A 56,923-nucleotide genomic window follows, 5' to 3' on the forward strand; every position below is an offset into this window, starting at 1 on the left:
GGGACTCCGGGCGGCCAAGTCCTTTGAGCCTTGCCAACGGCGCCCGCATGACAGCCATACCCAGAGCCCCTGGGCCTTCCGATCTTACGAATGACCAGATCAGACCCACGCCTAGAAAGGTAGGACCACGCATGCACGTGGCGAGGAAGCCCAAGAAGGTCGGTTCGTGGCAGGCGGTCGGCGCGCTCGTGGCGCACTTCCGGAAGCGGGCCCACCATACGCAGGAGCAGTTTGCGGAGTTGGCGAGCGTGCACGTCGACACGGTGGGGTCGATCGAGCAGGGGCGGCTTGCGCTGCAGCCGGATCGAGCCGATCAGTTCGATGAACTGCTGGGTACGGGCGGCGCATTGGCCGTGCTGGTGGCGAAGATGCCGGTGCGGGAGCGGATGCCGCAGTTCGCCCAGGGGCTCGTCGATATTGAGCAGGAGGCCGTGAGCGTCCTCTCGTACGAGACGCAGATGGTCCCTGGCCTCCTCCAGACCCAGGACTACTGCCGCGCGTCCTTCGACTGCCGCTTCCCCCGGTTCGAGGACGAGACGGCCGAACAGTGGGTGGCTTCTCGCATGGAACGGCAGCAGATCTGGCAGCGCAAGCAACCGCCGTTCGGCCATTTCATCCTGGAGGAAGGCATTTTGCGGACAGCTCTCGGTGGACCTCAGATCATGCGCGAGCAGATTCGCAAGCTGCGCGAGTTCGGCGACCGTGCCCACGTGGGGCTTCAGATCATGCCCTTGGGTCGCGTGCCGCACGCCGGCCTGGCAGGACCAATGTTGCTGTTGGAGACGCCTGACCACGAGCAATTGGTCTACCTGGAGGTGCAGCGCGCCAGCTTCTTGGCCGATGACCCAGGTGAGGTGAGCGTCTATCAGCTGAAGTATGGAATGCTGCGGTCACAGGCCCTCTCTCCGGACGAGAGTGCGTGCCTCCTGGACAGACTGCTAGGAGACCTATGAGCACCGCACTTGAGTGGTTCAAGTCCAGCCACAGCAGCAACGAGGGCGGCAACTGCGTCGAGGTCGCCACCACCCCCGCCTCCATCCACATCCGCGACTCCAAGACCCCCGACAGCCGCATCCTCACCGTCTCCCCCTCCACCTGGAGTGAGTTCCTTGACCGCGTCACCCGCGACTGAGCAGATCGACTGGGTCTACGTCCTGTCGTTCGAGAACATGCCGGGGCGTCCTCACGGCATCACCGCCCTCTGCGCTTGACTGCGTGAACGCGGCATCGACTGGATGCCGTTCGCGATGGAAGAGATCCGGTGCGATCTTTGGTGCAGCCGTGAGATCAATGGGCACCGGAACGGGTGGACCGGCCTTTCCGTAGATGCCCGTGCCCTCTGGCGGCTCGGGCTGCACCCCGGTCAGCCGAGCTCCGTCGTCGTCAACGGACCCTCCCCGCCTACCTGGTGGCATGCCGCCGGCGAGCGTTACGCCCTCCGACCGAAGCCGGTCGTCAAGCGCCACGCGTCCTGAACAAGCGGAGCCACCCGTGCCACGTGGCTGGATCGCGGCACTTGTGTGTGGGGTCACAGCGTTCTCATAATCCAGCAACAGGATTTGACCAGCCCATGCCAAAGAAGGATCGCTTCTTTGCGCAAGGGTGGCATGGGCACGTCAGCCTTCACCCCCCACGGAAGGCATCACGTTGAAGAGACTCCTCACGGCACTCAAGAGATGCGCGGTCGTCGGCGCCGCCGCCCTCGCGATCGCCAGTCTTCAGCCCGTCTCGGCCGCGCAGGCCGCACCGCAGCCCGTCGTCGGTGGAACCCGAGCCGCACAGGGCGAGTTCCCGTTCATGGTCCGGCTCTCCATGGGCTGTGGCGGCGCGCTCTACACACAGCAGATCGTGCTCACCGCCGCGCACTGCGTGGGCGCGAGCGGCAACAACACCAGCATCACCGCCACCGCCGGTGTCGTGGACCTCCAGTCCACCAGCGGCCGGGTCCGGGTGAAGTCCACCAAGGTCTACCGGGCTCCCGGCTACAACGGCGACGGCAAGGACTGGGCGCTCATCAAGCTCGCCGCTCCCATCAACCTGCCGACACTGAAGATCGCCACGTCCGCGGAGAACAACACCGGCACCTTCACCATCGCCGGATGGGGCGCCGCCACCGAGGGCGGCGGCCAGCAGCGCTATCTGCTCAAGGCCACCGTGCCGTTCGTGAGTGACGCCACCTGTCGTTCGTACAGGGGCTACAGCGGCCTCATCGACAACGAGGAGATCTGCGCCGGTTACGCGGCGGGCGGCGTCGACACCTGCCAGGGCGACTCCGGCGGCCCCATGTTCCGCAGGGACGGCGCGGGCGAGTGGATCCAGGTCGGCATCGTCAGCTGGGGCATGGGCTGCGCGCGGCCCAACGCCCCCGGCGTCTACACCGAGGTCTCCACCTTCGCCTCGGCCATCGCCTCCGCCGCGTCCACGCTCTGACGCACACCGAACCCAGTACGACGTACGGCCCCCACGGGTCCGGTGCCGCGCAGGCGCCGGGCCCGTGTCCGTACACGCGGTCGGGCGGATCGGTCGGAATCTGCCGCGGGTCCTGTCCGAGCCGGGGCTGCGGGACCGCACTCGGGCGGTGCTCATGGCGTACGAGTCGGGACTGGTCGTGCCGCGCTCGTCGTAGGGCGTTTCGGGACCGGCAGCAGCCACCACGCCGCGGCGACGGACAGGGCGGCGCCCACGGCGATCGCGGCCAGGCGGGTGGGGAGCAGGGTGCTCGCGTCCTGACCGAAGTAGCCAAGGAGCAGGGACAGGGCGGTGGTCATGCCGGCTGCCCAGTAGGCGTAGTTGAGGGGCCGCAGCCACAGGGCCACGGCCAGGACGGTGAACATGACGGCCACCGCGGTGTGCCCGGTGATCCCCGTCGCCGCCACGCCGGTGGCCAGCAGCGTGCCCGCGCAGGCTCCGGCGAAGCGCTCGACTCCCTTGCGCAGTACGTCGGTTCGGCCATGGTTGCCGCTCCCGACGACGTACGCGGTGAGCACCGCCCACGGCCAGTGGTGGTCGAAGAGGAGCCTGCCGAGGGCGAAGGCGGCCGCGACGGCCACCGCCATCTGCACGGCCATACGGGTGCTGGGGCGGGGGCGGAGCCGGGACGGTCGCCGTGGGGAGGGAACGGTTGCGGCTTCGGCGGGCCATGGGCCGTACCGGTCGGCGAGCGCCTGCACCAGCCAGACGCAGCCGCAGGCCAGCACCCCGATCAGCGCCGACCAGGCCCAGCTCACCAGCGCGTCCTGCGCCTCGGACGGCAGTGCGGGGCCGGGGACGACCAGGAGCGCGACGAACGGCAGGGTCGTGAGCGTGCCCGCCCTGGTGGCGGCGGGGCCGTAGCGGCGGATCCAGATGGGCAGCGAGATGCCGGCGGTGAAGACGGCGGCGCCCACCGCGTAGTGCGCGGCGATCAGATGGCCGACCAGCGCGCAGACCGCGGCGACCGCGGGGAGCAGGACGAGGGCGGTGAGCCGTTCACGGGTGTCGGCCGTCCGCCCGCTTCTGGCGAGCGTGAGGGTCAGGGCGACCGCGAGGACGACGGAGTCCGTGTGCAGTCCGGCGGCGCCCTCCAGGCGGAGGGCGGCAGCCCAGCAGAGCAGCACAGCCGTCATCGTCAGCGCCGATTCGTACGCATTGCGTATTGGTTTGGCGGTCACTCGGGCGATGCTACGGGGGGATTCCCCGCGCAGACAGTAAGGGATGGCGTACGATTTTGGTCATGGATGACCTCTCCGAAGCCGCCCGCGTCCGACGCGGCGTCGTACGGCTGAACCGTCGGCTGCGTCAGGAGCGCGGGGACGGGAGTCTCAGCCCCAATCAGCTCGCCGTCCTCGGGCATCTGCACCGGCACGGCTCCGCCGCCCCCGGAGAGATCGCGGCGGCCGAGCGGCAGCGGCCGCAATCGCTCACCCGGGTCTTCGCGGAACTGGAGACGGAGGGGCTGATCGCGCGGGAGCCGGGCACGGAAGACCGGCGCCGGTCGGTGCTGACGCTCACGGCTCACGGGCGGCGGGCACTGGAGCGGGACATGGCCGACCGCGACGCCTGGCTGGCCACCGCGCTGGCGTCCCTCGGCGAGACCGAGCGGGGCGTGCTGGCGCTGGCGGGCGCGCTGCTGGAGCGGCTGGCCGACCTCCCCGGACCGGAGGAGGCCTGAGCGGCCGGACCGGTGAGGGCCTCGGTTCAGAAACTTCCGCCGAAGTCCCCGCCGCCCCCGCCGAAGTCGCCGCCACCGCCGAAGTCCCCGCCCCCGCCGTCCCCGAACCCGCCCCCGAAGTCACTGGGGTCGAAGTCCGCGCCGGAGACGTCGCCGCCCTCGTAGCCCCCGCCGAAGTCGCCGTACCCGGCGCCGTAGTCGGCCGCGTAGGACGGAGTGGCCATGGCACTGCCGAGCAGGGTGCCGACGAGCAGTCCCGGCAGGATGCCGCCGCCGAAATAGCCGCCCGCCCAGGGGCCGTAGGCCGGGCCCGCCTCCCAGTAGGGGCGGCGGCCGTAGTCGGTGTCGACCTCGCGGACGACCGGGTCGCGGCCGTCGGCCAGCCGTGTCCGGTCTGCCGCGCAGACCGGCACCTCGCGCGAGGAACCTCCGGGAGGCGTCCAGATCGCGTCGGCGACCGAGGGGCCGTGGCGCGGGTCGAAGAAGCACGGCGGACGGCGCTCGGGCAGTGAACGGCCCTCGCGGCGGGCGGCCAGCTGGGCGAGGGAGAACCGGCCGTCCTCCAGGGCCTGGGTGACGGCCCGGACGTCCTCCGGTCTGCGGGCCTCCGCCATGGACTGCTTCGCCTGTTCATAGGCGTCCAGCGCGCGCTCGTAGTCCGCTCGCATCGCGTCGTCGGCACCCGCCTCCGCCGGGTGGAAGTCCAGCCGGTCCAGCTCCTCGCCGAAGGCGGTGATGTCCTCGTCGACCACCACACGCAGCCGCTCCAGGGCGGCCCGCTGCTCCTCCTCGTGGCGCCTGCGGCCGCGCCGGACCAGTGCGTACGCGCCCGCGCCGACCGCCACCACCACGACACCGGCCGTGATCAGCGCCGTGCCGGAAACGCCGTGGCCGCGGGAGTAGCCCCAGGACGCGGGGGCCTTGCCGCCCATGTTGGCCAGGGCGCGGTCGGTGAAGTCGGTCAGCTGGGTCTTGGCGGACTCACCCTGGACGCTGGTGACCAGGTTCCGCACGGCCGTTCGCGGCAGGACCGAGGAGTCGGCACGGGCGTCGAAGCCGTTGCCGAGGCGGATGGCGTAGAGGCCGGTGATGCCGGTGGCGGTCCGCAGGTCGGTGAAGAGGCTCCGGGTGGGGTAGCCGGCCGGCAGGACCGCGATGAACAGCGGCTTGCCGGCGTCACTGATTTGCTTGTCGAGCGCATGCACGTCCGCCGCCGACAGCTGCCCGGAGGCCGCCGGGTCGACGTACACGGGGTTCTTGCGGAGGGCCTCGGCGATCGTCGAGACATTGGTGGCCGCCGAGGCGCCCGGCGCGAGCACGGTGAGAAGGGCGAGCGCCAGGGCCAGCAGCAGTCCGGCGGGGCTTCGGGTCCGTACGACGGCCTTCATGACTCGAAGCTACCCGAACCCACCAAAAATGGTCAGATATGCAGCTGGGAGGCGCCCACCGTCAGGTGCGCCTCCCAGCTGCCGCTCAGGCCGCCCGATAGGCCTCGGTCAGCTCCCGCACCGCCTCTCCGTAGCGTCCGGCCAGCAGCAGATGGTCCGCTTCGGCGAACGGTTTCGCCATCGCCGCGGTGATCCGCTGCCCCACCTTGTTCTGCACGATCAGCCGCGCCTTGGCCACCAGCGCGCGCCCCGTTCCGTCCGCGCCAGCCTTCTCGGCCACCGTGGCCGCGGCCCCGAGCGCCCGCAGCGCCTCCGCGCCGCCCTGCGGGACCCCGGTCAGGGTGGTGAGCCCCCAGCCGTAGGGGAACTGCGGGTCGTACGACGAGTCGCCGACGTTGATCGGCAGCTGGGCCTCGGACCTGGGCCAGGTCACCGGGAGCCGGCCGGTGAAGGGCCGCCTGCCGTACAGCACGTCGGCCACACCGTCGCCCTCTGTGCCCGGCAGCCAGGACGCGACCAGCGCGTCGATCTCGCCGAGCCGGTCGCCGATCAGCTGCGGCCGCCCGGAGACGATCAGCACGGCGCACTTCATGGCCGCGCACACCGTGTCCACGGCGGCCTTGTCGGCGGCGGACAGCTCCAGGTCGTGTCCGTTGCCGACGTCTCCCACGCCCTCGGCGTACGGGGTCTCGCCGACGACGACCACACCGACGTCGTAGCCGGACGTGGGGGCCGAGGCGTCCTTGGAGTAGGTGACGGACCCGCCGGCGTTGCGCAGGCCCTGCAGGACGGTCGTGCCCTTGATGATGTTCCCGGAGGAGCCCTGCCAGGTGATCGTCCAGCCGCCGGCCTGGTTGCCGATGTCGTCGGCGTTGGAACCGGCGACGTAGACCTTCTGCGACTTCTTCAGGGGCAGCACGCCGCCGTCGTTCTTCAGGAGCACCTGGGACTCGGCGGCGGCCTGGCGGGCGACCGCCCGGTGCTCGGGCGAGCCGATCCGCGCGGCGCCGCTGGTGTCGGCGTACGGGTGCTCGAAGAGGCCGAGGCGGAACTTCTGGGTGAGGATGCGGGACACGGCGTCGTCCATCCGCTTCTCGCTGATCCGGCCGGCCGTCACCTCATCCACGAGCGTCCGGCTGAAGTCCTTGTAGGAGTACGGCACCATCATCATGTCGACGCCCGCGTCGACCGCCGTGCGGACGTGGGACCCGTAGTCGCCGGGGAGCTGGTCGATGGCGTTCCAGTCGCTGATGACGAAGCCGTCGAAGCCCATCCGGCCCTTGAGTACACCGTTGATCATGTCGGCGCGGGCGTGCATCTTCACCGGGCCCTGCCCGTCGCCGAGGATGTCGAGCGAGGAGTAGGAGGGCATGACCGTGCCGATGCCCCGGTCGACGGCGGTCCGGTACGGCGCCAGGTGGACGGCCTCCAGCTGCTGCCGGGTGACCTTGGTGACGCCCTGGTCGATCTTGTACGACCCCGTGGTCGACGAGCCGTACTCGGTGCCGCCGTCGCCGGCGAAGTGCTTGGCGGTGGCGAGGACCTTGTCGTTCCGGCTCAGGTCCTTGCTGTTCGCGCGCCCTTGGAGACCCTGGATGATGGTCTCCATGGACTCGACCAGCGCCGGGTCCTCGCCGAAGGACTCGTAGGAGCGGCCCCAGCGTTCGTCGCGGGTGACGCAGAGGCAGGGGGCGAAGTCCCAGGGGATGCCGGTGGCGCGCACCTCGGCGGCCGTCACCGCGCCCGCCTTCTGGGCGAGTCGGGGATCCCGAGTCGCGCCGATGCCGATGTTGTGCGGCATGATCGTGGCGCCGGCCAGGTTGTTGTGGCCGTGGACCGCGTCGACGCCGTAGATCAGCGGGATCTGGAAGCGGGTCGCCTGCGCCCGGAGCTGGAAGCCGTCGATCATCTCCGCCCAGGCCTCGGGGGTGTTGGGCGTGGGGGTCGAGCCACCGCCGGAGAGCAGGGAGCCGAGATCGTACGTCGTGATGTCACCGCCGTTCGCCACGGCACCGCGCTCGGCCTGGGTCATCTGGCCGGCCTTCTCCACCGGGGACATGCGGGAGAGGAGATCGGCGACCCGCTTCTTCACCGGCAACTTGGCGTCCAGATACGGCAGTCCGTGCGCATTGACGACGACCTGCGGGGACTCGGCGGGCGGCTTGGCGCCGGTCACCGTGAGCTTGAGCGGGATCGCCTCGGCGGACTCGGCCGCCTTGTCCTCGAGGGTGGGGACCCGGATGGTCTGCGCGGTGCCGGAGGCCGTGCCCGCCGGGAAGGTGAGCGTGCCGGAGACCGGGGTGTAGTCCCTGCCGGGGTCGGCGCTTCCGGTCGATGCCGTCTCGTACGCGACGGTCACGGGTTCGTCGAGGGGGGCGGAGCCGGTGGTGGCGACGGTGACCTCGACGGTGGCCGTGTCGCCTTCGCGGACCGGGTAGACGGCGGAGTCGGTGGTGACGGAGGCGCGCAGGGACTGGTCGGCCCTCCCGTACAACTCGACGTCGTCCATGGCGAATCGGTCGTGCACGCCGACCGGGAGCGTGAGGGCGTACCCCCACATCCGCGTCAGTCCGAGGACGTGGTCGATGCCGCCGACGGGCTGGTAGTCCGTGCGGTAGACGAAGTCGGTGAAGCGGATCTCGATCTGCTTCCAGCCGGTGAAGTCGTCGGTGAAGGAGGTGGTCCAGAGCTCCGAGGCCTCGCCGTTGACACCGCCGTCCTTGATCTCGAAGGCGATCTTCTTCCCGTTGTTCCGGCCGTCCCACCAGAAGCGGATGCCCTTGTGGGCGGACCAGTCGTGGGCGGGCTGGTTCGCGGCGAAGTCGTGGGTGAAGCCGCCGTAGCCGCTGATGTCGTACGTGCCGGAGAGGACCTTGGTGCCCTCGGGGGCGTCGGTGCGGTCGGCGAGGGAGAGGGCGGGCGGGTCGTCGCTGTCGCTGCCCCAGGTGAAGATGCCCTCGGCGGGCTGGGAGGCGAAGGGGACCTCGCCCTCGAAGCGGTCGACGGGGACGGGCGGGGGATCGTCGGCCGCGTGGGCCGACGCGAGCGGTAGAAGCGCGGTCAGCAGACCCGCGGAGGCGAGCAGGGCGGTTCTTCGCATGGACCTTCCCTCGGCTCTCGTGGTTCACTCATGACTTAGCTCACGTCATGAGTTAACTAGCGCCCCGGAAACCCGTCAAGACGCCACGTCAGCGCGGATTCGGGTCCAAATCCCCTCTGCAACAGGCTTGTTGTCCCCCACGAGAAGGGTTGCGCAGCATGAGAAGAACCCCTCCCGCGGTCCGGCTCCTGCTGGCCGGACTGCTCACGGCGGCGGGCTTCACCGCGGCCGTGCCCCCCGCGCACGCGGCCGGCGAGCAGGTCACCGCCTGGCTGACCACCACCGACGACGACGCCGGCCGCCACGTGGTCCGCGGGCTCCAGGCACAGACGCCGTTCGCCTTCCAGTCCGGCGCCGGAGGCGGCGGCGAGAACATCACCGTCGACGAGAACACCCGCTACCAGACCTTCACCGGGGGCGGCGCGTCCTTCACGGACACCGCGGCCTGGCTGATGAACGGCAGCGGGGCGCTGTCGCAGTCGACCCGGGACGCGACGATGCGGAAGCTGTTCTCGCCGACGGACGGGATCGGGCTGTCGTTCCTGCGCAATCCGATGGGCGCCTCGGACCTGGCGCGGTACGGATACACCTACGACGACGTGCCGGCCGGGCAGACGGACCCCTCCCTGGCCGAGTTCTCGATCGCGCACGACCTCGCGGACGTCGTCCCGCTGACGAAGCAGGCGCTCCAGCTGAACCCGTCCCTGACCGTGATGGCCTCGCCCTGGACGGCACCGGCCTGGATGAAGGACAGCGGCTCGCTCAACGGGGGCTGGCTGAAGGCGGAGGACTACGGGGCGTACGCCTCGTACTTCGTGAAGTACCTCCAGGCGTACCGGGACCAGGGCGTCGACGTCTCGTACGTGACCCCGCAGAACGAACCGACCTGCTGTTCCGGCTACCCGTCGATGAGCTGGAACGCGAGTGGCCTGGCGTACTTCATGAAGAGCGAGCTGCTGCCGAAGCTCCAGTCGGCGGGGCTGAAGACCAAGGTGCTGGCGCACGACTGGAACTGGGACGTCTACGACTCCTACGCCGCCCAGTCGGTCGACGACCCGGCGATCCGCAACCACCCCAATTTCGGCGGGATCGCCTGGCACGGCTACGGCGGTGACGTCACCAGGCAGACGTCCGTCCACAACCAGTACCCCTCGCTGGACGCCTTCGGCACCGAGCACTCCGGCGGCACCTGGATCGCCGACCAGCAGCGCGAGGACATGCTCAACATCGTGGACTACACCCGGAACTGGGCGAAGTCGGTGACGAAGTGGTCGCTGGCGGTGGACCAGAACAAGGGCCCGCACAACGGGGGTTGCGGCACCTGCACCGGGCTGATCACCGTGCACAACGGGGACGCGCAGAGCGGGACGGTCGACTTCACGGTCGAGTACTACACGATGGGCCACCTGACGAAGTTCGTACGGCCGGGCGCGCAGCGGATCGCGTCCACGGCGTCTTCGTCCGTGCCGAACGTGGCCTGGCGCAACCCGGACGGTTCGAAGGCGCTGATCGCCTACAACGACGCGTCCGCCGCGAAGACGGTCACGATCAACTGGGGTTCGCAGCACGCGACTTACTCGCTGCCCGGGAAGACGTCGGCCACCTTCACCTGGTCCGGCACGCAGTCGGGCGGGGGTGACCGGTCCGGAGCGTTCGTCGGGCTCGCGGGCAAGTGCCTGGACGTGGCGGGCGCTTCCAGCGCCAACGGTACGGCGGTGCAGCTCTACGACTGCAACGCCACCGCGGCACAGCAGTGGACCGTGACGGCCGACGGTTCGGTCAGGGCACTCGGCAAGTGCCTCGACGTGACGTCGGGCTCGACCGCCGACGGGGCGAAGGTGCAGTTGTACGACTGCAATGGGACCGGTGCCCAACGGTGGTCGTACAACTCCTCCACCGGTGATGTCCTGAATACGGCGGCGAACAAGTGCCTCGACGTGACGGACAACTCGTCGGCGAACGGGGCACGGGCGCAGATCTGGTCGTGCACCGGAGCCACCAACCAGAAATGGCGGTTGCAGTAGGACGGGCCGTGTCCCGTCCATGAGGGGGACGGGACATGAGGCGTTCGGGTGCGTCGGTGGTCGGTGCGGTGGCGGTGCTGAGGCGGCGGACCGCCGCCGTCGTGGGGGCCGTCGCCGGGGCGCTGCTGCTCAGCGGGTGTACCGCCGTCGATCTGCCGCTCGCCGGGGTCCGGATGGGGGCGGACGCGGTGCCGTACGCGCTGATCCGGCCCTGCGGGGACGACGACTACCGGACGCCGTCGCTCGACGGGTGGGCGAAGGGTGCCGAGGACGGGCCGGTCACCACCGGGTGGGACGTGCGCAAGGAGAAGCTGAACGGGGACGCCGAGTTCCCGCTCTTCTCGCCGCCGGACGCCTGGCGGGCCCGGCACCGGGGCGCGCAGCAGCTGCTGCCGGAGCATCGCTACTCGCTGACCTTCGGCCACTACGTCGCCGGCGACTCCTACAACGGGATCGTCGACTTCACCACCGCGGAGATCGCCCGGCTGAAGCCCGGCCAGGTCTGGGCCGACGGCCGGGCGATGAGCCTCGGCGAGTTCGGGAGACTCGCCGAGGACTCCTGCTGAGGGCCGGTTACCGGGCGGGCTCCACGCCGGCCCGCAGCAGGCCGTACGTGTAGGCGTCCTCCAAGGCCTGCCAGGAGGCGGCGATGACGTTCTCCGCGACGCCCACCGTGGACCACTCGCCCGTGCCGTCGGAGGTGGAGATCAGCACCCGGGTGGTGGACTGGGTGCCGTGCACGCCCTCCAGGATGCGGACCTTGTAGTCGACGAGGTCGAGCTTGGCGAGCTGGGGGTAGATCTTCTCCAGGCCGACGCGCAGGGCCCGGTCCAGGGCGTTGACCGGGCCGTTGCCCTCCGCCGTGGCGACGATGCGCTCGCTCTTGGCCCAGAGCTTGACCGTGGCCTCGTTGGCGTGGGTGCCGTCGGGGCGGTCCTCGACGATGGCGCGCCAGGACTCGACCTCGAAGTACTTGAAGGGCTTGCCCTCGACCTCCTCGCGCAGCAGCAGCTCGAAGCTCGCGTCCGCCGCCTCGTACGTGTAGCCCTGAAGCTCGCGCTCCTTCACGCGCTCGACCACCCGGCCGACCAGTTCGCGGTCGCCGCCCAGGTCGACGCCGAGCTCCTTGCCCTTGAGCTCGACCGAGGCGCGGCCCGCCATGTCGGAGACCAGCATCCGCATGGTGTTGCCGACCTGCTCGGGGTCGATGTGCTGGTACAGGTCCGGGTCGACCTTGATCGCGGAGGCGTGCAGGCCCGCCTTGTGCGCGAAGGCGGAGACGCCCACATACGGCTGATGGGTGGAGGGAGTGAGGTTGACGACCTCGGCGATGGCGTGCGAGATGCGGGTCATCTCGCGGAGCCGGCCCTCCGGCAGGACCTTCTTGCCGTACTTCAGCTCCAGCGCCGCCACGACCGGGAAGAGGTTGGCGTTGCCGACGCGCTCGCCGTAGCCGTTCGCCGTGCACTGCACATGGGTGGCGCCCGCGTCCACCGCCGCGAGGGTGTTGGCCACCGCGCAGCCGGTGTCGTCCTGGGCGTGCATGCCGAGTCGGGCGCCGGTGTCCGCGAGGACCGTCGAGACCACGGCCTGGACCTGGGCCGGGAGCATGCCGCCGTTGGTGTCGCAGAGGATGACCACGTCGGCGCCGGCCTCCGAGGCCGCGCGGACGACCGCCTTCGCGTACTCGGGGTTGGCCCGGTAGCCGTCGAAGAAGTGCTCGCAGTCGACGAAGACGCGGCGGCCCTGCTCGCGCAGGTGGGAGACGGTGTCCCGGACCATCTCCAGGTTCTCGTCGAGCGTGGTGCGCAGCGCCAGTTCGACATGACGGTCGTGCGACTTGGCGACCAGGGTGATCACCGGGGCGCCGGACTCCAGCAGCGCCTTGACCTGCGGGTCGTCCGCAGCCTTCGCGCCCGCCCGGCGGGTGGCGCCGAAGGCGACCAGCTGGGCGTTCTTGAAGTGGATCTCCTGCTGGGCGCGGGCGAAGAACTCGGTGTCCCGCGGGTTGGCCCCGGGCCAGCCGCCCTCGATGAAGCCCACGCCGAAGTCGTCCAGGTGCCGTGCGATGGCGAGCTTGTCCGCGACGGTGAGGTTGATGCCCTCGCGCTGCGCGCCGTCGCGCAGCGTGGTGTCGAAGACGTGGAACGAATCGTCGAGCTCGCTGGTTGCGGTCATGGTCTCAAGGCTCCTGTGTTGAATCTCGGTCTTACCGGAATGACCGGCTCCACCGTCCCTCCATACTCCCTCGCGCTCCGCCCCCGGCTGAAGGTGGGCCAGGAAAACGAAAAAACCCCTCGCGGGTGCGAGAGGTCTGCGCGCGGGTCCAGGACGACGGTGGCCACCCGTACCTGGTCGTACGTGGTGGTCACTGCGGACCGGCGCGCCTGCTGCCAATAATCATGGCGAACGTGAGCACGGGGGCAGTCTGGCACAGCCCCGCCCCCGGCTCACCGGTTGTCTCAGGATGCGGTACGTACGAAGCGTCCCGCTCGTCTTTCATGTCCTGTTACGGGCGGCGTCAGGCGCCGGGGGCCAGGAGGGCGTCGGCGATGAACTCGCGCACATGCGTCATGATCTGCTCCCGGTCCGTGCCGCGCAGCCCGACCGCGACATGGATGGAGAAGCCGTCGAGCAGGGCGCGCAGCCGGGCGGCGAAGCGGTCGGCGTCGACGGGACGGAACTCGCCGCGCGAGATGCCCTCCGCGAGCAGGGCGACCAGGTCGCGGTGCCAGGCGCCCTCGATGGCGGCCTGGCGGTCGCGGGCGTCGTCGGCGGCGTTCTGCGAGCGGTTCCAGACCTCCAGCCACAGGGTCCAGTGCGGATCGCGGTGGCCGTCGGGGATGTACAGGTCCACATAGGCGTCCAGGCGCTCTGGGGCCGGGGCCCCGCGCATGAGCAGCCGGCCGCGCTCGGCGCCCAGTCTGCCCTCGCTCCACTCCAGGGCCTGGAGCAGGAGTTCGTCCTTGGAGCGGAAGTAGTACAGGAGATGGCCGCTGCTCATGCCGACCGCACGGCCCAGCGCCGCCATGGTGAGCTTCTCCAGACCGCGCTCGGCGATCATGTCCATGGCGGCGGCGAGGACCTCCTCGCGCGGCGGCGCGTTCTTGCGCGCACGGGCCGCACCGGCCATCTGCTGCTCCTGTGATGTCAGACCTTCGGCTGCTGCTGGGTGATGCAGTGGATGCCACCGCCACCGGAGAAGATCGTACGGGCGTCCACCAGTGTCACCGTCCGCTCCGGGAAGAGACGGCGGAAGATCCCGGCCGCGAGCTCGTCGCGCGGGTCGTCGAAGGCACACAGCACGACGCCGCCGTTGCAGAGGTAGTGGTTGATGTAGGAGTAGTCGGCCCAGTGGCCGTCGGCCTCCAGGACGGTCGGGGCGGCCACCTCGACGACTTCCAGCCGGCGGCCGCGCGCGTCCGTCTGGGCGCGCAGGATGCCGATCGCCTCCTTCGTCACCTCGTGGTCGGGGTGCGCCGGGTCCGGCTGGTGGTGGGCGACCACGACGCCCGGGCGGGCGAACGCGGCGACGATGTCGACATGGCCGAGGGTGCCGAAGCCGTGCGGGGGGTAGTCGCCGGTGAGGCCGCGGGGCAGCCAGATCGCCTTGCGGGTGCCGAGGTGGGCGTGGATCTCGGCCTCGACCTCCTCGCGCGACCAGCCCGGGTTGCGCTCGGGGCCGAGCTGGACCGTCTCCGTCAGCAGCACCGTCCCCTCGCCGTCGACATGGATCGCGCCGCCCTCGTTGATCAGCCTGGAGGCGTACGTCCGCGCCCCCGCGAGGTCGGAGACGAACGAGGCGATCTTCTCGTCGTGCTCCCAGCGGGCCCAGCTCTGGGCGCCCCAGCCGTTGAACGTCCAGTTAACGGCGGCGAGTTCACCGTTGTCGTTGGTCAGGAAGGTGGGACCGATGTCGCGCATCCAGGCGTCGTCGAGGTCGCGCTCGACGGTGTCGACGCCCGGCCCGAGGTGCGTCTGTGCGTCCGCCGACTGGCCGGGGCCGCACACGACCGTCACCGGCTCGAAGTGGAGGACGGCGCGGGCCACCGTCGCCCAGGCGATCCGGGAAAGGGCGAGGTCGTCCGGGTCGTCGAAGGTGGGGTTGGGGCCGGGCCACGCCATCCAGGTGCGCTCGTGCGGGGTCCACTCGGCGGGCATGCGGAAGCCGTCGGCTGCGGGGGTGGTCATGTCGCGGGTCCTTAGAGGAAGTAGAGGCGGTTGAGGGAGACCGAGTCGGCGGGTTCCGAGCTGAGCGGGTCGCCGTCGAGGGTGACCAGGCCGGTGCGCTGGTCCACGTCGACGGCTCCGGTGCGGGAGTTGAGGCGCAGATCGGCGGGGCCGATGCCCCGGGTACCGCGGACGGCGACCCTCCTTCTGCGCGTCGGCATCGAGTCGTTGCCCTGGTCGGCGGCGGCCCGGGCGACGAAGGCGACGGAGATGTCGGCGGGCGTGGCGCCGTGCGCCCCGAACTGCGGGCCCAGCACCAGGGGCTCGCAGGTGTCGGTGGCCGCGTTGGGGTCGCCGACCACGCCGTACGCCGGGAAGCCGGCCTTCAGGACGAGCTGCGGCTTGGCGCCGAAGAACTCCGGGCGCCACAGCACGATGTCGGCGAGCTTGCCCGCTTCGATCGAGCCGACCTCGTGCGCAAGGCCGTGCGCGATGGCGGGGTTGATGGTCAGCTTGGCGATGTAGCGCAGCACGCGGGCGTTGTCGTCGCCCTCGCCGTCGCCCTGCATCGGGCCCAGCTCGGCCTTCATCTTCCCGGCCATCGCGAAGGTACGGCGGACCGTCTCCCCCGCCCGGCCCATGCCCTGCGCGTCCGACGAGGTGATCCCGATCGCGCCCAGGTCGTGCAGCACGTCCTCGGCGCCCATGGTCCCGGCGCGGATGCGGTCACGGGCCATGGCGGCGTCGCCGGGCAGGTCGGTCTTCAGGTCGTGGACGGAGACGATCATGCCGTAGTGCTCGGCGACCGCGTCCCGGCCGAAGGGCAGGGTCGGGTTGGTGGAGGAGCCGATGACGTTCGGCACGCCCGCCATCTTCAGCACGTTCGGCACATGTCCGCCGCCGCAGCCCTCGATGTGGAAGGCGTGGATCGTACGGCCCTCGAGGACGCGCAGGGTGTCCTCGACGGACAGGCACTCGTTCAGTCCGTCGCTGTGCAGGGCGACCTGGACGTCGTGCTCCTCGGCGACCCGCAGCGCCGTGTCCAGGGCGCGGGTGTGGGCGCCCATGTCCTCGTGCACCTTGAAGCCGGACGCACCGCCCTCGGCGAGGGCCTCGACGAGGGGCGCGGAGTGGGACGACGAGCCGCGCCCCAGGAAGCCGATGTTGACCGGCCAGGCGTCGAAGGCGTTGAACGCGTGCCGCAGCGCCCAGGGCGAGTTGACGCCGACCCCCCACACCGGCCCGAACTCCTGCCCGATGATCGTGGTCACGCCGGAGGCCAGCGAGGCCTCCATGACGCGCGGGGACAACAGGTGGACATGCGTGTCGACGGCACCGGCGGTGGCGATCAGCCCCTCGCCGGACACGATGGACGTGCCCGTGCCGACGACGACGTCGACCCCGTCGAGGGTGTCGGGGTTCCCGGCCCGCCCGATCGCGCAGATGCGCCCCTCGCGGATGCCGATGGAGACCTTCCGGATGCCCTGCGCCGCGTCGATCACGACGACGTTGCTGATCACGACGTCACAGGTCTCGCGGACGGCGGCGGCCTTGAGGTGCAGCCCGTCCCGGGCGGTCTTGCCGAAGCCGGCCAGGAACTCGTCGCCGTACCGCTGGGCGTCGGACTCCACGCGGATGGTGAGGCCCGAGTCGCCGAGGCGGACCCGGTCGCCGGCCCGGGGGCCGTGGGTGGCGGCGTACTCGTACGGATTCACAGCTCTGCTCCCAGATATCCGCAGGCGGCGGCCCTGCGCAGGGCCTCTTCCCGGGCCCCCGGGGCGTCCAGCGGGCCGTCGGCGAGCCCGGCGAAGCCGATCGCGATCCGCTCGCCCCCGATCGGCACAAGGCCGACCTCGACGCTCTCCCCCGGCCCGAACCGCACGGACGACCCGGCGGGTACGGCGAGCCGCATCCCGTAGGCGGCGGCGCGGGCGAAGTCGAGCCGTGGGTTGGCCTCGAAGAAGTGGAAGTGCGAGGTGACGGAGACGGGCACGGTCGCGGTGTTGGTGACCGTCAGCCGTACCACCGGCTCGGGCTCGGCGTGCTCGGGCCCCGGCAGCAGCGCGCCCGGGCCGTCCTCGCCCAGCCCTCCCCCGATCGGGTCGGTGACGACCGCGAGCCGTGAGCCGTCGTCGAAGACGGCCTCGACGTGGACCTCGGTGACGACGTCGGCGACGCCCGGCAGGACGTCGGCCGGGCCGAGGACCGCGCGGGCACGCTCGATGGCCTCGGCGAGCCTGGCGCCGTCCCGGGCGGCCTCGCAGACGGTGTCCGCGATGAGCGCGGTGGCCTCCGGCACGTTCAGCCGCAGTCCGCGGGCACGGCGGGCGCGGGCCAGCTCGGCGGCTCCGAAGAGCAGCAGCCGGTCACGTTCCGTCGGGGTCAGTCTCATGACGCGGCACCTCCTTGCTTCCAGCAGATTAGAGCATCACTCTAAACCGAGGTTTCCGCAATCAGAAGCATTGACGAACGAAGCGCTGGCACGACGGACGCAGCGGAGGCATTGACGGATGCAGTCGGGCACGCCACATTGAACGTCGCTCAAACCATCTGGCGGCCGTCGAAGGAGACCAGCCATGCCGATCGAACAGCGCGGGGTCGACACCATCCCGGACGAGGAGCGGACCAGCGGTCCGCGCGACCTCGTCTCGATCCTGCTGGGGTCCAACCTCTGTCTGGGCGTGATCATCTTCGGCTGGCTGCCGCCGTCCTTCGGGCTCGGCTGGTGGGCGTCGGTGAGCGCGATCGTGGCGGGCACGGTGATCGGCACGCTGTTCACTGCCCCGCTGGCGCTGGTCTCCCTGCGCACGGCGACGAACCTCTCCACGTCCTCCGGCGCCCAGTTCGGGGTCCGCGGCCGGCTCGTGGGCTCGGTGGTCGGCCTGCTCCTGGCCCTCGGCTACACCGCGCTGACCGTGTGGATCGGCGGGGACGTGATGGTGAGCGTGCTGGGCCGTCTGTTCGGCCTGCCGGCGGGCGACGGATCGTACGCCGTCGTCTACGCGCTGCTCGCCGCGGCGACGGTCGCCGGCGCGGTCTACGGCTACCGGGTGCTGCTCGCCATGTCCCGTGCCCTCGCGATCGGCATGACGACCCTGCTGGCGCTCGGCGTGATCGCCTACGCCCCGCACTTCACCACGGCCGCGCTCCCGGAGACGGGCGGCTATCTGCTCGGCGGCTTCTGGCCGACGTGGTTCCTGGCGACGGTCGCCGCAGGCCTGTCCGGCCCCATCGCCTTCATCACCCTCCTCGGCGACTACACCCGCTACATCTCCCCCGCCCGCCACGCCTCCCGCCGGGTCCTGCACGCCACCTGGCTCGGCCTCGTCCTCGGCCTGCTGGTCCCCCAGCTGTTCGGCACCTTCACGGCGTACGCGGCACGGGCGGCGGCGGACTACGCGGGCCCTCTGGTCGCGGCCTCCCCCGCCTGGTACCTCGTCCCCCTCCTGATCTCCGCCTCCGCGGGCTCGGTCGGCAACGCGGGTCTGATGCTGTACTCCATGGGCCTCGACCTGGACGCGATCCTGCCCCGCGCCTCCCGCGCCCGGGCCACCTACACGGTCGCCGTGGTCGCCACCGTCTGTGTCTTCGCCGGGCACTACGCCTGGAACGCGCAGTCCGCGATGACGTCCTTCGTCCTGCTGCTCACCGCCATCGGCACCCCGTGGGCGGTCATCACGCTGATCGGCTTCGCCCGCTGCCGGGGCGTCTACGACCCGGACGCCCTCCAGGTCTTCAACCGCCGCTCCCGGGGCGGGATCTACTGGTACCGCTCCGGCTGGAACATCCCGGCGACGGTGTCCTGGGCGGTGGGCGCCGCGGTCGGCCTGCTCGCCGTCTCCCTGCCGTCGTACGAGGGCCCGCTGCTGTCACTGACCGGTGGAGTCGACTGCTCCTTCCTCCTGTCGGGCCTCACAGGAGGCCTGGTCTTCCTGACGCTCACGCCCCGGCAGCCGTCGGTGCGTGCGAAGGCGGCGAAGGAACCGGCGCGCGCCGGCAGCGGACTGTAGTCAGCCCGCCTCGAGCCCCGGCGGGAACCGGCCGGCCCCGAACGCGGGTTTCAGGTCCGTGAACCGGTCGCGCCCTCGCCGTAGGCCGCGAAGAACGGTCGACCAGGTCCGGGCCGCGGACGGTGCGGGCGAGGCCGGAGACCCGGGCGTGGGCGTCGCGGAAGGTGGCGTGCCCGCGCGCCCGCGGCACCCCGAAGCAGCCCTGCGGGCCGGTGTCCCGCACCCGGCGCGGCGCCTCCCGCACGACGGGCGGGCGGAGCTCCTTCGGGTACGTGAAGTGGGCCATCAGCGCGAGGATTCGGCCGCTCGCCACCACCTGCTCGAAGAGCCGCAGCAGATCGTCGGCGTCCCGGTCGGCCGTGAAGCGGTACGGCCGCAAGGCGAGCGACTTGGTGCCGATCCGCACCGAGCGGATCGTGTCGATCTCCAGCAGCGGCTCGACGTAGCGGCGCAGCGCGTCCGTGCTCGTCACCAGCGGGTCGCCCCCGGTGATCAGCGCGCCGGCGAGGCCCGCCACAGCAGCAGGCCCGCTACGGCGGTGACAGCGCCGGCACGGTGGGACTCTGCGGCCGGCGCGGGGTCCGTAACGTCCGCATCCGCCGGCGCAGTCGTGGCATGGGAGACCGTCCGCTCACGCATGCTCCCTCCCCCGTGGACGCAGGAGACACCCGCACGGGGGAGGCGATACGCGTCGAACGAATGCCGGAGTTCGATTATCCCAGCGGGTGCATCCAGCCGTGCTTGTCCTCGGCGATGCCGCGCTGGATGTCGAGGAGGGCCTGGCGGAGCCTGAGGGTGACCTTGCCGGGCTCGCCGTCGGACTGCTTCCACTCGGCGCCTGCCCGCTTGACCGTGCCGACCGGGGTGATGACGGCGGCGGTGCCGCAGGCGAAGACCTCGGTCAGGGTGCCGTTCTCGGAGTCGGTCTGCCACTGGTCGATGGAGACGCGGCCCTCCTCGGACGCGTAACCGAGGTCGCGGGCGACGGTCAGCAGGGAGTCACGGGTGACGCCCTCCAGGATGGAGCCGGTGAGGGTGGGGGTGACGATGCGGTCGCCGTACACGAAGTACAGGTTCATGCCGCCGAGTTCCTCGACCCACTTGTGCTCGACCGCGTCGAGGTAGCAGACCTGGTCGCAGCCCTGGGCGGCAGCCTCGGCCTGGGCGAGCAGGGAGGCCGCGTAGTTGCCGCCCGTCTTGGCGTCGCCCATGCCGCCGGGGACGGCGCGGACGCGGTCCTCGGACGCCCAGATGGAGACCGGCTTCACACCGCCCGGGAAGTAGGCGCCCGCCGGGGAGGCGATGACGATGAAGAGGTACTCGTTGGCGGGCTTCACACCCAGACCGACCTCGGTCGCGATCATGAACGGGCGCAGATAGAGGGACTCCTCGCCGCCGTGCGCGGGCACCCAGTTCTTGTCCTGCTGGACCAGGACGTCACAGGCCTCGATGAACGTCTCGACCGGCAGCTCGGGCATGGCCAGGCGCTTGGCGGAGCGCTGGAAGCGCTTGGCGTTCTGGTCCGGGCGGAAGGTGGCGACCGAGCCGTCGGGGCGACGGTAGGCCTTCAGGCCCTCGAAGATCTCCTGGGCGTAGTGCAGGACGTTGGTCGCCGGGTCGAGGGGGATCGGCGCGTACGGAACGAGCTGGCCGTCGTGCCAGCCCCGGCCCTCGGTCCACTTGACGGTCACCATGTGGTCCGTGAAGTGGCGGCCGAAGCCGGGGCTGGCCAGGATCGCCTCCCGCTCGGCGGCGGGGAGCGGGCGGGCGGAGGGCTTGAGCTCGATCGTGGGCGTCGTCATGGGTGCTTGTCCTTCACCGGTTGTAGTGACGGGCCGCGCTCACGCCCGCACGGCCGGTGGCCAGTGTTAGGACGTCCGAGCATTCCCTCATACCGCGGCTCCGTGTTCGATTATCGCCCGGGGGCGACGGCGGAAGGAATCGGGGTGAATGCGGCCCAGGGGTCGATGGTGGCACCCGGGCGGGGACATGGGGAAGCCGCCGGGTGCTGGAGTGACCCGGCGGCTTCGAAAGGTTTCGAGTGGCGCGGGTCAGCCGGCTACTCGTACGGAGAGGGCGTCGCCGATCTCGGACGTGCTGCGGGCGGGCAGCCGGCCGCGCTCCGCGAGGTCGGCGGAGACGGCGTCCTCGATGCGGGCGGCCTCGGTCTCGTAGCCGAGGTGGCGCAGCAGGAGGGCGACGGACAGAACCGTGGCGGAGGGGTCGGCCTTGCCCTGGCCGGCGATGTCCGGGGCCGAGCCGTGGACCGGCTCGAACATGGACGGGAACTCGCCGCTCGGGTTGATGTTGCCGGAGGCGGCGACGCCGATGCCGCCGGAGACGGCCGCGGCGAGGTCGGTGATGATGTCGCCGAAGAGGTTGTCGGTGACGATGACGTCGAACCGCTCGGGCTGGGTGACGAGGTAGATCGTCGCCGCGTCGACGTGGATGTAGTCGGTGGCGACCTCGGGGTACTCCTCGGCCACCTTGTTGAAGATGTTCGTCCACAGGTGCCCGGCGAAGGTCAGCACGTTGTTCTTGTGGACCAGCGTGAGCTTCTTGCGCGGGCGGGCCTGGGCGCGGGCGAAGGCGTCGCGGACCACGCGCTCGACACCGAAGGCCGTGTTCACGGAGACCTCGGTGGCGACCTCGTGCGGCGTGCCCTTGCGGATGGTGCCGCCGTTGCCCGTGTAGGGGCCCTCGGTGCCCTCGCGGACGACGACGAAGTCGATCTCCGGCTGGCCGGCCAGCGGCGTGGCGACGCCCGGGAGCAGCTTCGACGGACGCAGGTTGACGTGGTGGTCGAAGGCGAAGCGGAGCTTGAGCAGGAAGCCGCGCTCGAGCACGCCGGACGGGACCGACGGGTCGCCGATGGCGCCGAGCAGAATGGCGTCGTGCTGCTTCAGCGCGTCGAGGTCGGCGTCGGTGAGCGTCTCACCGGTGGCGTGGTAACGCTTGGCGCCGAAGTCGTACTCCTTGGTCTCCAGCTTCACATCCTGCGGAAGGACGGCGGAGAGGACCTTGAGGCCTTCGGCCACGACTTCCTGGCCGATGCCGTCACCGGGGATCACTGCGAGATTGATGCTGCGAGACATGTCGGCACCCTACTCCTCGTCCCATGGGATGACACAGTCTGTCCGCCATCCGGACACCCCGAAAGAGGGACGGCGTCATCCCGTTGGATGCCGTTCACCCGTATGTGTAGCGGGCGTTGGGGTTCGCTGGGAAGTTCACCTGCATGGAGACCCCCGACGTCGGCATTCCGCCACAACTGGCCCGCCGGATGAGCATGGCCGAGCAGTACGAGTACCTGCACACCCGGTTCACCCGGCGCCGCACCCTGGTGACGGCGGGCGCGGTGGCGGGCGGGCTGCTGGCCGGCTGCTCGACGGCGTCCGGCAGCACGACGGCGAACGCGGCGCCGGCCACGGCGACCTCGCGGGTCCGCGGCTCCGCGGTCCGCCCCTTCGGCCGCCACCTCGCCTTCGGTTCGGACCCGAAGACCCGGATGCGGATCTCCTGGCAGGTGCCGTTCGCGGTCCACAAGCCGTTCGTACGGGTCGGGTTGCGCCCCGACGACCTGGGCCGCCGTATCGAGGCCGAGGTACGCGCCCTGCACACACCGGGCGTGCAAGGGGTGCGGTCGGCGGTCGAGCAGTACTACGTGCACGCGGCCCTGGACGGCCTGAAGCCCGGCACCACGTACTACTACGGCGTCGGCCACGACGGCTGGGACCCGGTCTCCCCTCTTCACCGGTCGACGATCGCCTCCTTCCGTACGGCCCCCGCGACCCCGGAGCGGTTCGTGTTCACCGCCTTCGGCGACCAGGGTGTGGGCACGAGCGCGAGCGCCAACGACCATCTGCTGCTGCGCCAGAAGCCGGCCTTCCACCTGCACGCGGGCGACATCTGCTACGCGGACGTCAATGGCGCCGGCAAGGAGTCGGACGGGTACGACCCCCGCTTCTGGGACCTGTTCCTGAAGCAGACCGAGTCGGTGGCGAAGTCGGTGCCGTGGATGGTGACCACCGGCAACCACGACATGGAGGCCTGGTACTCACCGGAGGGCTACGGCGGCCAGGTGGCCCGCTTCTCCCTCCCGGACAGCGGCTTCGACCCGCGCCATGCGCCGGGCGTGTACGCGTTCACCTACGGCAACGTCGGCTTCGTGGCGCTCGACGCCAACGACGTGTCGTACGAGATCCCCGCCAACCTCGGGTTCACCCAGGGCCGGCAGACGCAGTGGCTGGACCGGAAGCTCGGTGAGCTGCGGGCGGCGAAGGGGGTCGACTTCGTGGTCGTCTTCTTCCACCACTGCGCGTACTCGACTTCCCAGCACGCCTCCGACGGCGGCGTCCGCAAGGAGTGGCTGCCGCTGTTCGCCAAGCACCAGGTGGACCTGGTGATCAACGGGCACAACCATGTGTACGAGCGGACGGACGCGATCAGGAAGGGTGAGGTCGGCAGGTCCGTACCGATCGGTGCGTCGACGGATCCCGCGCGCGACGGGATCGTGTACGTGACCGCGGGCGGCGGCGGCCGGAACCTCTACTCGTTCCCCTCGGGCGTCAAGGACAGCTACGAGGGGCACGTCACCCGGCACGACGCGGTGAAGACCTTCCACTGGACGAAGTCCCAGAACCCCGGCGCGGAGACGGTCGAGTGGTCGAGGGTGCGGTACACCGGCTTCTCCTTCCTCTCGGTGGAGGCGGAGGCGGGTACGACCCCGAGGCTGAGGGTGTCGGCGCTGGCGCAGAGCGGGGAGCGGATCGACCACTTCGAGGTGCGGCGCGGCGGATGAGGCCACGCCGCACCCCGATCGGGTGCGGCTCCCGGCTGTGGGGTGTCGCACGGGCCACGCGAGCGGACGAGTGGCACGTGTAACACGTGAGGTGAGCGGCTCAGTGGCCGGTCTCGCCGCCGTTGTCACGGCGGTCGAGGGCGCGCTGCAGCGCGTCGGCGGCGTTCTTGCGGTCGGACTCGCTCGTGCGGGACACGTGGCGGACTCGGCGGCGGACGGTCGTCTCGGCCATGAGAAATCGACTCCTTCGACAAACCTGGAGTTCGGCAGGGGGGATACGAGACGCCGGAAGGGGCGGGGAGCGGTGCCGCAGGGGTTGCCTGCACGAGGCCCGGCTCACGACCGCCATTCGCTTGATCGAGCGAGACGTTCGGCTTCTACAAAACTAAGCGAGGGACGCGCTTCTGTCTCCACAATTACTCGGACTTCCTACTATCTGAGACGGCGGATTGCGTCACACCGCCCTGAGCTGCGCTTTCGCCACGCGAGGGGTGGAGGGGCCACTACTCCTGTCAGAGCACGTCCCCGTCGCGCCAGTCGAAGACCAGTCCATGGCCGGGGTCGAGCGGACCGGCGAGCGCGGGGCGCAAGTAGACGCTCCCTTCCTCCTCCGGCAGATGGACGACGCCTTCCGGGGAGAGCGCGGAGACACGGCCCGTCCAGGGCCGCCAGCCGCGGGCCGCGTAGAGCCGGGCGCCGTCGTCGCTCGCGGACAGCGCACCGAGGTCGTAGGCCCGGTCGACGAAGCGCTCCAGCGCCTCCATCACCCGCCCGCCCAGTCCGGCACGGCGCACGTCGGGCCGCACGCCGACGGCCTCGACATGGCCGACCCGCAGCCAGCGCCCGCGATGCCGGGCGCGCCGCATCACCACCGACCCGTGGGCGGCGAGCCCGGAGCCGTCGTGCACCAGGGCGTGGATGCCGCCGAGGCCGTGCTCGAAGTCCTCGTCGTCGAACTCGCCGTCGAAGGCGTCATGGAGGAGGGCGCGGACGGCTCGGAGTTCGGCGGGGGTGAGGTCGGCGGTGTGGGCGGTGCGAAGGCGGGTGGTCATGGATCGAGTATCGCCTTCACCGCTCCGGCGTCTAACCCTCTAAATCTACTTGACTGGTTAGACACGGGTGTGGTGGACTGCCGCCCATGACCACACACCAGGTCCATCACCGCGCCACGACCGTCCGCGACCTCGACGTCCACTACCGCGAGGCGGGCCCCGCAGACGCCCCGGTCCTGCTGCTCCTGCACGGATTCCCCAGCAGCTCGCACATGTTCCGCGACCTGATCCCGCTGCTCGCCGACAGCTACCGGGTGATAGCCCCCGACCACATCGGCTTCGGGCGCTCGGCCGCCCCGTCGGCCGCGGAGTTCAGCTACACCTTCGACGAACTGGCCGCGATCACCGGGGAGTTCACCGAACAGCTGGGGCTGAAGGAGTACGCCCTCTACATCCAGGACTACGGCGCCCCGATCGGCCTGCGCCTGGCACTGGCCCACCCGGACCGGGTGACCGCGATCGTCACGCAGAACGGCAACGCGTACGAGGAGGGGCTGGGCGAGCAGGCCTGGGCGCCGGTGCTCGCACTGATAGCGGAGCGGACACCGGAGACCGAGGCACCCGTGCGGGAGATCAGCAGCCCGGACGGGATCAAGTGGCAGTACCTGCACGGCGTTCCGGACCCGTCACTGGTCAGCCCGGACGCGTACGAGCACGACGCGGCACTGATGGCCCGGCCCGGCCGGCCCGAGATCCAGCTCGACCTGATCTCCGACTACGGCGCCAACTTCGCGCTGTACCCGGCCTTCCACGCGTACTTCCGCGACAGCCAGGTCCCGCTCCTCGCCGTCTGGGGCGCGCACGACGAGATCTTCGTGCCCGCCGGCGCGCTCGCCTTCCAGCGGGACCTGCCGAAGGCCGAGGTGCATCTGCTCCCCGCCGGACACTTCGCCCTGGAGACCCACGCGGATCAGATCGCCGGGCTCATGCGGGACTTTCTCGACCGCTACCTGCCCTCCCCGGCCTGAGCGCCGCCCGGAAGCCCTCCGGGTCCTCCACCCACGGCAGATGCCCGGCATCCGGCAGGATCACCCGGCGTACCCGCGGCAGGGCGCGCTCCAGGGAGTCGACGGCCGTGCGGGGGCGCAGGTCCCGGGCGCCGTCAATGATCAGCACCGGTACGTCCAGGGACCGGCAGGCGGCGTACAGCTCCGGGGTGCCCCACGTCCGCATGCGTTCGTCGTTCAGGGCACCGCTGCACGCATGGTTGATCCCGAACCACGGATCGGCCATCCGCCCGGCGTGCTCCAGCGCGCGCTCCCGGTCCTCGAACTCGGCCGACCACTGCAGCACCGACCGCTCCCGCTCCTCGTCCTGCGTCCGGACCGGGCGATCTCCCAACTCCCGCCAGCGGGCGAGACGTTCGGGGTGCTCCGCGAGCCGCGCGCGGAGGTTCTCGTGGAAGGCTCCCTGCCAGTCGGCGTCCGGCCCGATGCCGATCCCGGACACATACACCAGCGCACTCACCCGCTCCGGGTGCGCCAGTGCATGGCTCAACGCCAGCTGCGCGCCCCAGGAATGGCCGAGCAGCGTCATCCGCTCCAGCCCGAAGTGCCGTCGTACGGCCTCCAGATCGGCCACGAACCGGTCGCTCGTCCAGGGTCCGTCGACCCGCTCCGAGCGCCCGCAGCCACGCTGGTCCCAGCGGACGACCGGCGTCACACCGGCCAGCAGCTCGGCCATGTCGCCGAACATGTCCCACAGGCCCGGCCCGCCGTGGCACAGCACCAGTGGGTCGCCGTCACCGGGTGACCGTGCGGCCCACAGCCGTGCGCCGTCGTCCGTCCCCACCGTCATGGGACCAGTGTGCCGGGAGTTGGGAACGGGCCGGGAAGCCTGCTCGGGGGTCAGGCTTCCCGGCCCGTGCTCGGGAGGGCTGGTCAGCCCATGTGCGGGTAGGTGTAGTCGGTCGGCGCGACCAGCGTCTCCTTGATGGCGCGGGTCAGGGTCCAGCGCAGCAGGTTCTGCGGGGCGCCGGCCTTGTCGTTGGTGCCGGAGGCGCGGCCGCCGCCGAAGGGCTGCTGGCCGACCACGGCGCCGGTCGACTTGTCGTTGATGTAGAAGTTGCCCGCCGCGTAGCGGAGCTTCTCCATCGTGTACGCGGCCGCGGCACGGTCGTTGGAGACGACCGAGCCGGTGAGCGCGTAGTCGGAAACGGACTCCATCTGCTCCAGCATCTCGTCGTACTGGTCGTCCTCGTAGACGTAGACGCCGAGGACCGGGCCGAAGTACTCGGTGCGGAAGACCTCGTTCTCCGGGTCGGTGCACTCGATGACGGTCGGGCGGACGAAGTAGCCGACCGAGTCGTCGTAGGAGCCGCCCGCGACGATCGTGCAGGTCGGGTCCTCCTTGGCGCGGTCGATGGCGGCCTTGTTCTTGGCGAAGGCACGGTCGTCGATCACGGCGCCGATGAAGTTCGACAGGTCGGTGACGTCACCCATGGTCAGGTAGTCGACCTCGGCCGCGAACTCCTCCTTGAAGCCGGAGTTCCAGATGGAGGCCGGGATGTACGCGCGGGAGGTGGCCGAGCACTTCTGGCCCTGGTACTCGAAGGCACCGCGGGTCAGGGCCGTCTTCAGGACGGCACGGTCGGCGCTCGGGTGCGCGACCAGGAAGTCCTTGCCGCCGGTCTCGCCGACCAGACGCGGGTAGGCACGGTACTTCTCGATGTTGTTGCCGACCGTCTTCCACAGGTACTGGAAGGTCCTGGTCGAGCCGGTGAAGTGGATACCGGCGAGGTCGCGGTGGACCAGGGCGACCTTGGAGACCTCGATGCCGTCACCGGTGACGAGGTTGATGACGCCCTTGGGCAGACCGGCCTCCTCCAGGAGCTGCATGAGCAGCACGGCGGCGTGGGTCTGGGTCGGGGACGGCTTCCAGACCACCACGTTGCCCATCAGCGCGGGGGCGGTGGGCAGGTTCGCGGCGATGGCGCTGAAGTTGAACGGCGTGATCGCGTAGACGAAGCCCTCGAGCGGGCGGTGGTCGAGGCGGTTCCAGACGCCCGGGGAGTTGGCCGGGGGCTGCTCGGCCAGGATCTGGCGGGCGTAGTGGACGTTGAAGCGCCAGAAGTCGACCAGCTCACAGGGGCTGTCGATCTCGGCCTGCTGGGCGGTCTTGGACTGGCCGAGCATGGTGGAGGCGGCGATGGTCTCGCGCCAGGGGCCGGCCAGCAGCTCGGCGGCGCGCAGGATGATCGCCGCGCGGTCGTCGAAGGACATCGCGCGCCAGGCCGGAGCGGCGGCCAGGGCCGCGTCGATGGCGTCCTGCGCGTCCTGCTGGGTGGCGTTGCGGAGCGTGCCGATGACGGACTTGTGGTTGTGCGGCTGGACGACCTGGAAGGCCTCGCCGCCGCCCATCCGCTTCTCCCCGCCGATGGTCATCGGCAGCTCGATCGGGTTCTCGGCCAGCTCCTTGAGCTTGACCTCCAGCCGGGCGCGCTCGGGCGAGCCGGGGGCGTAGCCGTGCACCGGCTCGTTGACGGGGGTGGGGACCTGGGTCACAGCGTCCATGAGATCCTTGACTCCTTGTACGTGAGCGGGTGTTCGGGCTCAGCCCTTGGTGATCATGCTGCGAACGAAGAAGCGCAGGTTGGCCGGCTTCTCAGCGAGCCTCCGCATGAAGTAGCCGTACCAGTCGGTGCCGTAGGCGGTGTAGACGCGCATGCGGTGGCCCTCGGCGGCCAGGCGCAGGTGCTCGTCGCTGCGGATGCCGTAGAGCATCTGGAACTCGTACTCGTCCATCTTGCGCCCGGCCTGGTGCGCGAGCTCCTGGGCGATGGAGATCAGCCGCGGGTCGTGGGAGCCGATCATCGGGTACCCCTCGCCCTCCATCAGAGTCTTCAGGATGCGGACGTACGCCTTGTCGATCTCGTGCTTCTGCTGGTACGCGACCTCGGCGGGCTCCTTGTACGCGCCCTTCACGAGCCGCACCCGGCTGCCGGCCGCGGCGAGGCGGCGGGCGTCGGCCTCGGTGCGGAAGAGGTAGGCCTGGATGACGCAGCCGGTCTGCGGGAAGTCCTTCCGCAGCTCCTCGTGGATGGCGAACATCGAGTCGAGGGTGGTGTGGTCCTCGGCGTCGAGGGTGACCGTGGTGCCGATCGCGGCGGCGGCCTCGACCGCCGGGCGGACGTTCTCCAGGGCGAGCTCGTGGCCGCCCTCCAGCGCCTGGCCGAACATCGAGAGCTTGACCGACATCTCGACCTTCGGGCCGAGTTCCAGGTCCTTGAGACGCTCGATGAGCTGCAGGTACGCGTCCCGGGCGGCGGTGGCCTGCCCGGGGGTGGTGATGTCCTCGCCGACGACGTCCATGGTCAGTTCCAGGCCCTTGGTGGTGAGGTCCTGGATGATCGGGACGATCTCGTCGACGGTCTCGCCGGGGATGAAGCGGTCGACGACCTGCTTGGTCACCGGGGCCGCCGAGATCAGGCGTCGCATCCGGTCGCTGCGCGACGCGGCGAGAATCACGGGACCCAGCACGGGGCACCTCCACAACAAGACCTACGGAATGCCGACCCGAAGCAGATGATTTTTTGGGTACGGCACGGAGAACCACCGTGAAACCTAAGGATCCCTCCGATCGTCTGCCATCGACAGCTGTCACGCATCCGTTCCCCGGATCTCAGACAGTTGTATGAAGGCCGTACGGAAATGCGGGAGAATGCCCGTGTGACGGCCGATTACAAGGGTGACTACCAGGAGCTGGTCGACGAGATCTCGGAACTCCTGGACGCGCCTGCGACGCTGGAGAACCGCGACTTCGAGCTGATCACCTTCGGCGCGTACGACAGCGAGGGCGAGCTGGACCCCTCGGCCCTGGACCCGGTCCGCACCCGCTCGATCCTGACCCGGCGCTCCACGGCGGCGGTCCGGAGGTGGTTCGAGGGCTTCGGCATCACCCGGGCGACGGGACCCGTCCGCATCCCGCCCACCCCGGAGGCGGGGGTGTACCGGGGACGAATCTGCCTTCCGGTACGCCATCGGGGTGTCGTCCTCGGTTACGTCTGGCTCCTGGACGACGATCCGGGCCCGAGCGAGCAGCAGCTGACCGCGGCCATGGCGGTCACGGCCCGTATCGGCGCGCTGCTCGCCGACGAGGCGCAGGCCGGGGCCGACCTCACCCGGGAGCTGCGGGCCGTGCTGACCGCCGAGCCCGGCTGGCAGCGGGACATGGCGGTGGCCGAGCTCCGCACGGCCCTGGGCGGCCGCGCGGACGGCCCGCACACGGTGGTGTGCGTGGCCCCCTGGCCCTCGGCCGACCCCGAGGACGCGCCGTCGGTACGCACCCTGCCGGGCGCCACGGCCCTGTGCACCGTGCCCTGGGGTACGTCCGCGCAGTCACTGGCCCTGCTGGTGCGGCTGCGCTCCACGGACACGGTGACCCCGGCGGTCTCGGCGGCGGGGCGGCTGCTGGAGCGGGCCGGGGACGCGAGCGGGAGCAGGGGGAAGGGCACGGCGGACGGTGGGTCCGTCGCGGCCGCCGGGATCGCCGCCCCGCGCCTCGGGCTCGCCGAGCTGGGGACCGCCTGGCACGAGGCGGTGGGGGCGGCCCGGGCGGCGCTGGCGGAGCCGCAGTTCGGGCCGGTCGCCGAGTGGGCGCAGATCGGGCCGTACCGGCTGCTGACCTCGCTGCCCTCCGAAGCGGCCCACGACCGGGCGGTGGCCCCGCTGCTCGCGCCCGCCCACCAGGAGCTGGCCCGCACCGCCGAGGTGTACCTCGACCGCGCGGGCCAGGCCGGCCGCACTGCCGCCCAGCTGGGCATCCACCGCCAGACCCTGTACTACCGCCTGTCCCGGGTGGAGCAGCTGACGGGCCTGGACCTCGACGACGGGGAGGACCGGCTGCTGCTGCACATGGCGCTCAAGGGTGCCCGGCTCTAGAGGGGCCCGGCTCTGGAAGGGGCCCGGCCGGCAGGTCCCCGGCGCGGTCACCTCCTGTGCGACGGACGCGTCACATCCTGGTGGCGGCTTCGATGATCCGGCGCAGGCCCTCGGTGAGCGCGGCCCCGTCCGGTGCGGTCTTCGGGTCGAAGGTCCACTGGGCGATGAGGCCCGACATCAGCGTCATGTAGAACCGGCCCAGGGTGTCGGCGGTCTCGTCGGACACCTCCTCCTCCGGGATGCCCATGAGCAGAGCGACCAGGCCGCGCCCGCCCTCCCGCTGGGCTCGGGCCAGATGGTCGCGCACCTCGGGCAGGTCGATGGTCATGACCTCCATGCTGAGCCGCCAGATGGAGCCGGGGTCCCGCATGGAGTCGGCGATGTTCGACCACACCTCGCGGAACCGCTCCAGCGAACCGGGCGCACCGCTGATCCCGGCGTCCCCGTCACCCTCGAAGGACATCTCCTCCACCATCGCGATGTACGCCTGCGCAAGGAGCGCGTCCTTCGAGCCGTAGTGATAGCCGATCGAGGCCAGGTTCGTCCCCGACTCCTTGACGATGTCGCGCGCCGTGGTGCGCGCGAACCCCTTCTCCAGAAGGCAGCGCTTGGCGCCTTCGAGCAGATCTTCACGGTGTCCCATGCGGACCAGCCTACCGCCGGATCCATACAAGCGTCCTAGACGCATGACTTATACAAGCGTTCTAGACAAGCGTTTAAGACACTTGTACATTCGCTGTCATGACGAACACGACGAGCACCACCACGACCCCGACCGCCCGTGCCGGCCGCCGCGAATGGACGGCGCTCGGTGTGCTGATGCTTCCGCTGCTGCTGGTCTCGATGGACGTCTCGGTCCTCTACTTCGCGGTCCCGGCCATCAGCGCGGACCTGCGGCCGACCGGCACACAGCAGCTGTGGATCTTCGACATCTACGGCTTCGTCCTGGCCGGCCTGCTCATGACGATGGGCTCGCTCGGCGACCGCATCGGCCGCCGCCGGCTCCTGCTCATGGGCGCCGCCGCCTTCAGTGCCGCCTCGCTCCTTGCGGCCTACGCGAACAGCGCCGAGACCCTGATCGCCGCCCGCGCGGTCCTCGGCATCGGCGGCGCCACCCTGATGCCGTCGACCATGGCCATGCTGCGCACGATGTTCACCGACCCCGGCCAGCGCGCGAAGGCGATCGGCCTGTGGTCCGGCGTGATGACGGGCGGGATCGCGCTCGGCTCGGTGATGAGCGGCGTACTCGTCGAGCACTTCTGGTGGGGCTCGGTCTTCCTGGTCAACCTGCCCGCGATGGCGCTGCTGCTGGTCCTCGGCCCGTTCCTGCTCCCCGAGTCGAAGAACCCGAACCCCGGCCGCTTCGACTGGCCGAGCGTCCCCCTGTCGATGGCCGCCGTGCTCCCCGTGATCTACGGCCTGAAGGAGATCCCGTCCGAGGGCTGGGAGCCGCGCTACGGCGCCTCGATCGCCGTCGGTCTGCTCTTCACCGCGCTGTTCGTCCGCCGGCAGCGCACCGCGGCCTCCCCGCTGATCCCGTCGGCCCTGTTCCGCGGCCACGGATTCACCCCGGCGGTGGTCCTGACCCTCATCTCCGCCTTCGGCATGATGGGCTCGGCCATCTTCACCACCCAGTACCTGCAGTCGGTCCTCGGCAAGAGCCCGCTCGAGGCAGCGCTGTGGAGCCTGCTCCCGTCGGTGTTCATCGGCGTGGCCGCACCGGTGACGGCGCAGATCGTCCAGAAGGGCGCCGACCGGGGGTACGTCGTCGCCGCCGGCTTCGCCATCACGGCGGGCGGATACGCGATGCTCGCCCTCGTCGGCCCCGACTCCCTGTGGCTCGCGCTCGCCGCAGCCGGCGTCCTGGCCTGTGGGGTCGTGGTGGTCATGTCCCAACTGACCGACCTCGCGATGGGCACCGCCCCCGTCGAGCGGGCGGGCACGGCCTCCTCCCTCCTGGAGACCGGCACCGAGTTCGGCGGCGCACTCGGTATGGCGGTCCTCGGCTCCATCGGCACGGCTCTCTACCGCCACGAGATCCCGGACTCGGCCCCGGTCGCGGCCCGCGAGACCCTGGGTGGCGCGCTGGCGACCGCCGCCCGGCTTCCGGGCCACACCGGCGACGCCCTGGTCACGACGGCACGGGAGGCGTTCGTCAACGGGATGCAGGGCGCGGCGATCGCCGGGGCGGTGCTCCTCGCGGGGGCGGCGGCCGGGGCGGCGCTGACCCTGCGCCGGATCCACCTGCGAGAGCAGGAGGCGGCGGAGGGCCCGGAGCAGGTGCCGGTCGCCGACTGACGCGGCACACAAAAGCGCCGGGCGGGCTGGTTGATCCAGCCCGCCCGGCGCTTTGTCACCCCGGTCGGCATCAACCAGCCCGTCCGGCGTCTGAGGACGAGGCCGCTCAGGCCGAAGCCGGGGTCTGGGGGCGGCAGCCCCCAGGGACGGTCACCTCAGACCAGGTTCACGGAACGAGCGAACGTCGCCCCGATCTCCTCGGCAACCTCGGTCAGCACGCCGGCGGCAACCGTGTCGTCGACCGTCAGCACCGCGAGCGCCTCGCCACCGGCCACCGCGCGGGCGACCTGCATGCCGGCGATGTTGATGCCCGCCTCGCCGAGGATCCGGCCGACGGTGCCGACGACACCCGGACGGTCCTCGTAGCGCAGGACGACCATGTGCTCGGCGAGCGCGAGGTCGACGTCGTAGTCGCCGACCGCGACGATCTTCTGCAGGTGCTTCGGGCCGGCCAGGGTGCCGGAGACCGACACCTCCTCGCCGCTGCCGAGCGTGCCGCGCACGGTCACGACATTGCGGTGGTCGGTCGCCTCGGAGCTGGTGGTCAGCCGGACCTCGACACCGCGCTCCTGGGCGAACAGCGGCGCGTTGACGTACGACACCGTCTCGTCGACGACGTCCTCGAAGACGCCCTTGAGCGCGGACAGCTCCAGCACCTTCACGTCGTGCTGGGTGATCTCGCCGTACACCTCGACGTCGAGGCGGACCGCGACCTCGCCCGCGAGCGCGGTGAAGATGCGGCCGAGACGCTCCGCGAGCGGCAGACCCGGCTTGACGTCCTCGGCGATGACACCGCCCTGCACGTTCACCGCGTCCGGGACCAGCTCACCGGCGAGGGCGAGGCGGACGGACTTGGCGACGGCGATGCCCGCCTTCTCCTGGGCCTCGTCGGTGGAGGCGCCGAGGTGCGGGGTGCAGACGACCTGGTCGAACTGGAACAGCGGGGAGTCGGTGCACGGCTCCTTCGCGTAGACGTCCAGACCGGCGCCCGCGACGCGGCCCTCCTTGAGCGCCGAGTACAGCGCCTCCTCGTCGACGATCCCGCCGCGCGCCGCGTTGACGATGCGCACGCTCGGCTTGACCTTGCGCAGCGCGTCCTCGCCGATCAGGCCGAGGGTCTCGGGGGTCTTCGGCAGGTGCACGGTGATGAAGTCGGCGACCTCGAGGAGCTCGTCCAGCGAGAGGACCTTCACGCCCATCTGCGCCGCGCGCGCGGGCTGGACGTAGGGGTCGTACGCGACGACCTTCATGCCGAACGCGGACATGCGCTGTGCGACGAGGGCACCGATGCGGCCCAGGCCCACGACGCCCAGCGTCTTCTCGGCCAGCTCCACGCCCGTGTACTTGCTGCGCTTCCATTCGGCGTTCTTCAGCGCGGCGTTGGCCTGCGGGATGTTGCGGGCGGTGGCGAGGATCAGGCCGCAGGCCAGCTCGGCGGCGGTCACGATGTTGGAGGTGGGGGCGTTGACGACCATCACGCCGGCCTTGGTGGCGGACGAGACGTCGACGTTGTCCAGGCCGACGCCGGCTCGCGCGACGACCTTCAGCTTCTTGGCGGCGGCGATCGCCTCGGCGTCGACCTTGGTGGCGGAACGGATCAGGATCGCGTCCACCTCGGCGATGGCGGGGAGCAGCTCGGCGCGGTCGGCGCCGTTGCAGTGCCGGATCTCGAAGTCGGGGCCGAGTGCGTCCACGGTCGCGGGCGACAGCTCTTCAGCGATGAGTACGACAGGTTTCGAGCTCACGTGAGGTCCTCACAAGTCCAAAGCATGCGGACGGCCGTCCCAACGGCCGCAGGCGGAGGAGGGGCTAGCCGCGGAAGACGCACGACGCTGTGGGCCTGACGCGTATGTTGAGCAGCAGTGTAGTTGCGTGGCGGAGGTCATCTTGCGCCTCTGCGGAAGGATCACCCGTCCGTGGCTGGACGGGATGGACAACGGGGCCGGAGCGTCATGCCCCAGCCCCTGCCCTGAGGCTTACGCCTCCTCGTTCACCCAGCTCATCAGCTTGCGCAGCTGCTTGCCGGTGGTCTCCAGCAGGTGCTCGGAGTCCTGGCTCTTGTACTCGTTGTACTTCTTCAGACCGCCGTGGTACTCGTCCATCCAGTTCTGGGCGAAGGTGCCGTCCTGGATCTCGGTGAGGACCTGCTTCATCTCGGCCTTGGTGGCGTCCGTGATGATGCGCGGGCCGGTGACGTAGTCGCCCCACTCGGCGGTCTCGGAGACGGACCAGCGCATCTTCTCCAGGCCGCCCTCGTACATGAGGTCGACGATCAGCTTCAGCTCGTGCAGGCACTCGAAGTAGGCGATCTCCGGCTGGTAGCCCGCCTCGACCAGGGTCTCGAAGCCGGCCTTGACCAGGGCGGAGGTGCCACCGCACAGCACGGCCTGCTCACCGAACAGGTCGGTCTCGGTCTCCTCGGTGAAGGTCGTCTTGATGACGCCGGCGCGGGTGCCGCCGATCGCCTTGGCGTACGACAGGGCCAGGTCGAAGGCGCCTGAGGTGGCGTCCTGCTCGACGGCGGCGATCGCGGGAACGCCGCGGCCCTCCTCGTACTGGCGGCGGACCAGGTGTCCCGGGCCCTTCGGGGCGACCAGGGCGACGTCGACACCGGCCGGGGGCTTGATGAAGCCGAAGCGGATGTTGAAGCCGTGGGCGAAGAACAGCGCGTCGCCGTCGTTCAGGTTCGGGGCGATGGACTCCTCGTAGACCTGGGCCTGGATCGGGTCCGGGATGAGGATCATGATGACGTCGGCCTCGGCGGCGGCCTCGGCCGGGCTCACCACGCGCAGGCCCTGCTCCTCGGCCTTGGCCTTGGACTTGGAGCCCTCGTGCAGACCGACACGGACGTCGACACCGGAGTCGCGCAGCGACAGGGCGTGCGCGTGGCCCTGGCTGCCGTAGCCGATGACCGCGACCTTGCGGCCCTGGATGATGGACAGGTCGGCGTCAGCGTCGTAGAACAGCTCGGCCACTTTGGGTTCTCTCCTTGGTGTGCAGATGTTGCTCCCACCGTATGACGGCGGGCGGAAGTGAAGTTTCGGGGTCTCGGCATACGGGCGGCGCGAGACCGCCCGTACTCAGCCTTACGCGGATCGGTCCAGAGCGCGCAGCGAGCGGTCCGTGATCGAGCGGGCGCCGCGGCCGATCGCGATCGTGCCGGACTGGACCAGTTCCTTGATGCCGTACGGCTCCAGCATCTTGAGCATGGCGGTGAGCTTGTCGGTGCTCCCGGTGGCCTCGATGGTCACGGCCTCCGGGGAGACGTCGACGGTCTTGGCACGGAACAGCTGGACGATCTCGACGATCTGGGAGCGCGTCTCGTTGTCGGCGCGCACCTTCACCAGAACGAGTTCGCGCTGAACGGCCTGCGTCGGCTCCAGCTCGACGATCTTCAGCACGTTGACGAGCTTGTTGAGCTGCTTGGTGACCTGCTCCAGCGGCAGGTCCTCGACGTTCACCACGATGGTGATGCGGGAGATGTCGGGGTGCTCGGTGACACCGACCGCGAGCGAGTCGATGTTGAAGCCACGGCGCGAGAAGAGGGCGGCGATCCGGGCCAGGATGCCCGGCGTGTTCTCCACCAGGACGGAGAGCGTGTGCTTGGACATTTCTCTGTGGTCTCTCTCGCTCAGTCGTCTTCGTTGTCGCCGAAGTCCGGGCGGACGTCCCGGGCGGCCATGATCTCGTCGTTGGAGGTGCCTGCGGCGACCATCGGCCACACCATCGCGTCCTCGTGGACGATGAAGTCGACGACGACGGGCCGGTCGTTGATGGAGTTCGCCTCTTCGATGACCTTGTCCAGGTCCTCCGGGCTCTCGCAGCGGATCGCGTAGCAGCCCATGGCCTCCGACAGCTTCACGAAGTCGGGGACGCGGGTGCCCCTGGCGTCCGGGTTGACGTCGCCCGGGCCGCTGTGCAGAACCGTGTTGGAGTAACGCTGGTTGTAGAAGAGGGTCTGCCACTGGCGGACCATCCCGAGGGCGCCGTTGTTGATGATGGCGACCTTGATCGGGATGTTGTTCAGGGCGCAGGTGGTGAGTTCCTGATTGGTCATCTGGAAGCAGCCGTCGCCGTCGATCGCCCAGACCGCACGGTCCGGCGCGCCCGCCTTGGCGCCCATCGCGGCCGGAACCGCGTAGCCCATCGTCCCGGCGCCGCCGGAGTTCAGCCAGGTGGCGGGCTTCTCGTACTGGATGAAGTGCGCGGCCCACATCTGGTGCTGGCCGACGCCCGCCGCGAAGATCGTGCCCTCCGGGGCGAGCCGGCCGATGCGCTCGATGACCTGCTGCGGGGACAGCGAGCCGTCCTCGGGCTGGTCGTAGCCGAGCGGGTAGGTGTCGCGCCAGCGGCTGAGGTCCTTCCACCAGGCGGTGTAGTCGCCCTTGTGGCCCTCGCTGTGCTCCTTCTGGACGGCCTGGATCAGGTCGGCCAGCACCTCGCGGGCGTCACCGACGATCGGGACGTCGGCGGCGCGGTTCTTGCCGATCTCGGCGGGGTCGATGTCGGCGTGGACGATCTTGGCGTACGGGGCGAAGCTGTCCAGCTTGCCGGTGACGCGGTCGTCGAAGCGGGCTCCGAGGGCGACGATCAGGTCGGCCTTCTGCAGCGCGGTGACGGCGGTGACCGAACCGTGCATGCCCGGCATTCCCACGTGCAGCGGGTGGCTGTCGGGGAACGCGCCGAGCGCCATCAGGGTGGTGGTGACGGGCGCTCCGGTGAGCTCGGCGAGGACCTTGAGCTCCGCGGTGGCGTGCGACTTGAGGACGCCGCCGCCGACGTAGAGGACGGGTCGCTTGGCGGAGGTGATCAGCTTGGCGGCCTCGCGGATCTGCTTGGCGTGCGGCTTGGTGACGGGCCGGTAGCCGGGCAGGTCCATGGTGGGCGGCCAGGAGAAGACGGTCTTCGCCTGGAGGGCGTCCTTGGCGATGTCGACCAGGACCGGGCCGGGGCGTCCGGTGGAGGCGATGTGGAACGCCTGCGCGATCACCCGCGGGATGTCCTCGGCCTTGGTGACCAGGAAGTTGTGCTTCGTGACGGGCATCGTGATGCCGACGATGTCCGCCTCCTGGAAGGCGTCCGTGCCGATGGCCCTGGACGCGACCTGGCCGGTGATCGCCACGAGCGGCACCGAGTCCATGTGCGCGTCGGCGATCGGCGTGACCAGGTTCGTCGCACCCGGGCCCGAGGTCGCCATGCAGACGCCGACCTTGCCGGTGGCCTGCGCATAGCCCGTGGCCGCGTGACCGGCCCCCTGCTCGTGGCGGACCAGGACGTGGCGCACCCTGGTGGAGTCCATCAGCGGGTCGTACGCCGGCAGGATCGCGCCACCCGGAATGCCGAATACCGTGTCAGCGCCGACCTCCTCAAGCGAACGGATGAGGGACTGCGCACCCGTGACGTGCTCGACGGTCGCGGACTGTTGTCCTCCGGAACGGGGCCGCGGCTGCGGATGGTGGGCCCCGGTGGCCTGCTCGGTCATCGGCATTCTCTTCTCGATGCTGAGGGTTTTAGCGAGGTTCGTACGGGTTTTCACATCCGTACGGATGGTGCTGGTGCAACAAAAAACCCCTCGTGCCAAAAGGCAAGCGAGGGGAGCGCGCCGGTGTGGTCGCTGGGGATTCCGGATCGTCCTCCGGTGGGTCCCAGCTCAGCCGACGCGCTGTCCAAGTACGAGAATTCGGGTGCGCATGGCACTGACCCTCCCCCCGACGCGCACCACGTGTCAAGTGGGTGGGACGGGAGTCTCATTATGTGAGCGAAGGGCACTTCCGCCTCCGAAGACAGCGGGCACACCACTTGTGTACACCCCCGCGCCGCCGCCCGCGAACGCCGGCTCGGCCGGTCCGAGCGGAACCGGATATTGGCCGGATCCGAGCGCCCGGCGCAGCCGGTACTCGTCGAGCGCCCCGGCGAACGCCATGCCCTGCCCGTGCGTGCAGCCCATCGAGCGCAGCGCGACCACCTGCTCCGGGAGATCCACACCCTCGGCAACGGACTGCATGCCCAGGTCGGCGGCGATGCGCAGCAGCCCATTGGTGATCTTGTGCAGCCGCGCGGACTCGACGACGCCCTCGACCAGACTGCGGTCGAGTCTCAGCACGTCGACGGGGAGCCGCCGCAGGGCGGTGATCGCCGCGTAGCCGCTGCCGAAGCCGTCCAGCGCGATCCGGACGCCCAGCCGCTTGAGCGCACCGAGCCTGCGCTCCAGCTCGTCCAGGGAGACCCGGGGGTCGGTGTCGGACAGCTCGATCACCAGCGAGCCGGACGGCAGCCCGTGCCGGGTGAGCAGAGCCTCCACCGAGCCGAGCGGCATCGACCGGTCGAGCAGCCGCCGGGCGGACATGCGCACGCCCACGGGCACGGCGAGCCCGGTCGCGGCGCGTTCGGCGGCCTGCTCCACGGCCTCCTCCAGGATCCAGCGGTCCAGTTCGGAGGTCTTGTCGCTGTCCTCGGCGACCCGCAGGAACTCGGCCGGGGTGAACAGCACCCCCTGGGAGGAGCGCCAGCGCGCCTGCGCGGAGACCGCGGTGATCCGGCCGTTGGCGAGGCACACCACTGGCTGGTGCAGCAGGGCGAACTCGCCGTCGTGCAGCGCCGCACGCAGGCGCGTGGCGAGCTCCGCCTTCCGTACGACGTCCTGCTGCATCTGCGGCTTGTACAGCTCGACGCGGCCCTTTCCGGCCGACTTCGCGCGGTACATGGCGAGGTCGGCATTGCGCAGCAGCTCGCCCGCTCCCAGGCCCTGCTCGGCGAAGGCGACGCCGATGGAGGCGTTGACACGGACATCGTTGCCGTCAATCAGATACGGCTGGGAGAGGGTCACCCTGAGGCGGTCGGCGAGCTCCAGGATGTGCCGCTCCCGGGCACTGCGGTCACGGGTGCCGTCCCCGACGATCAGGGCCGCGAACTCGTCGCCGCCCAGCCGGGAGGCGGTGTCCCCGTGCCGCACCGCGTCGTGGAGTCTGCGGGCGGCCTGGACGAGCAGCTCGTCCCCGGCCTGGTGCCCGATGGTGTCGTTGACGGCCTTGAATCCGTCCAGGTCGATGAAGAGGACGGCGGTGCCGCGCAGATGGGCGCCGCGGTCGGAGGCGCGGCGGCCGGACACGGCCTGCTGCACACGCTGGGTGAACAGCGCGCGGTTGGGCAGGTCCGTGAGCGGGTCGTGCTCGGCGTTGTGCTGGAGCTGCGCCTGCAGCCGCACTCTCTCGGTCACGTCCCGGCTGTTGAAGATGAGGCCGCCGTGGTGGCGGTTGACCGTGGACTCGACGTTGAGCCAGCCGCCCTCGCCGGACCGGAACCGGCACTCGATGCGGGTGGTCGCTTCTTCCAGGGGGCTGGCGGCGAGGAACCGGCGCACCTCGTGCACCACGCAGCCCAGATCCTCCGGGTGGATGAGATTGGCCAGTTCCGTGCCCACCAGGTCCTCCGCGGACCGGCCGTAGACCCCGGCGGCGGCCGGGGAGACGTAGCGGAGGATGCCGTTGGGCGCGGCGATCATGATGACGTCGCTGGAGCCCTGGACCAGGGAGCGGAAGTGGTTCTCCTTCTGGGCCAGTTCCTGGGTGAGCGTGATGTTGTCGAGCAGCATGATGCCCTGGCGCACGACGAGCGCGAGCACGACGGCACCGGCGGTGATGAGCACTACGTGGTCGGGACTGCGGCCGTTGAGGACGTTGTACAGGATGCCGAGCGTGCACACGGCCGCGGCCAGATACGGGGTGAGCGCGGCCAGCGAGCCGGTGATGGGCCGGCCGGCCGGATACCGGCTGTGATCACCCCCCTGGGCGGGCGGTGGCGCCTGCGGGTGACCGGCGGCACGCTGGCCGGGCACGTGCTCGTGGATCACGCGCGTGTGCCCGTCGCCGCCGTGCCGGTCCGGCTCCGGCCGGCCGTGGCGCCAGGGTGCGGACCAGGGCGCGTACGCGAGGAGCAGTGAACCGGCGAACCAGCCCGCGTCGAGCAGCTGGCCGGAGTGGTAGCTGCTGTGCAGCAGCGGCGAGGTGAACAGGGCATCGCACAGCACGGTCAGGGCGAGCGCGCCGATGGCGGTGTTGACCGCCGTGCGGTTGCCGGGCGAGCGCCGGAAGTGCAGCGCGAGCACCATGCTGACCAAAGCGATGTCGAGCAGCGGATACGCCAGCGACAACGCGGTGTGCGCCACGCTCGGCCCGTCGAACCTGGCCGCCTGGGCGAGCGCCAGACTCCAGGAGAGGGTGAGCAGCGAGCCGCCGATCAGCCAGGCGTCGAGCGCCAGGCAGATCCATCCCGCCTTCGTCACCGGCCGCTTGGCCAGCACCAGCAGCCCCACGATGGCGGGCGGCGCGAAGCACAGGAAGAACAGATCGGCGTAGCTGGGGCTGGGCACGGGCTCGTCCAGGACGACCTCGTACCACCCCCAGACCGCGTTGCCCAGGGCCGCCATCGCCGAGGAGAGGGCGAACAGCAGCCAGGCGGGTCGAAAGCGGACCCGGGGCGTGCGCGCGTAGAAGAAGCACGAGACGGCGGCGGTGCCCGCCGCGGCGGTCAGTCCGAAGTCACCCATGATCAGCGCGACTTCGTTCGAACCCCAGCCGAGCGCGGAACCGACGGCGTATCCCGCGCTCACCAGGGCCAGGACGAGTTGGTGGACCAGGCCGGACCCACCGCCGAGAGCCGGCGGCCGGGGCAGCGGCGTCCCCGACGGAGGCTGCGCCCGCAGCGTCCCGTTGAGGGTGGTCGTCACAGCGGGCGGCGGGCTCACCGGGAGCTCCCGGTCCGCTTCGCTCCGGAGTCCCTCGGGTCCCGGTGCGCTGGGTGCGCATGCCTCCTGCGTCCGCTGGGCTTGCGGTGGTGGTGATGGCTGCTGTGGTGGCCGCGTCTGCGCGCGGTCGTGCGCCAGGGTCGCCGCCGGCGGCTCCGCCGCGTCGGATCGTTCGTCCATAGGCCGTGCATCGCCCGTCGCCCCCCTCACATATCTGAAATGTCCATCCCCGGCGCCGAACGGTGCACGGCGCAGCCCCTGTCGGGACGATACACCAGTCTCGTCACTCAGGGACATAGCTTCTCTACGCTCCGTGACGATCAGCGGCAATGCGCGCACACACCGCGTCCGGAAGATTGCGGAGGGTACCCGAAGCGGATTACACGCCCGTTGCGCCCGTCGTCATGCGCCGGTGGAGCCCGTTGTAAGGATCACGTTGCGCAGGGGCTCCCGGTTCACGAACCGGTGCAACTGGTCCACCAGCAGCCGCTCGGCGCGCGGCAGGAAGGCCGAGGTGGGCCCGCCGACGTGCGGGCTGATGAGCACGCCGGGCGCCTGCCACAGGGGATGCCCCGGGGGCAGCGGCTCCGGGTCGGTGACGTCGAGGGCCGCGCCGAGCCGCCCGGTCTCCAGCTCCGTGAGCAGGGCCTTGGTGTCGACGACCGGTCCGCGGGCGACATTCACGAGCAGCGCCCCGTCCTTCATCCGGGCCAGGAACTCGGTGTCGACCAGCCCCCTCGTGGACTCCGTCAGCGGCGTGGACAGGATGACGACGTCCGCTTCCGGAAGCAGAGCGGGCAGTTCGGTGAGCGGGTGCACCGGACCGCGCGCCGTGGTGCGCTCGGAGCGCGCGACGCGCGCCACCCGCGCCACCTCGAAGGGCACGAGCCGGTCCTCGATGGCGGAGCCGATGGCACCGTAGCCGACGATGAGGACGGACTTGTCGGCGAGAGCGGGATGGAACTCGCTCTGCCACTGGCCCTGTTGCTGCGCGAGGACGAACTTCGGGATGCCGCGCAGGGCGGCGAGGGTGAGGGTGAGCGCGAGCTCGGCGGTGCTCGCCTCGTGCACACCGCGTGCATTGCAGAGCCGGACGCCGGGCACGATGGACGACAGCCGCGCGGTGACGTCGTCGACGCCGGCCGTGAGGGTCTGCACGACCTGGAGGTTCCGCATCAGCTCCAGGGGGCGCACCTTGACGGTCTGGCGCTTCATGTACGGCACCACGTACACCACACAATCCGCGGGATCGCCGGGAAACGCCTGATTCCCGTCCTTGCCCCCGTCCCAGAACAGGTAGTTCAGCCCGTCGGGAAGCCCCTCGATGTCCTGCGGCGGAATGGGAAGCCACACGTCTGAAGTCATGGTCAGGAGGCTATGTCAGGCACCCGAGCAGGCAGAGGTTAGGTTGGGGGCCGGCAGAGGGAGGTTCACGAGCAGGTGGAGCGCAGGACGATCGGCGCGGGGGCGCTCGCGGTGGGGGCCGTCGGACTTGGATGCATGCCGATGAGCTGGGCCTACAGCGGGTCACGGCAGCGGGGGGACGAGTCGCTCAGGGCGGTGCACCGGGCGCTGGACCTGGGCTCGACGCTGCTGGACACGGCCGACATGTACGGCCCGTTCACCAACGAGCTGTTGCTGGGCCGGGTACTGAAGGAGCGGCGCGCGGACGCCTTCGTGTCGACGAAGGTGGGCCTGCTGGTGGGCGATCAGCACATCGTGGCCAATGGGCGGCCCGGATATGTGAAGCGGGCCTGCGACGCCTCGCTGCGCAGGCTGCAGACGGACGTGATCGACCTCTATCAACTGCACCGCGCCGACCCGGAGGTCCCCGTCGAGGAGACCTGGGGCGCGATGGCGGAGCTGGTGCGGGCCGGGAAGGTGCGTGCGCTGGGTCTGTGTGCGATGGGCGCGCGGGGCGGACGGCGGTTCGGCGCGCGGCTGCACGACGCGACGCTGCGGCAGCTCAAGCGGGTGCAGCAGGTCTTCCCGGTGAGCGCGGTGCAGGCCGAGCTGTCGGTGTGGTCGCCGGAGGCCCTGGACGCGCTGCTGCCGTGGTGCGAGGCGCGGGGCATCGGCTTCCTGGCGGCGATGCCGCTGGGCAACGGGTTCCTGACCGGCACGCTCACTCCGGGCGAGGGGTTCGAGCCCGACGACCTGCGGGCCCGCCACCCCCGCTTCACGGCCGAGATGATGGCCGCCAACCAGCCGATCGTCGCGGGCCTGCGCCGGGTGGCCCGCCGGCACGGGGAGGAGGTCACGCCCGCGCAGGTGGCGCTGGCGTGGGTGCTGTCCCAGGGCCGTCATGTGGTCCCGGTGCCGGGCACCAAGCGCTGCCGGTGGGCGGCGGAGAACGCGGACGCGGTGGACGTGCGGCTGACCCAGGAGGACCTGACGGCGCTGGCCCAGCTGCCGCCCGCACAGGGATCGTGGGACTGAGACGGCCCGGCCCAGGTCCTGGCGTCGAACTCCCGGCGTCCGCCCGGAGTGCGGGCCCGGCGGTGTCATGGGGGTCCGCCTGCTCGAGCGAGGCCGAGAACTCGGGGGAGCGTGCACGGCGTCGCCGGGCAGACGGGAGTTTGACGGCAGGGCCGGGCGCCGAATCCGGGAGATCGGGAACCCGGGCGGTGTGAGCGGGTGTATGAGAAGTAGGGCCTGCCGCCGGGCCGCCGCGTCGAAGGGACGATGATCGTGCAACGTCGAGCTGTGACGGCCGTACTGGCCGCGGCCGCGCTCCTGCTGACGGCCGGCTGTTCCTCGGGCGGAGGAGGAACCCCGTTCGGGGGCGTGACCACGACGCCGAAGGGGACGGCCTCGGGCGCCTCCCCCTCTGGGCGGGCGACCGAGCCGACCCCGCCCGCGAAGGGCTCGGTGAAGGTGCTGCGCACGGTCACCGAGGACCTCAGGACCCCGTGGGGCCTGGCTCCCCTGCCGGACGGCGGGCTGCTCGTCTCCTCGCGCGACGACGGGACGATCACCCGGGTCGACGAGAAGACGGGCGGGAAGACCGAGCTGGGCACGGTCTCCGGGGTGTCCGCGGCCGGCGAGGGAGGCCTCCTGGGCATCGCGCTCTCCCCCGACTACGCCTCGGACCACATGATCTACGCGTACTTCACCTCGGCCTCGGACAACCGCATCGTCCGCATGATCTACGACGAGCACAGGCCCGCCGGTGATCAGCTGGGCGCCCCCGACACGATCTTCAAGGGCATCCCCAAGGGCTATGTCCACAACGGCGGCCGGATCGCCTTCGGCCCGGACAACATGCTCTACGCGGGCACCGGCGAGAGCGGGCAGCGGGGCCTCGCCCAGGACAGGAAGTCCCTGGGCGGCAAGATCCTGCGCATGACCCCGGAGGGCGAGCCGGCCCCGGGCAACCCGTTCCCCGACTCCCCCGTGTACACCTATGGCCACCGCAATGTGCAGGGCCTCGCCTGGGACGACAAACAGCGCCTGTTCGCCTCGGAGTTCGGCCAGGACACCTGGGACGAGCTGAACGCGATCAAGCCCGGCGACAACTACGGCTGGCCGGAGGCGGAGGGCAGGTCGTCCGACCCCGCCTACCACAACCCGATCGCCCAGTGGCACACCGACGAGGCCTCCCCCAGCGGCATCGCCCATGTCGACGGGGTCATCTGGATGGCGGCCCTGAAGGGACAGCGCCTGTGGCGCATCCCCTTGAAGGGCACGGAGACCTCTGCCGCCCCGCAGGCCTTCCTCACCGGCGAGTACGGCCGCCTGCGCACGGTGGTCGCGGCGGGCGGCGACAAGATGTGGCTCGTCACCAGCAACACCGACGGCCGGGGCACGCCGAAGAAGGGCGACGACCGGATCCTGGAGCTGGAGGTGCACTGACAGCCGGCCTACTCCTCCGCGGACTCGTCCGAGGGCTTGGGCCGGCGCACGACGACCTTGCCGGATTCAAGGTCTATCGGCCCGCGCCCGGGATCGTTGTCCCCGACGTCCTCCCGGGTCAGCTCCAGCCTGTTCCGCTCGTCGCGCGTGTGCTTACGGCCCGGTGCGAACAGTTCCTCGAAGATGTTGAACACGGCGCCTCCCCCATGCCGGTCCTCGCAGTGCCGGATTCACCCCGCCGTTCCGGCGCGGTGCGGGCCGGACGGAAACAGTCCCAGTCGATGGGCCACCGCCGCCGCCTCGCCCCTTCCTGAGACGCCGAGCTTGCCCAGGATGTTCGAGACGTGGACGCTGGCGGTCTTCGGGGAGATGAAGAGCTCCTCGGCGATCTGGCGATTGGTGCGGCCGGCCGAGACCAGCCGGAGCACATCGCGTTCCCTGCTGGTGAGGCCGAGGGCCTCGACGGGGTCGGCGGGGGCGGGCGCCTGCCGCGGGGCGCAGGTCAGGCTGAGGCGGGCGCGCTGGGCGAGGAGTACCACGGAGTCGGCCAGCGGGCGGGCGCCGAGGTGCTCGGCGACGGCTCGGGCCAGGCGCAGCAGTTCCGTGGCACGGTCGCGCTCGTCGTCGCCGCCGTCGGCGAGCAGCGCCCGGGCGAGGCGGCGGCGGACGCGGGCGAGGTCGTAGGGGCGCTCCAGCGGCTCGAACGAGGTGACCACCTCCGACCAGATGTCCGGGGTGTCCGTGCCCTCCGCACGCCGGAGTTCGGCTCTGACCCATCTGTCGTGGGCGAGCCAGACCGGTGCGCCGGTGGTGAGTTTCCTGGCGGTGTCGCGCACCCGGTCCAGGGCCTCGACGCGGCCGGGCTCCGCGGCGGGCAGGGTGCGGGCGTCGGCCTCGGCGGTGGCGGCGGCGAGGAGCAGGGGCCAGGCATAGCGGTTCGTGCCGGGCGGGAGGCCGGCGTCCAGGGCGCGCTCCAGCTCGGCGCGGGCGTCCAGCAGCCGGCCTTCCGCGGCGGCCACTCCGACGGCTGTGCGGGCCAGGGGCAGCCTCTGCTGGGGCATGGGGTCGTGGGTGCCGAAGTAGTCGCGGGCCGCGGCGAGTTGGTGGGCCGCCTCGGCGAGGTCGCCGCGGCCCAGGGCGAGATGGGCCAGGCACATGGCGGCCGTGCCGAGCGGTTTGGCGCTCGGTCCCCGGCGGGCCGCGTTGGCCGCGGCCCGGGCGGCCTCGTCCCAGCGGCCGAGGGAGTACAGCGACTGGGAGAGGTTGGCCCACACCCAGGCCTCGGAGCCCAGCAGACCGAACTTCCGGGTGAAGCGCGCGCCTTCCTCCAGGATGGGGGTGGCTTCCCGGGAGCGGCCGACCGCTTCGAGCTCGGAGGGGAGGTTCACGTAGGCACGGCCGGCGACGTAGGGGAAGCCCTCCTGCAACGCCCGCTCCTTGACCCGGACCATCTCGGCGAGGCCCGCCTCGACCGCGCCCGAGTCGACCATGAGGCCGCCGAGGGTGACGCGCGCGTTCAGCTCGATCTCGCGGGCGTCGACCATGCGCGCGTACTCCACGGCCCGTTCGGCGGCGGCGAGGGCCTCGGGCCCCGGCTCGTGCAGCATCGACCAGTTGGCGACGCTGCCCAGTACCTGGGCGTGCACCTCGGAGGGCGGCAGGCCGCGCACCAGTTCCTCGGCGGTGGCCAGTTCGTGGCGTCCGTCGCCGCGCCCCTGTGCCTGGACCAGGCTGGAGCGCTGGGTCCAGAACCAGGCGGCGCGCAGGGCGTCGTCCTCGTCCTCCAGCAGGCGCAGGGCCCGCTTGGTGATCTTCAGGGCCCGTTCGCGTTCCCCGCACAGCCGGCCGGCGACGGCGGCCTCCGCCATCAGGTCGAGGTAGCGCAGGGGGGTGGTGGCGGGGTCGCAGCCGCAGGGAGGGTAGACGTCGGCGTAGTCGACGGGGCGCAGGGCGGCCCGTACGTCCTCGGGGGCGGTGTCCCACAGCTCCATCGCCCTTTCCAGAAGCCGTAGTTGCTCGCTGTAGGCGTGCCGGCGGCGGGCGACGACGGAGGCGTCCAGGACGGCGGGCAGGGCCTTGGCGGGGTCGTGGGCCTGGTACCAGTAGCTGGCCAGGCGCATGTCGCGCTCGTCGGCGGGGACGAGCGTGGGGTCGGACTCCAGCGCTTCGGCGTAGCGGCGGTTGAGGCGGGAGCGTTCGCCGGGCAGCAGGTCGTCGGCGACGGCCTCGCGGACCAGGGAGTGGCGGAAGCGGTAGCCGTCGCCGCCGGGTGCGGCGATGAGGATGTTGGCGTTCACGGCGGCCCGCAGCGCCTCGATGAGGTCGTCCTCGGCGAGCCGGGCCACCGCGGCGAGCAGCCGGTACTCGACGGTGGAGCCGCCCTCGGCGACGATCCGGGCGACCCGCTGGGCGGACTCCGGCAGCGTCTCTACACGCACGAGGAGCAGGTCGCGAAGGGAGTCTGTGAGTCCGGTGCAACAGCCCTCGTGGGCGGCGACGGCGAGTTCCTCGACGAAGAAGGCGTTGCCGTCGGAGCGCCGGAAGATCTCCTCGACCTGGGCGGGGTCCGGTTCGGCGGCCAGGATGCCGGCGATCTGGCGGCCGACCTCGGCACGGCTGAAGCGGGCGAGTTCGAGGCGGCGGACGGTGCGCAGCCGGTCGAGTTCGGCGAGCAGCGGGCGCAGGGGGTGGCGGCGGTGGATGTCGTCGGAGCGGTAGGTGGCGAGGACGACGAGACGGCCGGTGCGCAGGGTGCGCAGGAGGTAGGAAAGGAGGTGACGGGTGGAGGCGTCGGCCCAGTGGAGGTCCTCCAGGGCGACGACGACCGTGCGGTCGGCGGCGATGCGTTCCAGCAGGCGGGCGGTGAGTTCGAAGAGGCGGGCCATGCCCTCCTCGTCGTGCCGGCCCGCGGTCCGGGTCGGTGCGGCCTCGTCCAGCTCGGGAAGGAGCCGGGCCAGTTCCTCCTCCTGTCCGGCGGCCGCGGCGGCGAGTTCGCCGGGCAGTGCGCGGCGCAGGGCGCGCAGCGCGGTGGAGAAGGGGGCGAACGGCAGTCCGTCGGCGCCGATCTCCACACAGCCGCCGAGCGCCACGACGGCGCCCCGGCGGCAGGCGGCGGTGGCGAACTCCTCGACGAGCCGGGTCTTGCCGACTCCCGCCTCGCCACCGACCACCCATGCCTGCGGCTCGCCCGCGGCGGCACGGGCGAGCGCGTCGTTCAGCATCTCCAACTCATCGGTACGGCCGACGAAGACGGGACTGACGGACCTGGTCTCCACGGGTCCGAGCATCGCACGGGGGTCCGACGGCACGGCATCCGGTTTCCACAGGGCGGGTGGATTGGTCGTACCGGACGCGAAAGGGGTCGTACGGCGGACCGGGGACCGCTCCCCACCGCCGTACGGGAGGAGGCGGCCGACCCCCGTACGGCCGTCCTCCCCCGTCCGGACGGTCACGCGGCGCGGGCGAGTCGGTGCCGGCGCGGCCGGTCGGTATGGGCCTCGGTCGTGGCGGCCCGGCGGGCCTCCTCCTCCCGGCGGGCGGCGCGACGGCCGCGTACGGCAGCGCGGGCCAGGCGCTCGTGCTCGGCCCGGCGGAGCAGTTCGGCGGAACGGAATCGCTGGAGTTCGTACTCGAACACGGTGTGTCCCCTGTGAGTTCGGTTTCGGGCTTCGCTTTCTGCGATGCCTCCACCTTCGTCTCCCAGGGGGGTGTGCCACATCGGGAGAGTTCCGCATCTTGGTGCGGTCGCCGGGCCTTGGACGCGCGTAAGGGGCCTTAGGAGCTCCGTAAGGTGCTTACGGATGCCCTAAGGCCCCTTGTGAAATGGGGCGATTCAGCTCGTGGTCGGCAGTGCGAGGAGCGCGTCGGAGTACTTGAGGACGGCCAGGAGCAGGCCGATGACGCCGAGCGAGACGCCCGCCCAGGCGACCGACTTGATCCAGGGGGCCTGCGGCCTGCCGGGGGCGCCGAAGGCGGGCCGCGCCAGGACGGCGACGCCGGTGATCAGCGCGGTGAGGGCGAACAGGCCGGCCCACAGTGCGGTGGTGTGCCAGGCGTCGCCGTACACCTCCTTGATCTGCTTGGCGACGGCCGCGTTCGACGCGGTCCGGAGCTGGCCTATGAGGGTCTCGCGGGCGGCGGCCACGGTGCCGATCCAGCCGCCCGTGAGCGAGACGAGGCCCAGGACGGCGGAGACGACGGCTGCGGCGCCCTGGCCGACGCCGGAGGGGCCCTCGCCCTCCTCGGCGGCCGTCTCCTCGGCCGTCTCGTCGCTCGCCCCGACGTCGTCGGTCTCCGCGGCGGCCTCGGATTCGGACTCTGTCTCGGTCTCGGTCACGTCATCGGCGCGGTCGTCGGCCTTGGTGACGTCCACCGCCGTCGCGTCGTTCTTCGGGTCGTCGTTCTTCACCTCGGTGCCGTCCCCGGCGCCGTCGACTGTCTTCGTTGCCATGCCCCGCACCGTACGGAGGCTGTCTGAGAGGTCTCTTAATGATCGTTGCGGGACGTACGCGCGCGTGCCGCACGCCACTCGGGGGCCAGCACCGACCACACCTCGATGTCGCGCCGGACACCCCGGTGGAGGTGGCTCTCGCGGAGCACCGCGTCCCGGGTCATCCCCAGCCGCCGGGCGACGTTGATGCTCGGCCGGTTGGCGGACGCCGCGTACCACTCCACACGGTGCATGCCGCGTTCGTCGACCGCCCAGTCGATGAGGACCGTGATCGCACGGGTGACGAGCCCCCGCCCGGTCGCGGCGGGCTCCAGCCAGCAGCCGACCTCGCAGTTGCCCTGTGCCGTGTCGAAGGTCCGGAACAGCACCCCGCCGACCAGCTTCCCGTCCAGCCAGATCCCGTGCAGGCTGCCGCTGTCCGCGGCGCGCTTCTCGGCGTAACCGGTGAGCAGGGCCCGCGCGGAGTCCACGTCCGTCTCCCGCGCCCCGAAGCCGATGTACTGGCCGATGAACTCCCGCCCCCGGTCGAGGTGCGCGAGGAACTCCCCGGCGTGCCAGGGATCCAGGGGGCGCAGTTCCGCACCGTCGTCACCCAGGGAAATCGCGTACATCCTGCCGCTGCTCCTTCGTCAGTTCCTCCACGGCCTCGGTGAGCCTCTCATGGGCGGCGCGGCACTCGGGCGGTTCGATGCTGATCCGCGGCATACGGCGGTCCAGCCAGCGCGGGAGCCACCAGTTGGCGCCGCCGAGCAGATGCATCAGCGCGGGCACGAGGAGGGTGCGCAGGACGAAGGCGTCCAGGGCGACCGCGGAGGCCAGCGCGATGCCGAACATGGCGATCACCCGGTCGCCGCTGAGCACGAAGGCGAGGAAGACCGAGATCATGATGACCGCGGCGGAGTTGATCACCCGGCTGGTCTCGGCCAGCCCGACACGGACGGCCCGCCGGTTGTCGCCGGTCTCCAGCCACTCCTCGTACATCCGGCTGACCAGGAAGACCTGGTAGTCCATGGAGAGTCCGAAGAGGACCGACACCATGATCACCGGAAGGAAGGGCTCGACGGGGCCGGCCCGGCCGAGTCCGAGCAGTTCGCTGCCCCAGCCCCACTGGAAGACCGCGACGACGATGCCGAAGGCCGCGGCGACGGCGGCGATGTTCATGGCGGCGGCCTTCAGCGGGATGCCGAGCGACCGGAAGGCGAGGAGGAGCAGCACGCAGCCAAGGCCGATGACGACGCCGACGAACAGCGGCAGTTTGCCCACGATCACCGCGGCGAAGTCGTCGTAACCGGCCGTCACTCCGCCGACCTGCAGATCGAGCGAGGTGCCGGTCTCCGCGCGCGGGAGGACCTCCGTGCGCAGCCGGTCGACCAGGTCGCTGGTCCGCTGCGACTGGGGCGCGGAAGCGGGGACGACGGTGAGGTAGGCGGTGTCGCCGCCGGTGTCGAACCTCGCCGGTGTCACCGAGGCGACGCCCGCGGTCTCGCGCAGAGTGGTGTCGAGGTTGTCGAGGGCGAGCCGGTCCGCGGCGCCGTCGACCCGGGTCACCAGCGTCAGCGGGCCGTTGCCGCCGGGTCCGAAGCCCTCGGCGAGGAGGTCGTACGCCTGTCGTGTGGTCGACGTCCCGGGGTCGTTGCCCTGGTCGGACGTGCCGAGGCGGAGGGAGAGCGTGGGCAGCGCGAGAACCGCGATGACGGCCACGGCGACGGTGCCGAGCAGCTTGGGGTGGCGCTCGACGAAGGCGGACCAGCGGGCGGCGAGTCCGGTCGGCAGCTCCGGCTGCGGCCCGTGCTCGGCCAGCCGGCGCCGCTCCCGGCGGCTCAGGGCGCGGTGTCCGATCCAGGACAGCAGGGCGGGCAGCAGGGTGACCGAGGCCGCGACGGTGAGCAGGACCGTCAGCGAGGCGGCGACGGCGACGCCGTTGAGGAAGCTCAGCCGCAGGATCAGCATGCCCAGCAGGGCGACGCAAACGGTGGCGCCCGCGAACACGACCGCGCGTCCCGTGGTGGCGACGGCATCGGTGGCGGCCTCGGTGACGGTGAGACCGCGCTTCAGCCCGCGCCGGTGTCTCGTCACGACGAAGAGCGCGTAGTCGATGCCGACGCCCAGCCCGATGAGCATGCCGAGCATGGGCGCGAAGTCGGCGACGGTCATGGCGTGCCCGAGCAGCACGATCGCGGCGTACGCGGTGCCGACGCTCACCAGCGCGGTGGCGATGGGCAGCAGCGAGGCGGCGAGCGAGCCGAAGGCGAGGAACAGCACGACGGCGGCGACTACCACGCCCACCGCCTCGGCGACATGCCCGCTCGACGACTCGGTGAGTCCGACGGCGCTGCCGCCGAGCTCGACCTGGAGCCCGTCGGCCTCGGCGGACTTGGCGGCGCGGACGACGGCCCGGGCCTCGGACTTGTCGATGTCCTCGGCCGGTTCGGCGAAGGTGACGGTGGCGTAGGCCGTGTGTCCGTCGTGGCTGATGCGACCGGTGCGCCGGCCCTCGTAGGGGCCGGTCACGGACGACACGCCGGGCAGGTCGGCGATCTCGTCGAGGGTGCGGGTCATCGTCTGCTCGACGTCGGCGGCGCGGACGGTGCCCGAGGCGGTGTGCCAGACGACGGTGTCGGTGTCGCCGCCGAGGCCCGGGAAGCCGTCCCGCAGCAGTTGGGCGGCGCGGCCCGACTCGGTGCCGGGCACCTCGTAGTCGTTGGAGTACGCGGAGCCGGTGACGGCGGCGGCCGCGGTGGCCCCGCCGAACGCGAGGAGCCAGAGCAGAACGGCGACCAGGCGGTGCCGGACACACCAATGTGCAAGGGCTGCCACGGACGTGCTCCCAGTTGACGATTTGAGGATCTTTGACCGGGAAAGATCGTCCATGAACTGAACAGCCCGCAAAGAACGCATGAGCAATCGCAGGACACTCTTGCAGGCGAAAGTGATCGTTTGCCGTGTTCCGGGGGTTCTCCACAAGAGTGGGAGACACGTCACAGGACAGTTCGGTGAGCTCTGTCGCCGCGCCGGGCGCTTCAGTCGAACTGGTCCCCGAGCGCCATGATCATCGTCCCCAGGATCAGCAGCCACAGCGCCCGGCGGGTACGGCCCCGGGAGCCGAGCACCGCGGCGAACGCGCACACGGCGGCCCCGAAGGCGTAGGCGGCCGGGACGAGCACCGGGGCGGCACCGCTCAGGCGCAACAGGGCCGCGGCGAGGCCCGCGAGGGACAGCAGGGCTCCGGTGCCGGTCGCCGTCCAGCGGGCCCGGCGCGCCTCCACGGCGGGGTCCGCTCCGTCGTCGTCCACGTCGTCCATGTCGTCTGCGCCGTCCATCTCGGCCGTCCCGGTTCGGGTATCGGAATCCGTGCGTCCACTCATGGCGGGCGAGCGTAGTACCTGTGCCTGAACAATCCGGGTGCGGGGAGCGGGAAGCGCTGTTAGCGTCCCGGCGTCCGCAGGCCCGGCAGCCGGCACATCGCCGCCGACCGAAGCAGGTGCATTGTTTGAAGGTCCGACCGAGCTCCTACGCATACCTTTCCCGTACGAAGGACTCAAGGAGCCCGTTCACCGATGTCCGACAGCATGTCCGACGCCACATCCAAGACGTCCAGGACCTCCGACAACCCTCTGACTGACCGCCTGACCCACCCCCGCCATCCGCGCAGCAACCGCTACGACGTCCACTGGACCATCGAGAACCAGATGGGCCCGCACGCCCTGTGGCTGCTGGAGTGGCTGGCGCCCGCGCTCGGCCTGGCCGACCTGCGCCCCGGGGCGCGCGTCCTCGACCTGGGCTGCGGCCGCGCCATGACCTCCGTCTTCCTCGCCCGGGAGTACGACGTCCAGGTAGTCGCCGCCGACCTGTGGGTGCAGCCCGACGACAACGCCGCACGGATCGCCGAGGCCGGCGTCGCCGACCGGGTGCTGCCCGTGTACGCCGAGGCGCACGCGCTGCCCTTCGGCGAGGGGACGTTCGACGCGATCGTCTCCGTCGACGCGTACCAGTACTTCGGCACCAACGACCTGTATCTGCCCACGCTGACCCGGCTGCTGAAGCCCGGCGGGCGGATCGGTGTCGTCGTACCGGCGCTTCGGGAGGAGCCGGAGGCCACGGAGCCGCCGGCGCATCTCGCGCCGTGGTGGGAGCCGGACTTCTGGTGCTTCCACTCCCCCGAGTGGTGGCGCCGCCACTGGACGCGCGGCGCGGCCGTCGAGGTCGAGGCGGCCGACTGGCAGCCGGACGGCTGGCGGGACTGGCTGCTGTGGTGCGAGGTGGTCGCCGAGGAGAGCCCGGAGGAGTTCCATCGCACGATGGCCCGCCGGGTCGCCGAGATGGTCCGGGCGGACGAGGGCCGCGCACTGGGCTTCGTACGGGTCGTGGGACGCCGCAGGTAGCCGTACGGCCCCGGAGGCGTCGCCTCCGGGGCCGTACCGCACGCGGGACTCAGCCCTCGCTGACGCCCAGCTTCTCCAGGATCAGCTCCTTGACGCGGGCCGCGTCGGCCTGGCCGCGGGTGGCCTTCATGACCGCGCCGACCAGGGCACCGGCCGCGGCCACCTTGCCACCGCGGATCTTGTCGGCGATGCCCGGGTTGCCGGCGATCGCCTCCTCGACGGCGGCCGTCAGCGCGCCCTCGTCGGAGACGACCTTCAGACCGCGCTTCTCGACGACCTCGTCCGGGGTGCCCTCGCCCGCGAGGACGCCCTCGATGACCTGGCGGGCCAGCTTGTCGTTCAGGTCACCGGAGTTCACGAGCTCGGCGACCCGGGCCACCTGCTGCGGCGTGATCGCCAGCTCGTCCAGCGCCTTGCCCGACTCGTTGGCACTGCGCGCCAGTTCGCCCATCCACCACTTGCGGGCGGAGGCCGCGTCGGCACCGGCGTCGATCGTGGCGACGATCGGGTCCAGCGCACCGGCGTTGAGGATCGCCTGCATGTCGGTGGCCGAGATGCCCCACTCCGCCAGCAGACGGGTACGGCGGGCCAGCGGCATCTCCGGCAGCGCGGCGCGGATCTCCTCGACCCACTCGCGGGAGGGCGCCACCGGGACGAGGTCGGGCTCCGGGAAGTACCGGTAGTCCTCGGCCTCCTCCTTCACGCGGCCCGAGGTCGTGGACCCGGTGTCCTCGTGGAAGTGGCGGGTCTCCTGGACGATCGTCCCACCGCCGCCGAGCACGGCGGCGTGCCGCATGATCTCGAAGCGGGCCGCGCGCTCCACGGAACGCAGCGAGTTGACGTTCTTCGTCTCGGAGCGCGTGCCGAACTTGTCGCCGCCCTTGGGCATCAGCGACAGGTTGACGTCGCAGCGCATCTGGCCCATCTCCATACGGGCCTCGGACACGCCGAGCGCCTTGATGAGCTCGCGCAGCTCACGGACGTAGGCCCGGGCGACCTCGGGAGCACGCTCCCCAGCACCGACGATCGGCTTGGTGACGATCTCGATGAGCGGGATGCCGGCGCGGTTGTAGTCCAGCAGCGAGTGCTGCGCGCCGTGGATTCGGCCGGTGGCACCGCCGACGTGCGTCGACTTGCCGGTGTCCTCCTCCATGTGGGCGCGCTCGATCTCCACGCGGAAGGTCTCGCCGTCCTCGAGCTGTACGTCGAGGTAGCCGTTGTAGGCGATCGGCTCGTCGTACTGGGAGGTCTGGAAGTTCTTCGGCATGTCCGGATAGAAGTAGTTCTTCCGGGCGAAGCGGCACCACTCGGCGATCTCGCAGTTCAGCGCGAGGCCGATCTTGATCGCGGACTCGACGCCGGTCGCGTTGACGACCGGGAGCGAGCCGGGCAGGCCGAGGCAGGTCGGGCAGGTCTGCGAGTTGGGCTCGGCGCCCAGCTCGGTCGAACACCCGCAGAACATCTTGGTCTTGGTGCCGAGTTCGACATGAACCTCGAGGCCCATGACGGGGTCGTACGACGCCAGCGCGTCCTCGTACGACACCAGGTCGGTCGTGGTGGTCACGGTGAAACTTCCCTCTCAGCCCAGCAGGACGTCGTCGTCGCCCAGCCGCTTCAGTTCGCGGTACAGGATGGCGAGGCCGGTGACGATCGCGACCGCGGAGACGGTGGCGTCGATGAGCCGCAGCGTGTCGTGCTCGGCGCGAGCCTTCTTGATCTGCTTGGTGACACCGATCGCGCCGAACGCGGTGGTGGCCATCGACAGGTACGTACCGGACTTGGACTTCTTGAAGCCCTTGGCCTTCGACAGTGCATTGCTCACAGCGACGGAGCCTCCTCGAGCAGCGGGTGACCCCACTTTTCCACGAACGCGGCCTCGACAGCAGCGCCGACCTTGTAAAGGCGGTCGTCCTTCAGCGCCGGGGCGATGATCTGCAGACCGACCGGGAGGTTGTCCTCCGGGGCCAGGCCGCACGGCAGCGACATGGCCGCGTTGCCCGCCAGGTTGGTCGGGATGGTGCAGAGGTCGGCCAGGTACATCGCCATCGGGTCGTCGGCGCGCTCGCCGATCGCGAAGGCGGTGGTCGGCGTCGTCGGGGAGACGATGACGTCAACCTGCTCGAAGGCCTTCTCGAAGTCGCGCGTGATCAGCGTGCGAACCTTCTGGGCGGAGCCGTAGTACGCGTCGTAGTAACCGGAGCTGAGCGCGTACGTGCCCAGCATGATGCGGCGCTTGACCTCGGGACCGAAGCCCTCCTCACGGGTGAGGGAGGTGACCTCCTCGGCCGAATGGCTGCCGTCGTCGCCGGTCCGCAGGCCGTAGCGCAGGCCGTCGAAGCGGGCGAGGTTGGACGAGCACTCGGACGGAGCGATCAGGTAGTAGGCCGACAGGGCGAGGTCGAAGGACGGGCAGTCCAGCTCGACGATCTCGGCGCCCAGCTCCTTCAGCAGTTCGACGGACTCGTCGAAGCGCTGGATGACACCGGCCTGGTAGCCCTCGCCGCGGAACTGCTTGACCACACCGACCCGCATGCCCTGGACGCTGCCGTTGCGGGCGGCCTCGACCACCGGCGGGACCGGCGCGTCGATGGAGGTGGAGTCGAGCGGGTCGTGTCCGGCGA

General features: G+C 70.9%; 47 protein-coding genes (1 of these 47 cut by a window edge). 14 read left to right on the forward strand and 33 right to left on the reverse strand.

Annotated elements, in window-relative coordinates:
* Positions 1–131 precede the first annotated feature (131 nt).
* From Q8A52_RS40730 to Q8A52_RS40740, 3 genes are all read left to right on the forward strand, one after another.
* The gene (locus Q8A52_RS40730; RefSeq protein WP_316761583.1) at positions 132–953 is read left to right on the forward strand and encodes a helix-turn-helix domain-containing protein; all 822 of its coding nucleotides are present in this window, start codon (positions 132–134) and stop codon (positions 951–953) included.
* Positions 950–1,132 (forward strand): DUF397 domain-containing protein, encoded by a 183-nt coding sequence (locus Q8A52_RS40735; protein WP_316761587.1) that lies wholly within the window; start codon positions 950–952, stop codon positions 1,130–1,132. The genes Q8A52_RS40730 and Q8A52_RS40735 overlap by 4 nt, the downstream gene beginning before the upstream one ends.
* Before the next feature lie 515 nt (positions 1,133–1,647).
* Positions 1,648–2,430 (forward strand): S1 family peptidase, encoded by a 783-nt coding sequence (locus Q8A52_RS40740; protein ID WP_316761590.1) that lies wholly within the window; start codon positions 1,648–1,650, stop codon positions 2,428–2,430.
* A gap of 152 nt (positions 2,431–2,582) precedes the next feature.
* Here Q8A52_RS40740 and Q8A52_RS40745 read toward each other — a convergent pair whose 3' ends face one another.
* Positions 2,583–3,650 (reverse strand): FUSC family protein, encoded by a 1,068-nt coding sequence (locus tag Q8A52_RS40745; protein ID WP_316761593.1) that lies wholly within the window; start codon positions 3,648–3,650, stop codon positions 2,583–2,585.
* Positions 3,651–3,712: 62 nt separating this feature from the next.
* On the opposite strand from Q8A52_RS40745, the gene Q8A52_RS40750 reads away from it, so the two are divergent.
* A complete protein-coding gene (locus tag Q8A52_RS40750) occupies positions 3,713–4,150 on the forward strand; it encodes a MarR family winged helix-turn-helix transcriptional regulator (protein WP_316761596.1) in 438 nt (145 codons plus the stop codon).
* Between the two features lie 26 nt (positions 4,151–4,176).
* Here Q8A52_RS40750 and Q8A52_RS40755 read toward each other — a convergent pair whose 3' ends face one another.
* Positions 4,177–5,538, reverse strand: a complete 1,362-nt coding sequence (locus Q8A52_RS40755) for a hypothetical protein (RefSeq protein ID WP_316761598.1) — start codon at positions 5,536–5,538, stop codon at positions 4,177–4,179.
* 85 nt (positions 5,539–5,623) lie between these two features.
* Positions 5,624–8,638 carry a glycoside hydrolase family 3 protein gene (locus tag Q8A52_RS40760; protein WP_316761601.1) on the reverse strand — a complete coding sequence of 1,005 codons (3,015 nt, stop codon included), beginning with the start codon at positions 8,636–8,638 and terminating at the stop codon, positions 5,624–5,626.
* Positions 8,639–8,796: 158 nt separating this feature from the next.
* On the opposite strand from Q8A52_RS40760, the gene Q8A52_RS40765 reads away from it, so the two are divergent.
* Entirely contained in the window at positions 8,797–10,662 is a 1,866-nt protein-coding gene (locus Q8A52_RS40765; protein WP_316761604.1) for a ricin-type beta-trefoil lectin domain protein, read from the forward strand.
* Positions 10,663–10,697: 35 nt separating this feature from the next.
* Positions 10,698–11,228 carry a hypothetical protein gene (locus Q8A52_RS40770; RefSeq protein WP_316761607.1) on the forward strand — a complete coding sequence of 177 codons (531 nt, stop codon included), beginning with the start codon at positions 10,698–10,700 and terminating at the stop codon, positions 11,226–11,228.
* A 7-nt stretch (positions 11,229–11,235) separates the two neighbouring features.
* Here Q8A52_RS40770 and cimA read toward each other — a convergent pair whose 3' ends face one another.
* The 5 genes from cimA to ureA all read right to left on the reverse strand — a co-directional run bounded on the left by cimA (position 11,236) and on the right by ureA (position 17,224).
* Complete coding sequence (gene cimA, locus Q8A52_RS40775) at positions 11,236–12,840, reverse strand: citramalate synthase (RefSeq protein ID WP_316761608.1); 1,605 nt, start codon at positions 12,838–12,840, stop codon at positions 11,236–11,238.
* Between the two features lie 343 nt (positions 12,841–13,183).
* The gene (locus Q8A52_RS40780; RefSeq protein WP_316761611.1) at positions 13,184–13,795 is read right to left on the reverse strand and encodes a TetR/AcrR family transcriptional regulator; all 612 of its coding nucleotides are present in this window, start codon (positions 13,793–13,795) and stop codon (positions 13,184–13,186) included.
* Positions 13,796–13,812: 17 nt separating this feature from the next.
* Positions 13,813–14,853 carry an agmatine deiminase family protein gene (locus Q8A52_RS40785; protein ID WP_316761613.1) on the reverse strand — a complete coding sequence of 347 codons (1,041 nt, stop codon included), beginning with the start codon at positions 14,851–14,853 and terminating at the stop codon, positions 13,813–13,815.
* Between the two features lie 11 nt (positions 14,854–14,864).
* On the reverse strand, positions 14,865–16,547 hold the full coding sequence (locus Q8A52_RS40790) for an urease subunit alpha (protein WP_408649341.1): 1,683 nt from the start codon (positions 16,545–16,547) through the stop codon (positions 14,865–14,867).
* A complete protein-coding gene (gene ureA / locus Q8A52_RS40795) occupies positions 16,544–17,224 on the reverse strand; it encodes an urease subunit gamma (RefSeq protein ID WP_316761615.1) in 681 nt (226 codons plus the stop codon). The genes Q8A52_RS40790 and ureA overlap by 4 nt, the downstream gene beginning before the upstream one ends.
* A 184-nt stretch (positions 17,225–17,408) precedes the next feature.
* On the opposite strand from ureA, the gene Q8A52_RS40800 reads away from it, so the two are divergent.
* Positions 17,409–18,842, forward strand: coding sequence for a cytosine permease (locus Q8A52_RS40800; protein ID WP_316761617.1), 1,434 nt, complete (start codon positions 17,409–17,411; stop codon positions 18,840–18,842).
* Here Q8A52_RS40800 and Q8A52_RS40805 read toward each other — a convergent pair.
* From Q8A52_RS40805 to Q8A52_RS40815, 3 genes are all read right to left on the reverse strand, one after another.
* Positions 18,772–19,359 (reverse strand): hypothetical protein, encoded by a 588-nt coding sequence (locus tag Q8A52_RS40805; protein ID WP_316761619.1) that lies wholly within the window; start codon positions 19,357–19,359, stop codon positions 18,772–18,774. The genes Q8A52_RS40800 and Q8A52_RS40805 overlap by 71 nt on opposite strands.
* A gap of 196 nt (positions 19,360–19,555) precedes the next feature.
* The gene (locus Q8A52_RS40810; RefSeq protein WP_316761621.1) at positions 19,556–20,644 is read right to left on the reverse strand and encodes a branched-chain amino acid aminotransferase; all 1,089 of its coding nucleotides are present in this window, start codon (positions 20,642–20,644) and stop codon (positions 19,556–19,558) included.
* A gap of 249 nt (positions 20,645–20,893) precedes the next feature.
* A complete protein-coding gene (locus Q8A52_RS40815; protein ID WP_316761624.1) occupies positions 20,894–21,937 on the reverse strand; it encodes a 3-isopropylmalate dehydrogenase in 1,044 nt (347 codons plus the stop codon).
* Positions 21,938–22,080: 143 nt separating this feature from the next.
* Here Q8A52_RS40815 and Q8A52_RS40820 point away from each other — a divergent pair, with 143 nt between their 5' ends.
* Complete coding sequence (locus Q8A52_RS40820) at positions 22,081–23,643, forward strand: purple acid phosphatase family protein (protein WP_316761628.1); 1,563 nt, start codon at positions 22,081–22,083, stop codon at positions 23,641–23,643.
* Between the two features lie 100 nt (positions 23,644–23,743).
* Here the strand turns inward: Q8A52_RS40820 and Q8A52_RS40825 are convergent, their stop codons facing one another.
* Together Q8A52_RS40825 and Q8A52_RS40830 are read right to left on the reverse strand one after the other, a co-directional pair.
* Positions 23,744–23,875, reverse strand: coding sequence for a hypothetical protein (locus Q8A52_RS40825; RefSeq protein ID WP_107481103.1), 132 nt, complete (start codon positions 23,873–23,875; stop codon positions 23,744–23,746).
* Positions 23,876–24,155: 280 nt separating this feature from the next.
* The gene (locus Q8A52_RS40830; RefSeq protein ID WP_316761634.1) at positions 24,156–24,695 is read right to left on the reverse strand and encodes a GNAT family N-acetyltransferase; all 540 of its coding nucleotides are present in this window, start codon (positions 24,693–24,695) and stop codon (positions 24,156–24,158) included.
* 86 nt (positions 24,696–24,781) lie between these two features.
* Here Q8A52_RS40830 and Q8A52_RS40835 point away from each other — a divergent pair, with 86 nt between their 5' ends.
* Positions 24,782–25,663: an alpha/beta fold hydrolase gene (locus Q8A52_RS40835; RefSeq protein ID WP_316761636.1), complete on the forward strand. Its 882-nt coding sequence runs from the start codon at positions 24,782–24,784 to the stop codon at positions 25,661–25,663.
* Here the strand turns inward: Q8A52_RS40835 and Q8A52_RS40840 are convergent.
* From Q8A52_RS40840 to Q8A52_RS40850, 3 genes are all read right to left on the reverse strand, one after another.
* A complete protein-coding gene (locus Q8A52_RS40840) occupies positions 25,620–26,492 on the reverse strand; it encodes an alpha/beta fold hydrolase (RefSeq protein ID WP_316761639.1) in 873 nt (290 codons plus the stop codon). The genes Q8A52_RS40835 and Q8A52_RS40840 overlap by 44 nt on opposite strands.
* 83 nt (positions 26,493–26,575) lie before the next feature.
* Complete coding sequence (gene pruA, locus Q8A52_RS40845; protein ID WP_316761641.1) at positions 26,576–28,207, reverse strand: L-glutamate gamma-semialdehyde dehydrogenase; 1,632 nt, start codon at positions 28,205–28,207, stop codon at positions 26,576–26,578.
* Between the two features lie 39 nt (positions 28,208–28,246).
* Positions 28,247–29,173, reverse strand: coding sequence for a proline dehydrogenase family protein (locus Q8A52_RS40850; RefSeq protein ID WP_316761642.1), 927 nt, complete (start codon positions 29,171–29,173; stop codon positions 28,247–28,249).
* Between the two features lie 171 nt (positions 29,174–29,344).
* Between Q8A52_RS40850 and Q8A52_RS40855 the strand changes: the two genes are divergently transcribed.
* A complete protein-coding gene (locus Q8A52_RS40855; RefSeq protein ID WP_316761644.1) occupies positions 29,345–30,574 on the forward strand; it encodes a PucR family transcriptional regulator in 1,230 nt (409 codons plus the stop codon).
* Positions 30,575–30,644: 70 nt separating this feature from the next.
* Here Q8A52_RS40855 and Q8A52_RS40860 read toward each other — a convergent pair whose 3' ends face one another.
* Positions 30,645–31,217 (reverse strand): TetR/AcrR family transcriptional regulator, encoded by a 573-nt coding sequence (locus tag Q8A52_RS40860; protein WP_316761647.1) that lies wholly within the window; start codon positions 31,215–31,217, stop codon positions 30,645–30,647.
* A gap of 98 nt (positions 31,218–31,315) precedes the next feature.
* On the opposite strand from Q8A52_RS40860, the gene Q8A52_RS40865 reads away from it, so the two are divergent.
* Positions 31,316–32,872, forward strand: coding sequence for an MFS transporter (locus tag Q8A52_RS40865; RefSeq protein WP_316761649.1), 1,557 nt, complete (start codon positions 31,316–31,318; stop codon positions 32,870–32,872).
* Positions 32,873–33,027: 155 nt separating this feature from the next.
* On the opposite strand, the gene serA is transcribed toward Q8A52_RS40865, so the two are convergent.
* The 6 genes from serA to Q8A52_RS40895 all read right to left on the reverse strand — a co-directional run bounded on the left by serA (position 33,028) and on the right by Q8A52_RS40895 (position 42,980).
* Entirely contained in the window at positions 33,028–34,617 is a 1,590-nt protein-coding gene (serA, locus tag Q8A52_RS40870) for a phosphoglycerate dehydrogenase (protein WP_316761652.1), read from the reverse strand.
* A gap of 231 nt (positions 34,618–34,848) precedes the next feature.
* A complete protein-coding gene (gene ilvC / locus Q8A52_RS40875) occupies positions 34,849–35,847 on the reverse strand; it encodes a ketol-acid reductoisomerase (RefSeq protein ID WP_316761654.1) in 999 nt (332 codons plus the stop codon).
* A gap of 111 nt (positions 35,848–35,958) precedes the next feature.
* Positions 35,959–36,483, reverse strand: a complete 525-nt coding sequence (gene ilvN, locus Q8A52_RS40880) for an acetolactate synthase small subunit (protein ID WP_316761657.1) — start codon at positions 36,481–36,483, stop codon at positions 35,959–35,961.
* Between the two features lie 20 nt (positions 36,484–36,503).
* Entirely contained in the window at positions 36,504–38,354 is a 1,851-nt protein-coding gene (locus Q8A52_RS40885) for an acetolactate synthase large subunit (RefSeq protein WP_316761660.1), read from the reverse strand.
* A 243-nt stretch (positions 38,355–38,597) separates the two neighbouring features.
* A complete protein-coding gene (locus Q8A52_RS40890; RefSeq protein WP_316761661.1) occupies positions 38,598–41,615 on the reverse strand; it encodes a putative bifunctional diguanylate cyclase/phosphodiesterase in 3,018 nt (1,005 codons plus the stop codon).
* 402 nt (positions 41,616–42,017) lie between these two features.
* Positions 42,018–42,980: a 2-hydroxyacid dehydrogenase gene (locus tag Q8A52_RS40895; protein ID WP_316761663.1), complete on the reverse strand. Its 963-nt coding sequence runs from the start codon at positions 42,978–42,980 to the stop codon at positions 42,018–42,020.
* A gap of 75 nt (positions 42,981–43,055) precedes the next feature.
* Between Q8A52_RS40895 and Q8A52_RS40900 the strand changes: the two genes are divergently transcribed.
* Both Q8A52_RS40900 and Q8A52_RS40905 read left to right on the forward strand, forming a co-directional pair.
* Positions 43,056–44,054 carry an aldo/keto reductase gene (locus tag Q8A52_RS40900; RefSeq protein WP_316761665.1) on the forward strand — a complete coding sequence of 333 codons (999 nt, stop codon included), beginning with the start codon at positions 43,056–43,058 and terminating at the stop codon, positions 44,052–44,054.
* Between the two features lie 246 nt (positions 44,055–44,300).
* Positions 44,301–45,470 carry a PQQ-dependent sugar dehydrogenase gene (locus Q8A52_RS40905; RefSeq protein WP_316761668.1) on the forward strand — a complete coding sequence of 390 codons (1,170 nt, stop codon included), beginning with the start codon at positions 44,301–44,303 and terminating at the stop codon, positions 45,468–45,470.
* An 8-nt stretch (positions 45,471–45,478) separates the two neighbouring features.
* On the opposite strand, the gene Q8A52_RS40910 is transcribed toward Q8A52_RS40905, so the two are convergent.
* From Q8A52_RS40910 to Q8A52_RS40940, 7 genes are all read right to left on the reverse strand, one after another.
* Positions 45,479–45,664, reverse strand: coding sequence for a DUF6191 domain-containing protein (locus Q8A52_RS40910; protein ID WP_316761671.1), 186 nt, complete (start codon positions 45,662–45,664; stop codon positions 45,479–45,481).
* Positions 45,665–45,700: 36 nt separating this feature from the next.
* Complete coding sequence (locus Q8A52_RS40915; RefSeq protein WP_316761851.1) at positions 45,701–48,757, reverse strand: helix-turn-helix transcriptional regulator; 3,057 nt, start codon at positions 48,755–48,757, stop codon at positions 45,701–45,703.
* Positions 48,758–48,918: 161 nt separating this feature from the next.
* Positions 48,919–49,107 (reverse strand): hypothetical protein, encoded by a 189-nt coding sequence (locus Q8A52_RS40920; RefSeq protein WP_316761673.1) that lies wholly within the window; start codon positions 49,105–49,107, stop codon positions 48,919–48,921.
* Between the two features lie 195 nt (positions 49,108–49,302).
* A complete protein-coding gene (locus Q8A52_RS40925) occupies positions 49,303–49,920 on the reverse strand; it encodes a hypothetical protein (protein WP_316761677.1) in 618 nt (205 codons plus the stop codon).
* A gap of 35 nt (positions 49,921–49,955) precedes the next feature.
* Complete coding sequence (locus Q8A52_RS40930; RefSeq protein WP_316761679.1) at positions 49,956–50,531, reverse strand: GNAT family N-acetyltransferase; 576 nt, start codon at positions 50,529–50,531, stop codon at positions 49,956–49,958.
* The gene (locus Q8A52_RS40935) at positions 50,509–52,737 is read right to left on the reverse strand and encodes an MMPL family transporter (protein WP_316761681.1); all 2,229 of its coding nucleotides are present in this window, start codon (positions 52,735–52,737) and stop codon (positions 50,509–50,511) included. Before Q8A52_RS40935 ends, Q8A52_RS40930 begins: the two co-directional genes overlap by 23 nt.
* Positions 52,738–52,940: 203 nt before the next feature.
* A complete protein-coding gene (locus Q8A52_RS40940; RefSeq protein WP_408649342.1) occupies positions 52,941–53,285 on the reverse strand; it encodes a hypothetical protein in 345 nt (114 codons plus the stop codon).
* Positions 53,286–53,489: 204 nt separating this feature from the next.
* Here Q8A52_RS40940 and Q8A52_RS40945 point away from each other — a divergent pair, with 204 nt between their 5' ends.
* Positions 53,490–54,302 carry an SAM-dependent methyltransferase gene (locus Q8A52_RS40945; protein WP_316761856.1) on the forward strand — a complete coding sequence of 271 codons (813 nt, stop codon included), beginning with the start codon at positions 53,490–53,492 and terminating at the stop codon, positions 54,300–54,302.
* Between the two features lie 49 nt (positions 54,303–54,351).
* Here the strand turns inward: Q8A52_RS40945 and gatB are convergent, their stop codons facing one another.
* The 3 genes in view from gatB to gatA are tightly spaced (at most 15 nt apart) and all read right to left on the reverse strand, a layout consistent with a single transcriptional unit that may run on beyond the window.
* Entirely contained in the window at positions 54,352–55,866 is a 1,515-nt protein-coding gene (gene gatB / locus Q8A52_RS40950; protein WP_316761684.1) for an Asp-tRNA(Asn)/Glu-tRNA(Gln) amidotransferase subunit GatB, read from the reverse strand.
* A 15-nt stretch (positions 55,867–55,881) separates the two neighbouring features.
* The gene (locus tag Q8A52_RS40955) at positions 55,882–56,124 is read right to left on the reverse strand and encodes a hypothetical protein (RefSeq protein WP_263213030.1); all 243 of its coding nucleotides are present in this window, start codon (positions 56,122–56,124) and stop codon (positions 55,882–55,884) included.
* Positions 56,121–56,923 carry the 3' portion of an Asp-tRNA(Asn)/Glu-tRNA(Gln) amidotransferase subunit GatA gene (gene gatA / locus Q8A52_RS40960; RefSeq protein WP_316761689.1) on the reverse strand. It continues 691 nt past the right edge of the window, so the window shows 803 of its 1,494 coding nt (coding positions 692–1,494); the start codon falls outside the window, past its right edge; its stop codon occupies positions 56,121–56,123. The genes Q8A52_RS40955 and gatA overlap by 4 nt, the downstream gene beginning before the upstream one ends.

The organism is Streptomyces herbicida (assembly GCF_032656585.1).
Taxonomy (GTDB): Bacteria; Actinomycetota; Actinomycetes; order Streptomycetales; family Streptomycetaceae; genus Streptomyces; species Streptomyces herbicida.

Coding starts and splice junctions, on each gene's coding strand:
- Q8A52_RS40730 (WP_316761583.1), top strand. CDS start 132: ATGCACGTGGCGAGGAAGCCCAAGAAGGTCGGTTCGTGGCAGGCGGTC.
- Q8A52_RS40735 (WP_316761587.1), top strand. CDS start 950: ATGAGCACCGCACTTGAGTGGTTCAAGTCCAGCCACAGCAGCAACGAG.
- Q8A52_RS40750 (WP_316761596.1), top strand. CDS start 3,713: ATGGATGACCTCTCCGAAGCCGCCCGCGTCCGACGCGGCGTCGTACGG.
- Q8A52_RS40755 (WP_316761598.1), bottom strand. CDS start 5,538: ATGAAGGCCGTCGTACGGACCCGAAGCCCCGCCGGACTGCTGCTGGCC.
- Q8A52_RS40760 (WP_316761601.1), bottom strand. CDS start 8,638: ATGCGAAGAACCGCCCTGCTCGCCTCCGCGGGTCTGCTGACCGCGCTT.
- Q8A52_RS40765 (WP_316761604.1), top strand. CDS start 8,797: ATGAGAAGAACCCCTCCCGCGGTCCGGCTCCTGCTGGCCGGACTGCTC.
- Q8A52_RS40770 (WP_316761607.1), top strand. CDS start 10,698: ATGAGGCGTTCGGGTGCGTCGGTGGTCGGTGCGGTGGCGGTGCTGAGG.
- cimA (WP_316761608.1), bottom strand. CDS start 12,840: ATGACCGCAACCAGCGAGCTCGACGATTCGTTCCACGTCTTCGACACC.
- Q8A52_RS40780 (WP_316761611.1), bottom strand. CDS start 13,795: ATGGCCGGTGCGGCCCGTGCGCGCAAGAACGCGCCGCCGCGCGAGGAG.
- Q8A52_RS40785 (WP_316761613.1), bottom strand. CDS start 14,853: ATGACCACCCCCGCAGCCGACGGCTTCCGCATGCCCGCCGAGTGGACC.
- ureA (WP_316761615.1), bottom strand. CDS start 17,224: ATGAGACTGACCCCGACGGAACGTGACCGGCTGCTGCTCTTCGGAGCC.
- Q8A52_RS40800 (WP_316761617.1), top strand. CDS start 17,409: ATGCCGATCGAACAGCGCGGGGTCGACACCATCCCGGACGAGGAGCGG.
- Q8A52_RS40810 (WP_316761621.1), bottom strand. CDS start 20,644: ATGACGACGCCCACGATCGAGCTCAAGCCCTCCGCCCGCCCGCTCCCC.
- Q8A52_RS40815 (WP_316761624.1), bottom strand. CDS start 21,937: ATGTCTCGCAGCATCAATCTCGCAGTGATCCCCGGTGACGGCATCGGC.
- Q8A52_RS40820 (WP_316761628.1), top strand. CDS start 22,081: ATGGAGACCCCCGACGTCGGCATTCCGCCACAACTGGCCCGCCGGATG.
- Q8A52_RS40825 (WP_107481103.1), bottom strand. CDS start 23,875: ATGGCCGAGACGACCGTCCGCCGCCGAGTCCGCCACGTGTCCCGCACG.
- Q8A52_RS40830 (WP_316761634.1), bottom strand. CDS start 24,695: ATGACCACCCGCCTTCGCACCGCCCACACCGCCGACCTCACCCCCGCC.
- Q8A52_RS40835 (WP_316761636.1), top strand. CDS start 24,782: ATGACCACACACCAGGTCCATCACCGCGCCACGACCGTCCGCGACCTC.
- Q8A52_RS40840 (WP_316761639.1), bottom strand. CDS start 26,492: ATGACGGTGGGGACGGACGACGGCGCACGGCTGTGGGCCGCACGGTCA.
- pruA (WP_316761641.1), bottom strand. CDS start 28,207: ATGGACGCTGTGACCCAGGTCCCCACCCCCGTCAACGAGCCGGTGCAC.
- Q8A52_RS40855 (WP_316761644.1), top strand. CDS start 29,345: ATGCGGGAGAATGCCCGTGTGACGGCCGATTACAAGGGTGACTACCAG.
- Q8A52_RS40860 (WP_316761647.1), bottom strand. CDS start 31,217: ATGGGACACCGTGAAGATCTGCTCGAAGGCGCCAAGCGCTGCCTTCTG.
- Q8A52_RS40865 (WP_316761649.1), top strand. CDS start 31,316: ATGACGAACACGACGAGCACCACCACGACCCCGACCGCCCGTGCCGGC.
- ilvN (WP_316761657.1), bottom strand. CDS start 36,483: ATGTCCAAGCACACGCTCTCCGTCCTGGTGGAGAACACGCCGGGCATC.
- Q8A52_RS40885 (WP_316761660.1), bottom strand. CDS start 38,354: ATGACCGAGCAGGCCACCGGGGCCCACCATCCGCAGCCGCGGCCCCGT.
- Q8A52_RS40895 (WP_316761663.1), bottom strand. CDS start 42,980: ATGACTTCAGACGTGTGGCTTCCCATTCCGCCGCAGGACATCGAGGGG.
- Q8A52_RS40905 (WP_316761668.1), top strand. CDS start 44,301: ATGATCGTGCAACGTCGAGCTGTGACGGCCGTACTGGCCGCGGCCGCG.
- Q8A52_RS40915 (WP_316761851.1), bottom strand. CDS start 48,757: ATGCTCGGACCCGTGGAGACCAGGTCCGTCAGTCCCGTCTTCGTCGGC.
- Q8A52_RS40925 (WP_316761677.1), bottom strand. CDS start 49,920: ATGGCAACGAAGACAGTCGACGGCGCCGGGGACGGCACCGAGGTGAAG.
- Q8A52_RS40930 (WP_316761679.1), bottom strand. CDS start 50,531: ATGTACGCGATTTCCCTGGGTGACGACGGTGCGGAACTGCGCCCCCTG.
- Q8A52_RS40940 (WP_408649342.1), bottom strand. CDS start 53,285: ATGAGTGGACGCACGGATTCCGATACCCGAACCGGGACGGCCGAGATG.
- Q8A52_RS40945 (WP_316761856.1), top strand. CDS start 53,490: ATGTCCGACGCCACATCCAAGACGTCCAGGACCTCCGACAACCCTCTG.